The sequence below is a fragment of the Halomonas elongata genome (assembly GCF_029081005.1).
Classification (GTDB): domain Bacteria; phylum Pseudomonadota; class Gammaproteobacteria; order Pseudomonadales; family Halomonadaceae; genus Halomonas; species Halomonas elongata_B.
In genome coordinates this window covers 1-51,077 of the sequence record NZ_JAJQTQ010000027.1, presented here as the reverse complement: position 1 = coordinate 51,077, position 51,077 = coordinate 1, and the positions used below count along the sequence as shown (strand labels likewise).

Sequence of the window (51,077 nt, the reverse complement as noted above, 5' to 3'; positions counted from 1 at the left end):
GCCATAACCCCAGCGTAATTGGCTACCCCGAGGCAATTCGCCATAACCCCAGCGTAATTGGCTACCCCGAGGCAATTCGCCATAACCCCAGCGTAATTGGCTACCCCGAGGCAATTGGGCATCTCCAGCGTAATTGGCTGATGCGAAAAGCCCCGCCGGTGAGGGCGAGGCTTTGAAGGAGGGGATAGCAAGGTTCTCCGCGACCAAACTTTGATCCTTGCTTCCCCTGTCAGCAACCCGCCAGCAACACGTATGAAGGTGGCGAGGTGACACATCTTCCCAGCCATGGGAGGCTGATTGACGCGATCTGGTGAACGAAGTTCGCGCCATTATGGGAAATTTAACCCAATATCTTGCCATGTGCAATAGCGCTCGACACTAAATAAGCAAATCACCCCGCCTTTTGCCATTCGCGCATTTCGCCGACGCAGCGCTCTACAGCATCCTGTCCCGCCGCATCCTGCTCATAGATCGCGGTCAGCAGCATCCTCCATGCATCACCCCAGTCGCGATTCCAGTGCTCGGCCTTGATCGGCTGCCCCAACTTGCCTCGAATGTACTTCTGCACCTTCCACGGCTTGTCGAGCGTGCGCCCTTCGGGATTGCCTTTACTATCCAGCGCCTCGGGAATCGCGTACAACTCGACCCAAGCCCGTTCCATCGCCGCCAGCGCCACGTAGTAGAGCATGCGCTGCTTCTCCGGCTTCCATCGGGGATAGCCTGGCATGCGCCTGCCAACCATCTGAGCGGCGGACAACGCCCCGAGTGACTGGGCCTGCTCGAGCGCCTGGGCATTGATGACACCCCGCGCGTTGAGAGCATCTCCCACCGCCCTGGCCGGGATCGGCAATGCTTCGATGCAGTGCAGGATGCGGGCATACTCGGCGCCCACAGCAGCGCCCTGCCCGCCCCTGACTGACGTATCGACCGTGCACCCCAGCTCCTGCTGCTCTCGCGTGACCTCGGACTGGCTGCGGAGACCGTCATCTCGAGCCAGCGCCCATGCCTGTCGTGCGTCGTTCGTGATCACCGCAGTTCCTCCGCTGCCTTCTTCGCCTTGCTGGCATCCCGATACCAGCCCACTGTCGTGTCCCCATCGCTCAGCAGGTACCACGGCTCGCCACTGCATACCCACTTCGCGATCTTGAATCGCCCGTCCTCGGAGCGAATGCAGTAGTTGCTCAACTTTCGCCACTCCATCAGGTCGAGACCTCCAGCTTGAGTTGCTGGCCATGCCTGACCCACGCACATAGGCCGTCGATGTCCACCTCGGCGGGCTCGGCCACGGCGCCGCCCCAGTCGATGGGACGGATGACAAATCTCCACTGCTGCAAATCCGCCCGATAGGCCAAGACAGGAGTCTCGCTGCCGGCACACTGTTCCAGTGTCTGCTGCCACCAGGTGGCCACATCTCCCTGAGTGGCTCGTTTATGCCGTTTCACCTCAACGCAAACGCCGTCCCAGCCGTCCAGGTCATGACCGCCAGCCTGGTACTGGCCAAGCCGCCGCTTGAGCATCAGCCCCAAGTGCTCGCTCAGCAGGCGAGCCACTTCGCCTTCAGCCTTGCGGCCCTTCTCCCGGCTTGCCTTGGCCATCAGTCCTTGCCCTCCTTGCTTAACACGAAGTCCCGCGCCTCAATTAGCGCGTCATGGATCGACCCCTCTGGGAATGCGTCGAGGCCGGTATTGATCGTGTCGATCAAAAAGATCGGCTGCTGCCAGCGCAGGCAAGCCTCGTTATGGATGCGTCTGTGACAGGTATCCCCGGGGCCATCGCAGACTGGCATGGCCAGGCTGTCAGCCGCCTTGAGCCCCATCCCGCTGGCCTGATACATGCCGATCAGGTGATGGGCGGCGTTGGCCGGGGCTCCGCAGACGCAGCAGGCCAGCGAGCGCACGAACGTCAGATACCGCTCGCTTCGAAACCGGCTTTCTGCATTCTTTCTGCATTCTTTCTGCATTCTTTCTGCGAGCTTTCTGCACGGGCTGCCGCTTCTCCCGCTTGCGGTTCATTGGCGCCTTGGCGCGGAGCGGGGTGCGGCGTTCGAGTGCTGTGCGCTTCATTGTCCCCGCCCTCTGAAAAACTGGTGAATGAAGAACACGACAAACCCGGCTTGCAGTGGCGCGAGAAACAGCCACAGAACCCATATCACCGGAATCAGGCCGGTCGAAAAGCTCTCCCATGCGGACCAGGTGAAGAACCCGAGACTCACCGCCGAGATATACGCTGCTACCAAGTTGATCAGCTCGCCTTTCATTTCCCCACCTTCAAAGCCCGACGGATATTCATCCCGGCCCACAACCAGGCAGGCACCGCAAACGAAACGACTACGAACATCACCAAAAAGGCCGACTGCGGGCTTCCGTCTACCCAAGCCTTGTGCGCGATAAATGCCCACACGACTGTGAGCACCACCCACAGCCAGGCAATAAATGCGTAGAGGAAAATGGAGTATTTCATGCCGCCACCTCACGATACTGGTCCGGGCCGATGCCCTTGAGCTCTGGATCTGTCAGCCGTATGCCTCGCCCCGTCAGGTCGGTGTAGACCTTGTTCAGGTACTCGGTCTTCTGCGCTTTGGTCATCAACCTTGTGATCGGGAAGTCGAACGGCTCCTGCATGAACTCCAGCTTCTCCTCATAGGCGCGCCACTTGACGAGCCGGCCGTACTTCTCGGCGAATTCCGGGCAGTCGCGTCGCAGGATGGGAACGCCATGGTGGAGCTTCATCTGGCCGCGATACTCCTCGGCGGCCATATCCCCTTGCTGGCCTGCCTCTTTGCACCACAGCCGCTGCAATCTGTTCTGATCGAGGCTGCGTCGCTCCGGTTCCTCCTCGATCACCATCCGCACACGCTTCCAGCGTCGGAATGCCTGGTTGAGCATCCCTGGGAACTTAGCGATGGCGGCCAGGGCTTCCTCGACAGTGCCGGCGGTGGCCACGTAGCGTTTCGGATCGCTCATGTCACCACCTCGCTCGGCTGCTCGACGGTGCGCGGCGTCCAACCCGTGACCTCGGTGACGTTGGCCCAGTTGGCGTCGTCGTTGTCGTCAATTTTCCGAAGCTTCGAAGGAGGTGCGCACCCAAGGCGACCGGAGGGGGTTCTGAGCTCAACAGCCCCCGGGTATTCTCTCTGGTTCGGCTCTTTGCGGGTGATGACGTGCTGACCGTGACCCCAGTCTCGGACCCTCTCTGGAGGGAGGGCAGGCTCTACAAGATCACCTGCGCGTAGCGGCTTCCCCTGGCAGTCCCGGCCCAGCACGCCCGTCAGGCGGTCATGAATTCGCTGGATGATGCTCATGCCACGCCCTCCATCGCTGCGTTGCCTTCCAACAGATCGGCCAGCGGCTTGAGCCACCGATCCGGAACCGTGCGAACGCCGTGCAGCCAGCGGTTTACCTGGACGATGCTGATCCCGAGGTAATTGGCCAGATCGACCTGGCGAATGCCTGCCGCCTCCATCGCCTCGCGGACCAGCGTTACGCGCCACAGCACGTCATCGATGTTGTTCCGGCAATCGCGCGTCATGGATTCGCGCTCGGCTTGAGTGGTGCGTGCCTGCCTGAGTTCGTGCGCCATCAGCTTCATTACGCGGCACCTCCCGGCTGCACCAGCTCATACCGCACGCCGTCCGGGTCGTCGTGCTCGATGATCGTGTAGCCCATCCGGCGCAGACGGTTGATCGCTGCCGCAAAATGCGCGCTATCGATGCGCTGGCCGCTGTATCGCTCGATCTCGGCGGCGATCTCGTGACAGGTCATGGCCTCGCCGCAGCACAGGACGCCATAGACCTCGTTGCGGAGGTTGAGGCCAGGGTGAAGTGGATGAATTCGGGTGACGTTGGTCATGCGGCACCTCCTGCCATGCGTTGCTCAGCCTGTGCGATCAGCTCTGCGCGCCGCCGCTCTGTCTCGACCTCTTCCTGACGGCGCTGCTCGGCGGCCTGTTCGTTGCTCGCATTGAGCGTGTCGCGGAGCTGCTGGAGCATCGCCTGGACGTTCTCCGGGTTGCTGCCCGCCTCGTCCTCGGGCTTTTCAGGGGCCGGCAACAAGTGCTCGACCTTGGGGGCGGGCAGGCGACCGTCCTTCACTCCTTGCTCGATGGCCTCGCGGCGCTGCTCCTTGCTGTCGCCCAACGATGGCCACCAGCGAACCTCGCGGCCCTCGGCCTTGGATGCGGCAACCTCGCGCTCGTAGGCGGCGATGAAGGCCATGCGGGCGCCCACCTTGTCGCCAGCCTCCAGGATCGGGTTGGCGACGCCGGCAGCTTTGGCGATCTCTTCGGTCCAGATGATCGTCGCATTCTCGTCCTGCGACTCCAGGACGATGGACCACGCCTCATTGGCGGTCAGGTGAGCATTGGCGGTCGGCATGCGCTCAAGGATCGCGGCCAAAGTCAGTCGGCCACTGATCTCGGAGCGGCAGCGGGCCAGGGCCTGCTCGATCTCATCGCGTTGGTATTGGCGCAGGTCGCGGATCATCAGCGACGCGGCGGCGGGCTTGATCTCGCTACCCAGTACCTCGGCGGTGGCGTAGAGCTGCTCGACCAGCCCCTCGGCGTCTTGGCGTGTCAGCGGCATGGCTCAGTCCTCCCATCCGGATGCCGCCAGCAGGCGCTTGGCCTCGTCGGCAGCACTGGCGTTGGCTTGCGTGCCGTCCATCTGCCGGGCACGGGTGGCGGTCATCTGCTGGCCGGTTTGCATCTGCACCGCGATGGTTTCGCAGTCTTGGAGCATCAGGCCGACCGGGTGGCCCTTGGCGACGTAGAACTGGTTATTCATTCGCAGGTAGTACGCCGCGACGCCCGGGGCATTGGCAGCGCCCACGCGGTCCACGAGCTGGCCTATCTGCCCAGCCACTCGGGCATTCCAGATTGGATACACGCCGTAGCGCTGCCGGTAAGTCACGGCGTAGTTCGCCCAGGGCTTGAAGGTCTTGGCGGAAGGATCTTTCGGGCCGGGCATGTCTGGCGGGATGGCTGCCCGAGGGGTGTCGGAGTCACGATCCAGATCGTCACCCAGGTCCAGCTCACCCTCAATCGGCGCGTCGGCGGGCTCAGCCCCCGGCGCAACTGGTTCATTGGATGGTTCAAGGGACGGTTCAAGGGACGGTTCGGGTGACACGGTGTCACCCCGTTCTTGCATAGATGTCACCCCGTTCTCGTCAGAATGACACCCCGTTGCTGCATCAGTGTCACCCCGCTTCTTACGGGATGACTTCCTGTCACCCCGTTTTTCGGGCAGGTCGGTCATCACGATGTCGTAGACGACAGGGCGCTGATCGGCGCGCTCAATATGGGCCGCAGCGATGGCCTGATTGCCCATCTTGATGATGCCCGCCGACAGCAGGTCATTGATCTTGCGCGTGACGGTGCGGCCCGTCAGGCCGGTGTATTCGGCCAGCGTGGCATTCGACGGGAAAGCGTGACGGCCATGCTTGTCGGCATGATTGGCCAGTCCTACGAGCACGAATCGCGCGCCAGAATCGGTAACGGTTTGCTGGTTCATCGCCCAGCTCATTGCTTCTACGCTCATGCTGCGGGCTCCATACCGGCCACAGCCAGTAGGTCTTGTATATGAGATTCCATCCATTCCGGGTCTTGGATAAGGCTGGGCGACTCAAGCAGGTCAAAGAGCCACCCGGACGCAATGCCATGGCGCTCGGCTACCTGGATCAGTGCAACAAGATTCTGGGAGTCGTCCCATCGCATGATCCGAGAGGCTTTTTGGATGGCGTCGATGTCTTCCAGGATGGGCCTAAGGGACGGCGGAACTCTGGCCTCTTGCATGAGCATCAGCGTCTCAGCCAGGCTTTCATGGCGCTTGTCGCTTGCCGCCCTGGCGCTGCAAGCGGCTTCGCATTCTGGATTGATCCCGTACTCAGCGATGAGCTCCACCACTTCCGCGACAGATCCGCCCAGGAACCACTCGCGCGATCTTTGCTCGTAGACTTTGGAGAGCTCATCAACAAGCAGTTTTTCCAACCAGTTGGCAGCCGCGACCTTTCGGGAGACGACAGAGTTAATTCGACATGCACCGACAACGGACATGGCTGCATCGTGGGCCTGTACGCGTGATTCAGGCCGGCTCCTAGAAAAACCGACCTTCAGCAAGCCATTACTGTAAGCGCAGGCGTACACATAGCCAGTTGACCCAAGGCCGACAATGCCGCCGTCTTTGCCATACGAAACCGGTTGCCCATGGAAGTTGAACGGTTGGATGGATTGCATTACGCTTACCTCATCACGTTGTTGATACATGAAGCCCCGGGGATTGGTTGGTAGCCTCCCGGGGCTTCGTCGTGTCAGTCGCCCACGACGTGCAGCGACGGCTTCATCACTCGCTGCTTGATCAGCTCGCGAGTGCCCATCAACGCCGCGATGGCGTTGTCGATGTCCTTCATCACCTCCGGCGCCGCCTCAGCGTCTTTCTCGTCCAGAACGCCGTCTTCCAGCAGGCCGGTATATGAGCCCATCATCTCGCCCGTCTCGCGGCTGACAGCGCCCAGGGCGGCGAAGGCGCAGGCCGGTGTCTCACCCTGGCGAGGACGGCGAACACCCAGGAAGCCATGCCGACGGGCCAGCTCGACGCGATTCTCGGTGTCGCCAAGCTCCTCGAGCGCCGCCATCCACGGCTCTTCCAGCCAGGCCGGAAACTCCACCGCGCCGCTCGCCCAGCGCTGAACGCGCTTGTTCCAGCTCATGACCGCGTGGTCGTACTCCTCGCTGACCTCGGTGAATGAGGCCAGGCAGGGCATGTCTTCGGTCTTGGCCGGGCACATGGCGTGTGCCAGAGAATTCAGCGTGCGAGCGAAGCGCTCGACCGATACGCCGCGCTGTTCCTTGAGCTGGCCGAGCGCGTCGCGGAGGAGGGCGTCTCGGCTGGGATGTCTTGTGCTAGACGTGGGCATCTTCATGTCCTGTCGATAAGCTGGAATCGTGGTTAGGCGGAGCGCGGTAGCGCGTACTGGCCGCGACCCGGAACATCCGCCAGCAAGGCGCCGCCAGTCAGAATCTCGATCTGCGCCTGGCGGTCGATAGGCAGGTTCTCCGGCCACTGCCACACCGCCCCATGGGTGATCCCCAGGGCGTCGGCCACGGCCTGGATGCTGCCGAAGTGTTTGATCGCTTCGCTCTTAGTCACGGCTATAGTCCGACTCTGCAAATTCACAGAAAACTATAAGTCATGTTCACAGGAAAGTACAGCGCCTCAATGTTAGTTTTCTATAACCGCTTACTGGTTAGGACGAGGCAATGAGCCAAGAGATCGGCAAGCGCCTGCGCGCAGCCCGGAAGGCCGTCGGCCTCACGCAGAAGGACGTGGCCCACAAGATTGGCGTCACCTTCGGTGCGGTGTCGCAGTGGGAGTTGGGCGGCACGACCCCGAAGGGCGGCAACCTCATGAAGCTGGCTCAGCTCTACAATGTGACGCCTGAGTCGCTGGTAGGCGATGGCAAGGTGACGCAGCACCCCAGCATGTCTCAGTCCAACGTCGAAGGCGCCCCATTCCCAGTACGGCAGGGCAGGGTGCCGGTGAAGGGTAATGCGCAGCTCGGTCCCGAAGGCTACTTCGAGGCTATGAGCTATCCCGTTGAGATGGGTGACGGGTACATAATGATCGAAAGTAGCGATGTCGATGCCTACGGGCTGCGCGTGGTCGGCAATAGCATGACGCCCCGCATAAAGCACAACGAATACGTGGTCATTGAGCCCAACCATCCCTACGTCGCTGGCGACGAGGTGCTGATCTGCACAACCGATGGCCAGTGCATGATCAAGACGTTCATCTGGCTGCGGGACGGCCAGTACCGATTCGATAGCATCAACGACGACTTCGACCCGCTATATCTGTTCGAGGAAGATGTCGAGCGTATCCACTACGTGGGCGCCATCGCGAAGCCATCGCGTTACTCGCCTTGATCGGCTCGCTGTGGCTCAGGAAGCCCAGGGTGTAGGGCGCCCGTTTCACTCAAAAGCAAAAATAGGTGTTATATGTCAAGCAGAGAGCAGGAACTGGAGCAGCAAGTACGGATTCTTCGTGATGCGCTCGTGCATGCCAAGGCAGCCAGTCTGGATTCTCAAGATGTGCTAATATCAGTGACGACAAAGCTTGTTCAGTCTGGCCAGGTGTTTACCGACCCCGAAGCCCAGCAGATTCAGCAAACCCTGCGAAAGGCGAATGAGCACCACCAGAAGGCACACGACTTAGTGAGCAGCCTTATTGACGAGGGTGAGGAAAATGGAGTGCAGCGAGATCCTTGAAGAGATGAACCAGCGGATGCAGAGCATTGATCAGCAGATGACGAAGCTCGATGAGGCGGTAGCCAATACAAGCCGCTCGTCGCGCGAAAACATCCTTATCCAGGCTCGTTACCATGCCCAGCAGGTGAATATCTTGCTCGACCAGGCGTATATTGCTCACGTCGACGCGACCCAGGGTAAAGCCGCCTGACGCAATACCGCCCCGCCAGTCTCCCCAACCCGCCCACGAGGCGGGTTTTTCATGCCCGCCTGACTGATCCCGCCGCCGCAACAGCCATATCCATTAGCCAAACCTCCAGAAATCAGATCCTTATGTATAGCGACGGCAGAAAATTATAGTTTTCTGCATTTTTCTATTGCATCGGCCTCTATAGTTTTCTATAGTTCAAACCGTCGAAGGGCAAAACGCCCACGGCCCGGAAAAGCCGGCGCTCTTTAACAACGAATCGAAAGACCCGTGACGCCATCCGGTAGCAGGCGGCAATCACCCAGCAGGTGAACCGTTCCGGGCGCCCCTAAGAGAGGTGGGGCGTAGGCCAGGGCAGGGGACGGCAAACCTTGTCTTGAGTCGGCGCCAGTCCAGCGTCACGGGAGAGAAATGGATTCCGACGCCCTGCACAGCGGGGCGTCATCCACCAGCTCATTCACCGAGTGGGCTGATGGATGATCAACAGGAGGAATCGCCATGAGCAAGAAAAGTTCTTCAGGAACCCCAATCAAAACATCCCCGACATGTACTCACGGGCATATCAATAACTGCGTCGTGGCCGCTATGAAGGATGGTCGGCTTGTCGTCACTTTTGCTCAGGACCAGGTCCATGTCAGAGACGGGGCGACCAGCCAAGATGACGAGATCCTTCAGAACGTGAAGTCGGCAATCGCCTCGCTCACGATGAGCCGCGATACGGCGAGGGCGCTTTCGGACACCATTCGCGTGAGCCTGGATCGACAGTCAGACACCAACAAATCGGAGTAGTGACGCCATGAGTGATATCGGAACGACAGCCCGTCTCGCAGAGCTTCACGGGTTGCAAACGAAAATCCTTGCCCTGCGGGAAAAAGAAGAGGAGCTGAAGCAACGCTCTGACGACGTTTTCCTTCTCAGGACCGAGTTTGAGCGCATCTTGTGGAACAAGCTGGCCGACCTGAATGGCGTGGACGGCCAGCTTGAGGCTGGGGAGCCAGGGCCCTCCTTTACTCTTCACTGTTCTCAATTTGAGTGATTCGCTGGTCTTGGCGCTCAACGGCATCCGCCAGGCTTTCTATCGCGCTGGCTATCGACTTGACGTCAAGGCGATTGCCTTGAGCGGCCCTAGAGCGAATGTCTGCCGCGAGCTGCCTCGCTTTGCTGGCCTTGACGCTGGCTCCGCCATCCCTGGGCTCGCCGCTGACTCTGCGCTGACCAATTCTTCGTTCCATTAGTTAACACCTCTTTCGCTACGCGATGTGTGGAAACTTCAGCGTAGCGCGAAGCGCGTCACCTGCGGAAGTGGTGAGGCAGCCGGGGCAGACCGGTACGCGGCAGCTGCGACAGTGGCGCCAAGCGCCCCGCCCCGGGCTGAGAATACGGGGCCATCGGGGAGCGTCCTTGCCGTTGGAAGCGGCACTCACACCGAGGGCGTTCCGCCGATGCATCTGCATCCCGGCGAGAGCCGGTCATCGATTCCCCTGCTTGCCGCCTCCGGGCGGCTTTTTTGATTCCAAATCCAGGAGGCGGCCATGAAGCCGATGAAACCCGAGGATATTGAGGCGGCATTGGCCGCCCATAAGCAGTGGCTGCAAGGCAGCGAAGACGGTGAGCGCGCCAACCTGGAGGACGCCAACCTGTGGGGCGCCAACCTGTGGCGTGCCAACCTGCAGGGCGCCAACCTGTGGGGCGCCAACCTGTGGGGCGCCAACCTGCGGGGCGCCGACCTGGAGCGCGCCAACCTGGAGGACGCCAACCTGTGGGGCGCCAACCTGTGGCGTGCCAACCTGCAGGGCGCCAACCTGCGGGGCGCCAACCTGCAGGGCGCCAACCTGTGGGGCGCCAACCTGGAGGACGCCAACCTGCGGGGCGCCGACCTGTGGCTTGCCAACCTGCAGGGCGCCAACCTGCGGGGCGCCAACCTGTGGCGTGCCAACCTGCAGGACGCCAACCTGCGGGGCGCCAACCTGTGGCGTGCCAACCTGCAGGGCGCCAACCTGCAGGGCGCCGACCTGCGGGGCGCCAACCTGTGGGGCGCCAACCTGTGGGGCGCCGACCTGCAGGGCGCCAACCTGCGGGGCGCCGACCTGGAGCGCGCCAACCTGGAGGACGCCAACCTGCGGGGCGCCAACCTGTGGCGTGCCAACCTGCAGGGCGCCAACCTGTGGGGCGCCGACCTGCAGGGCGCCGACCTGCGGGGCGCCAACCTGTGGGGCGCCAACCTGGAGGACGCCAACCTGCGGGGCGCCGACCTGTGGCGTGCCAACCTGCAGGGCGCCGACCTGGAGCGCGCCAACCTGGAGGACGCCGACCTGTGGGGGCTTGTTGGAAACCTGAATCACGTCAAGAGCCTGCAGGCCGACGGCTACATGGTCACCTACACCGCCGACATGATGCAGATCGACTGCCAGCGCCACTCTATCGAGAGCTGGTGGGCGTTCGACGACCGGAAAATCATCGAGATGGATGGCAAGCAAGCTCTCGACTGGTGGCGTCGCTGGAAGCCGCTACTACAGCAGATCATCGAGATGTCGCCCGCCGAGCCGACAAAAACCAACGAAAACGACGCCGCTGCATAGCGGCTTTTTTACGCCCATAGGAGGCCAGTATGCCCGCTACCACCATCACCGCTACCGCTATTGCATCCGCTCTGCTGGTCGCCAGCCCATTCACGGCTGAGGCGGCGGAGACGCAAGACCACCTCGAATACTGCAACGCCATCGGCAGCCTCGCCGAGCAGATCATGACCACCCGGCAGTCCGGCGTCCCCATGCAAGAGATGATCGCTGTCGACCCGAGCCATGACCTGGGCGTCGAGATGATCCGCGATGCGTTCGACACCAACCGCTACAACACCGCCGAGGTTCAGCAGCAGGTCATCACCGAGTTCTCCAACGACTGGTTCGCCGCCTGCCTGGACGCGACGGAGAGCGCATGAAGCCGCTCACCAAGCGCGACATCAACGACCGCAACGACCAAAAAGCCAACGACCGCTATGCACGGCGCCTCGACATCGACCGATGGTTCGAGCAGCGCCGGCTGGAGGAATCGTTGAAGGAGTCATGGGATGAACCCACTACGCGACGCCGCCGTCTGGGCGGTCGGGCTACTGCCCACGTCAGCGCCTGAGTGGCTGGTCGGGACGACGGTATTCATCGCCCTGATCGGCGCTTTGGCTGCGCTCACCGTGCCGCCATGCCTGGTGGTCGGCTACTGGATCAGCAAGAGGGATAGGTCATGAGCAACGAACAGATCATCGACGACATTCGCGGCCTGGTGCGTTCTATCCCGCGAGACATAGGCATGTACGCCAGCCTCAGCGAAGGCCGCGAGGCCAGCGGCGAAATCTTGCTGAGCGCCTACCTCGATGAGTCAAAGGGGCCGCGCATTATCCAGGCAGGTACGGCGCCGCAGAACGGCGAGCTCACCCTAGAGGAGATGCGCGAGGAGCTGCTGGCGTGGATCACCGACCGGAGGAAGGCGGCATGAACAGCATTGCACGAATCGGCACTGACACCATCGCTCCACGATTCCCCCATCTCCACCCGGACGCACTCGACGAGCGTGATCGCGAGGATGCGGCCATGAAGGCGTGGATCGAACGTTATGTAGACGACTGGGGTGACAGCGACCTTGTCGACGAGGGAACGACGTACAGCGGCCCGCAAGAGGCGTTCATCGAGCGCTATCCAGCCGCTCTGGCTGAGCTGATGCAGGCATTCCGCTCCGGCGATGACGAGCAGATACGGCACGCCGGCAAGCGGGCGGGGCGGGCGATGGAGCAGATCGTCAGAGAGCAGGCAGAAGCGAAAGCAAAGGAGGCGGCATGAGTGACCAGTCCAGCCGGGTCTACCCGGAATATCACAAGGAAGGCGTGCGCTTTCAGCTCTACAGCGACGGCACGGTCATGGTTTGGACCAAGGATCTGGAGCCGCGAGAGCTCGGAAAGCTATCCGTCAGCGGTGAAGACCGGCCTTGGATTCCGAAACACAAGAACTTCAACAGCCTGTGCCGCCAGTGGTTCAGGGAAGGCGACGTGGACGATCTGGTGTCCGAACAGCGCCGCATCTCGGACGCTCGGGGCATGAAGCGGAAGGCTGGCGAGGATCTGTACGAGGCGCTCAACGATTTACTCGCAGCAGTAGAGCGGAGTGTATGCGAAGGCAGCGGCCCAGCACAGGACAAAGCCCGCGCCGCACTAGCCAAGGCCCGAGGCGAATAAAGAAGCCGGCTCACCAGTGGCTGCTAGTGGCCGGCAGATGATCCATGGAACTGAATCCCGGAGAGCATACCCCATGACGCAGGATACTGACCACCTGTCGCTATGGCGGCAGGTCGAGAAGACCCCAACAACGGCGATCAAGCCCGCCGATGTCGATGGCCAGAATATCATGACGCTGGACCAGATCTATGTGATCCAGCTGGCCACCGATCTCTTCGGCCCCGCGGGCATCGGCTGGGGGTATCGCATCGAAGACGAGCGCTACGACCAGGGTGCGCCAGTCCTCGACGCAAAGACAGGCGGGCTGATCGCCCACGAGCAGACCCACACCGTCCGCTTAGTGCTCTGGTACCGCTGGCAGGGGGAGAAGGGAGAGGTCACCCAGTTCGGCCACACCCGCGCTGTATATCGCACGAGAAATGGACTCTGGAAGACCGACGGCGAGGCGCCGAAGAAGTCGGTCACCGACGCCATCAAGAAATGCCTGAGCCTGCTCGGCTTCGCCGCCGACGTCTACGGCGGGAAATTCGACAACCAGGGCTACCTGCAGGAGCGCCAGGCCGAGACCGAGCTTGAAATGGCCGAGGACTACGACGCCGCCCTCCAGGAGAAGCGCGACGAGTTCAAGGCTTGGCTCGAAAAGCAGTGCGAAGGCTTCGGCATGATCCCCCACCCCGCCAGTGTTCAGAAGGTGCTGGCTATCCAGGTCGAGCAGCTGCCACGCCGTGCCAGCGTCGCACGCCTCGACGAGGAAGCTGAGCGAGTCGCCCGTGAGCGTCTGAACAAAGCCGCCCAGGAAGCGATCGAGCAGCTCCGCCAGGCCAAAGCCGCGGAAAAGGCCGCCCACCAGAATCCCGAGGAGCCCAAGGAGACAACCCATGAGTAACGCTGCCGAGAAACTCGACACCCCTCAGCCCTACGCCGCCGAGTTGGTCGAGCTCAACGACGCCGAGAAGCAGCTGGCCGAGCTAAAAAAACGATATGGCCCAGTGCCTGATTACACGACCAAGCACGGATACGAGTCTGGTAAGAAGGCCATACAGGCGCTGACGAGAATGCGCACGGGCACCGATAAAGCCCGCCTCGCGATCACCAAGCCCCACCGCGATTTCATCGACATGGTGAATCAGCGTGCGAAGGGACTGATCGGCGAAGTCGAGCAACTGGAAGCCCCGCATCGGGAGGCCAAACGCGAGGTGGACGAGGCCGAACAACGTGCCAAAGAGGCGCGCATCGCCCAACTGCGCGAGCGCCTCGAGAAAGAAGTCACCAGCTACCTCGATACCGCCGAAGGGCTCGACTCCACCGGCCTGGCCGGCCTGATCGACGAAGCCGAGGCCATCGACACCGAGGGCTATTTCGACATCACCAAAGAGGCTGAGGACGAGAAGGCCCGGGTGCTGGCCACCCTGCGCGAACGGCACGCCGCTGCCCTAGAGCGTGAGCGCTTGGCCGCCGAACGCGAGGAGATCGAGTGGGAGCGTGCGGAACTTGAGCGCCTGCGCGCAGCCCAGCCCCCTACCGAGCCCGCACAGCCCACTGAGCCGTCCAATCCCGCAGAGCCTTCTGAACCAGCCGATCTCGACGACTGGGCGGGACTGGGTAGCGCTCTGCAGGACGTGCCGGCCGCCGATCCGTTCGGCGAGGCCTTGGAGGATCTGCAGGCGGTCACCGGGCTCGATGCCAGCCAGGCCGTCGACGTGCTGTCGGCCATCCAGCGCGGCGACATCCGTCACATCAGCCTGCAGCAGTAATCCACCCGGGGCCGGCAGGGCCCCGCCAGGAGATAGATCATGCGGTTCCGCAACCTACACTTGTACCGCCTGCACGACGCGCCCGGGTTGGACGACGCCTACCTCGAGGGGGTGCTGACCGCCCAGGCCTGCCGTCCGCTCGGCGGCAGCGAAGCCCGACGCATTGGCTGGTGTCCACCCGCTGGCCGGGCCGGCACCCAGCTCTGCCACGAGGCCCACGCCCAGCGGCTGCTGACTGCTGTGCGACAGGAGCGCCTGCTACCCGCCGGCGTGGTGCGCGAAGAAGTCGAGGAACGCGCCGAAGCCCTCGAGGCCGACGAAGGCCGCAAACTGCGCCGCCAGGAAAGGCTCTCCCTCAAGGAGCAAGTCTACGAGGAGCTGCTGCCCCAGGCCTTCGTGCGTAGCACGAGGATCGACCTGTGGTGGGACACCCGCCGCGGACTGATCGGCATCAACACCAGCAGCCGGAAGCGTGCCGAGGAAGTGCTCGACTTGCTGCGCGAGACGTTGGGCAGTCTGCGCGTCACCCCGCTGGCCACCAACACCCTACCCATGCGGGCCATGACCAGTTGGCTCAGCGACCCGGGCACACGGCCCGCCGAGATGGAGATCGGCGACACGGTGGAGCTCAAGGCCAAGGGCGATGATGGCGTGATCCGAGGCCGGCAACTCGACCTGGATAGCGACGAGATCCATAGCCACCTGGAATGCGGTCGTCAGGCCAGCAAGCTTGCCTTGGGCATCGAGAGCATGATCCGGTTCGTGCTCCACGACGACCTGACCATCAAATCAATCCGGTTCGACGACGCGGTGATTGACGAGGCTGCCCAGCAGGACGATGGCGACGACCCCATTGCTCGCCTCGAGGCCGACTTCTCGATCATGGCTCATGTGCTGGGCATCACCGCCGTTACCCTGCTCCAGTGGCTGGGTGGCGAGGCCCAGGCTGGTGCCGACTTCCCCTCAGCAGCTTAGGAGGCCCCATGGCCCGTGGCATCAACAAGGTCATCCTGATCGGCAATGTCGGCCAGGACCCCGAGGTTCGTTTCACCCAAGGAGGAACGCCAGTAGCCAATATCGGCCTGGCAACGTCAGAGACCTGGACCGACAAGAACAGTGGCCAGAAGCAGGAAAAGACCGAATGGCATCGACTGATCCTGTTCCGAAAACTGGCCGAGATCGCCCAGCAGTACGTCCGCAAGGGATCGAAGCTCTACGTCGAGGGGCGACTGCAGACACGGAAGTGGCAAGACCAGAGCGGTCAGGATCGTTACGTCACGGAGATCATTGTCAACGATCTGCAGATGCTCGACTCCCGGCAAGGGCAGCCACAGGGCAGCGCCCAGCCCCAGCAGCAGCACTCACAGAGCGGCTATTTCGACCAGCAACGGCAGTACCAGCAACAACAGGCCGCGCCTCCGAATCCTCCAGGAGGGGGCGACTTCGACGACGAGATCCCATTCGCCCCCATGCACCCGCTGATGGGCGGCTGACACCACCGACATCCTCCCCCGGCCGCTAACCGAGGCTGCTCGCCAGGACGGGCCGGCCGGGACAGCAACACCCAATATCCACGGGCAGCGGCGATACCGCGAACTCCCCGCTCTACCTTCGCCACCAGTCCGGCAGATCGGTCGGAGTGGCGCTGGCGGGCGGACCACGTGCGTGGCAGCGGTAGGCAATGTCGTGCGCCGCGACGAGATAGCGGCTTCAGAACAGCAACGAGCCTCGGCAATGCCGGGGCTTTTTCATGCGCGGAGATCTTCATGAACATCGAGTATCTCGATTTCGTTATGAGCAAGACCAAGCACGACCAGCCGAGCGGCTTCGAGTGCGCCGACGTTGGTTTCGGCGGCCTGCCGCTCAAGGGTTTCCAGGAGCACATCATTCGCTGGGCTCTGCGTCGTGGCCGGGCGGCCATCTTCGCCAACACTGGCATGGGCAAGACCGCTATGCAGGTGACATGGGCGGGGCATGTGGCCGAATACACCGGCCTGCCGGTGCTGATCGCCGCCCCGCTGTGCGTGGCTCGCCAGACCCAGCAGGAGGCGAGCAAGTTTGGCGTCCATGTCGAGTACGTGCGGGACATGCCCGCTGCGCCGGACGGTGTCTACGTCACCAACTACGAGATGCTCGACAACTTCGATCCTGAGGCCTTCGCCGGCATCGTCCTGGATGAATCAAGCATCCTCAAGAACCGCGACGGCAATACCCGGCGCAAGATCATCGACGACTGGAAGCTCTGCCCCTACCGGCTGTCATGCACGGCCACGCCATCGCCCAACGATCACATGGAGCTCGGCAACCAAGCCGAATTCCTGGGGGTCATGGGGATGGACGAGATGCTGGCCATGTTCTTCACCCATGACGGCGGCGACACCAGTAAGTGGCGCCTCAAGGGCCACGGACGCAAGAAGTTCTGGCAGTGGCTGGCGTCCTGGGCAGTGACCATCCGGCTGCCGTCGGACATTGGTTTCGAGGACGACGGCTACATTCTGCCGACCCTGCACACCCACGAGCACCTGGTGGCCAGCGAGTACGGCGACGACATGTTCACCAGCATCGCGCAGAGCCTCAGCGAGCGGCGCCAGGCGAAGAAAGAGACGCTCGAGCAACGGGTGGCCAAGGTCGCCGAGATCGTCGCGCAAGAGCCGGACGAGCCATGGTTGGTGTGGTGCCACACCAACGACGAATCGGAGTCTCTGGCCAAGGCGATCCCGAGCGCCATCGAGGTGCGCGGCAGCGACAGCCTCGAGAGGAAGGAGCGGGCCATCAATGGATTTCTCGACGGAAGTGTCAGAGTGCTGGTCACCAAGCCCAGCATCGCCGGCATGGGCCTGAACCTGCAGCACTGCGCCCGCATGGCCTTCGTCGGCCTAGATGACTCGTTCGAGCAGATGTACCAGGCCGTGCGCCGTTGCTGGCGATTCGGCCAGGATCGGGAAGTGCACAGCCATATCGTTAGCGCCGAGAGCCTGGGCGCCATCAAACACAACGTCGAGCGCAAAGAGCGCCAGATGGAAGACATGCAGGCCGCCATGGTCGAGCACATGCGCGACGCCATGGACGCCGGCCAGGCTGCCGCCATCGAGAAGACCGACTATCACCCCACTGTTGATATGGAGCTACCCGACTGGGTGGCATAAGGAGCCGACCATGCAAGGCAAGGTCTTGAATCAGGAACTGGGCGCCGACTGGGCGATGTACCACGGTGACTGCGTGCACGTCATCGGGAACATGCCGGACGAGAGCATCGATTACAGCATCTTCAGCCCGCCCTTTGCGTCGCTCTACACCTACAGCAACAGCGACTTCGATATGGGCAACGTCCAGGACGATGACGAATTCAGCGCGCAGTTCCAGTACCTGGTGCGTGAGCTTTATCGAGTTACTAAGCCAGGAAGACTCCTTTCGTTTCATGTAATGAACCTGCCGGCTTCGAAGGTTCGGGACGGCTACATCGGTCTCAAGGATTTTCGGGGTGACCTGATCAAGGCCTTCGTCGCTGAAGGATGGATCTTCCACTCGGAGGTCTGCATCTGGAAAGACCCGGTGACCGCCATGCAGCGCACCAAGGCACTGGGGCTGCTGCACAAGCAGATCAAGAAAGATTCGGCGATGAGTCGCCAGGGCATCCCCGACTACCTGGTCACCATGCGCAAGCCGGGCGAGAACCCCGAGCCAGTCAGCCACACCAACGAGAGCTTCCCGGTCGAGCGCTGGCAGCGCTACGCCTCGCCAGTGTGGATGGACATCAATCCCAGTCGCACCATGCAGTACCGAGAGGGTCGCGACCCGGACGATGAGCGCCACATTGCGCCGCTGCAACTCGACGTGATCGAGCGCGCCATCGACCTTTGGACCAACCCCGGCGACACCGTGCTGAGCCCATTCGGCGGCATCGGCAGCGAGCCAGTGAGCGCCGTAAAGATGGGGCGCAAGGCCGTGGCCGTCGAGCTCAAGGAAAGCTACTGGAATCTGGCCGTCAAGAACCTACGCGACGCCGACCAGGAGCCCGCCGACCTGTTTTCAGCGGGGTGACGCATGACCACATCATTCAAGCCGAGCCTCGCCCCGGTCCAGCCACCGGGCTGCCGCGCCCGGCTCAATACGAGCTATCAGCTCGAGATGCTGCGCTGGCGACTGCCGATGCCGTTCACGATGCCGGACCTGAGCCGCTGCATTGCCAGCCGAGGCGGTCGAGCCGAGCGTCACGCGGCCACGCTGGCCGAGGCGACGATTCGGGACTGGCTGCGCCGTGGATATATCGAATCAGCCGGCATGCTGGCCGGGCTTCCGAGCTACAGGAGGACCCCATGACACGACTCTATACGCCAGACCTCGCCGGCAGCGGCCAGTTCGGCATCTGCGCTCACTGCGGACTGGACCCAACACCCGAGGGCCGCGATGGCTGCATCGGCACACTGCCCGAGCACATCGTCATGAATGCCTGCTGTGGCCACGGGAATCGCCGGCAGGCCTATCTCCAATACTGGACCGGCGCAGTCATCCGTGGCGAGGACGCCATCGAGAAGATGCAGCGCCTGGGAGTCGAGCCATGCTCATCTACATCGCCATCGGCATCCCCATCGGCGTCGTGCTGACGCTGGGGATTGAGGCGCTGCTGTTCTGCATCGGCGCGCGGAAGATGAATTCGAGAGGGGAGGAGGAGTGATGCCGAGAGTGACGTTTATTCCGCGCCATGTAGCGGAATCCATGAGCCCGCCGCACGACACGCGTCACCTGCTGATCAGCATTGCGCAACCCGGCGGCAAGCCCGCCATCAACCACTGGGCGAATCGCGAGCGTTTCCGGTTCGATGATGTGGAGACGCCGGTTCCCGGTGCGGTGATGTTCACCGTCGACGACGCCAAGCCGCTGCTCTGGGTACTGTCGTGCGTGCGCCCGGACGACCTGTACGTCCACTGCGACGCCGGCATGAGCCGGTCTGCAGCGGTGGCCAAGTGGATGGCGGATCGGCGCGGCTACGGCATGTGGCTGCACCCCGAGGGAATCGGCACCGTCGAGCACTACAACCGGCACGTTTATCGCACGCTGGACGCGGCAGATGGCCGGGATATGGCGGCGTATTACGCCGACATGGAGCGGCAGGACAGGATGATGGGGGGGGGTGGTGGTGAGTGATTTCGAGTTAACGCGACGTGCGTTCAAAAGCGCTTTCCACGGCGCCGAGCTGATGGATGACAAGGACATGCTGCACAAGTGGTCCCCGCTAACAGACGACGGCGACGCTTTCCGGCTGATGGCCGCGTTGAATCTCAATCTGGGATTTGATGGAACGGAGCAAGGCGTCGAAGTCGCGGTGATGGCCGTCTGGGATGGTGGGCCAGATGCAGTGAGCGAGGTATTCGAGGGCAACGATGCTGCGCCTGCAATGCGTCGCGCCATCGTCCGGGCCGCTGCAGCTATGGGAGAAGCACATGACTGACCTGATAATGCGCGCAGCCATCTACAGCCGGGCGGCGCACCAGGCTGTGGGGCAACGCCGCAAGTACACCGGCGAGCCTTATCATCTACATCCAAAGGCAGTCGCCAAGACAGTGGAGAGCATTGGTGGCACGCCCGAGATGGTCGCTGCCGCTTATCTGCACGACGTCGTGGAGGATACGCATGTCACGTTCAGGGCTCTCGTGCACGAATTCGGGCCGACCGTGGCCGGCTACGTATTCGATCTGACGGATCAATTCATCGATCCCGACTGGGGCAACCGGGCGCAGCGTAAAGCAATGGAGCGCGATCGGTTGGCCCGGATCAGCGCCGAGGCTCAGACCATCAAGCTGGCCGACCTGATCGACAACACGCAAAGCATCGTTGAACGCGACCCCGGATTCGCCCGAGTCTACATGGCCGAGAAGCGAGAGCTGCTGAAAGTGATGCGGGCCGGCGACTCCCATTTGCTCGAGCTGGCCTGGGGGGTCGTCGACACTTACTTCGGGAGGCGAGATGCAGAAACGCACGGATGCGTAAGCAGCGCAGCGATACTCGATAACAGCCGCCACCAGGGCGGCATTTTTGTATCTGGAGGTAGGGATGGAGATTCCAGACGAAGCCGTGGAGCGCTTCCATACCAAGTACCAACGGAATCCCGCGACGGGCTGCTGGGAATGGACCGATGCGCTCAGTTCGCGCGGCGGGTACGGGCGGCTCAAGGTCGGCAGGGTGGCAGTCCGGGCTCATCGGGCATCGTATCTGATCCATAAAGGCCCGATCCCCGAGGGCCTGGTGGTCTGCCACACCTGCGATAACCCGGCTTGCGTCAACCCTGACCACCTCTGGCTGGGCACCCACATGGACAACACGCAGGACATGATCAGCAAAGGTCGCGAGCGTTACCCAGGATTGCCAGGGGAGCGGAATCCGAGGTCAGTACTGAGCCGGCGCAAGGTCGAGCAGATCATCCAGCGGATCACAAAAGGGCAGACCAACAAGCGGATTGCCATCGAGTTTGGTGTGACGCACGCCACGGTTAGCTTGATCCGGCGCGGGAAAATATGGACCGACGTGCCACGACCCGACGATCCAACGTTTGCCCACTACGCAGCACTCAAGGCCGCCAACAAGGCGGCCTCTTAGTTTCCGGGAGGTCGATATGGAGCTGGTACTATCACGCAAGGAGGTGAGGGAGCTGACAGGCTGCGCCCAGCGTGCCAGGCAGCGACAGCACCTCGACGCCATGGGAATCCCTTACGTGGTGAGGGCGGACGGCTGGCCGGTCATTGATCGGCAGGCCTACCATCAAGCAATGGGCTACGAGGCAGCGAACGATGCCGGACACCCGAAAGCAGTATTGAACCTGGAGGCCTTGGACGGATGAGCAAGCTCCCCTCGCGCTGGGCGTGGAAGCATGGCGCGTACTATTACCGCCCGCGTCAGCACGAGCGGGCCGCCTTCGACAACAAAAGCTGGTTCCGCCTGGGCGAGAGCTACACCGAGGCCCTGCGCGCCTTCGCGGATCGCATGGACATCCAGACGGGTGACAAGCTGGAAGAATTGATCGATCGCTACACGGTCGAGGTGTTGCCGACGCTGAGCTATAGCGCCCAGAACAACTACCGGCAGAGCCTGAGAAGGCTGCGCCCGACCATGGGGTCTAACCCCGTGGCAGTGATCGTGCCGCGACTGGTTTATCAGTACATGGACGAAGTGCAGCGCCGTAAGTCGATGCACTTGGCGAACCAGGACTTGAAGGTGCTGAATCGCGTGCTTGATTTCGCTGTCAGGTGGGGCGTCATCGACCGCCACCCCATTAAGGGGCTGGTGAAAGCCTATGGGAAGCGAGATGGCCTTCGGAGAGGGCGGGATAGATACGTTGAGGACTGGGAGCTGGCGGCGTGGCAGACTGTAGCGACACGCCAGCAGCGGGCGTTCGCGGCCATCATCCTGCTGACTGGCATTCGTAAGTCGGACTGCCTGCGGCTGATGGAGAACCATGTCGGCGAGAAAACGCTGACGGTGCAGGTGGCCAAGACAGGCAACAGCATCGACTTCGTCCTGACCGACGCACTGCATGCCGCCATCGCTGAGGCACGATCCTGCAAGCCCAAGCTGTCGCTTTACCTGCTGCCGAACCGGCGAGGCCGCTGCTACGTCAATGAAGACGGGCTGACCCAGACTTGGGACGGCAGGTGGCGGGCCATTATGGAAAAGGCGTTGGAATCGACGGATCTCGAGCAGGCCTTTACGCAGCATGACCTGCGGGCGAAAGTGGGATCGGATGCCGAAAATGATGCTCGGGCGCAGGAATTGCTCGATCATACGAGCGTGGCCGTCACCCGTCAGCACTACCGTCGGAAACGCCAGGCGATCAAGCCGGTGAAGTAGGGATTGTGAGACACCTCGCATATCGTGAGACAAGGGAAGGTGCAAGTGTCAGAGTTTAAAGGATTATTTGGAGGCAAGGGGTTCCATGTGTGAATTGCTCGGCATGAGTGCCAATGTGCCCACCGATATCTGTTTCAGCTTCTCCGGGTTTCTGCACCGTGGCGGCGGCACCGGGCCGCATCGGGACGGCTGGGGCATTGCCTTCTACGAGGCCGGCGGTTATCGCGATTTCCGCGATCCCCATCCGTCGGTCGACTCGCCGATCGCTCGTTTGATCTGCGACTACCCGATCAAGTCCCATGTCGTCATCAGTCACATCCGCCAGGCCAATGTCGGGGAAGTGCGGCTGGCCAATACCCATCCCTTCACCCGGGAAATGTGGGGGCGTCCCTGGTGCTATGCCCATAATGGGCAGCTCAGCCGCGAATGGGCGGACCTGCCCTTGTCGTTCTATCGACCGGTAGGGAATACCGACAGCGAGCATGCCTTCTGCTGGTTGATGGGCGAACTGCGCCGAGCCTTTCCCGAGCCGCCGGACGACCCCGAGGCACTCTGGCGCTACCTGCATCGGCTCTGCGAGCGACTCCGGACCTATGGCGTCTTCAATCTGCTGCTCGCCGACGGCGAATACCTCTACACCTACTGCTCGACCAAGCTGGCGCACATCACCCGGCGGGCGCCTTTCGGCCGGGCGAGTCTTTCCGATGCGGAGCTGGCGGTGAACTTCGCCGAGCACACCACGCCCGACGATGTGGTGTCGGTCATCGCCACCGAACCGCTCACCGACAACGAGGACTGGGTGTGCATGGCCCCCGGCGAGCTGCTGGTCTGGCGCGATGGCGACATCCAGGGTCGCTATCAAACGTAAGTTTCAATCATCTGTTTTACTGCAAGGTCTTGCTGGTATAGGGTAGTCCCAGAATAACAATGGCCGACCCTGGGTCGGCGCGAATCGTGGAGAACGCCATGAACGAGCACGCCAACCCGGCCATTCTCAATGGCCCCGATATGGAAGGCGCCGGCGACTACGCCTCGGTGCTGGATGTCTTTCACGCCAGCGTCGAGCGCTTCGCCGACAACAGCGCCTTCAGTTGCATGGGCCAGACCCTCAGCTATGGCGAACTGGACCGCCTCTCCGGCGATTTCGCCGCCTGGTTGCAGCACGAGACGAGCCTCGAACCCGGCGACCGCATCGCCATCCAGCTCCCGAACACATTGCAGTTCCCGGTGGCGGTGTTTGGCGCCCTGCGGGCCGGATTGGTGGTGGTCAACACCAATCCCCTGTACACCGAACGGGAAATGGCCCACCAGTTCAAGGACTCGGGGGCACGGGCCATCGTCATCCTGGCCAATATGGCCGACAAGCTGGAGCGAGTGCTGGAGCGTACCGATATCGAGCACCTGGTGGTGACCGAGCTTGGTGATCTGCACGGGTTTCCCAAGCGCCAGTTGATCAATAGCGTCGTCAAGTACGTCAAGAAGATGGTGCCGGCCTATGGTCTGCCGCAGGCCGTTCCCTTGCGGCGTGCCTTGCGACTCGGTGCCGGCCTGGAGCATCGCGAGGCGAGCCGTGGCGCCGACGATATCGCGGCCCTGCAGTACACCGGCGGTACCACGGGACTTGCCAAGGGGACCATGCTGACCCATGGCAATCTGGTGGCCAACATGCTTCAGGCTCGCCAGGCCATCGGCAAGGGGCTACGCGAGGGAGGCGAGACTATCATCGCCCCTTTGCCCGTCTACCATATCTACACCTTCACGGTGAACTGCCTGTTCATGCTGGAAACGGGCAACCATTCGGTGCTGATCACCAACCCCCGTGACCTGAAGGCTTTCGTCAAGGAGCTGAAGTCACTCGACTTCTCCGGGTTCATCGGCCTCAACACCCTGTTCAATGCCCTGTGCAACCGCGAGGACTTTCGTGCCCTGGACTTTTCGTCGTTGCGGCTGACCATCTCCGGTGGCATGGCCTTGACCAAAGCGGCGGCTAAGCGCTGGGAGGAAGTGACCGGCTGTGCCGTCGCGGAAGGGTATGGCCTGACCGAGACCTCGCCCATCGTCAGCTTCAATCCGGTCGATGCCATTCAGCTCGGGACCATCGGCAAGCCGGTGGCCGGTACCTCGGTGAAGGTGGTGGATCTCGACGGCAATGATCTGCCCCTCGGCGAGGCCGGCGAGCTGTGCGTTCGAGGCCCCCAGGTGATGAAGGGCTACTGGAACCGCGACGAGGAGACCGCGAAGGCGATCGATGCCGAGGGCTGGTTTCACACCGGCGATATCGCCGTGCTGCAGGACGATGGCTATATTCGCATCGTCGATCGCAAGAAGGACATGATCCTGGTGTCCGGTTTCAACGTGTATCCCAACGAGGTCGAGGACGTGGTGGCCATGCATCCCGGCGTGGTGGAATCCGCTGCCGTGGGCGTGCCGGACGAGGATAGCGGTGAGGCGATCAAGCTGTTCGTGGTGGCCAAGGATCCGCAACTCGATGCCGAGACCCTGCGTAGCTGGTGCAAGCAGGAACTCGCCGCCTACAAGGTGCCGCGTCAGGTCGTGTTCCGCGACGAGCTGCCGAAGACCAATGTCGGCAAGGTGCTGCGTCGTCAGTTGCGCGACGAGGATAGCGAAAGCCCGTGACCAATTGGCGCCTGGCCTCGGGGCTGATCCGTTGACGTGCTGGCGCCCCTCGTCAGCGTCAACGGCGATAGCTCCGGGACTGGTCCGGCTCGATTAGGCGGCGTACCCGGGGTGGCGTTACAATCTCGCCAGCGCCAACGATCACCGGAGTCATCGAGCCATCGTGAGTAGTAGCCCCCAGACCGACCAAGCCAACGACGCTTCCCGAACCGACCTCGATGCCTTGAAGGCCCTGCAGCGTGAGCTCGATGGCGTTCAACTGCGAGACGCCCACCGTTTGGGCAAGCGTCTCGCCGGATTGACCAGGCGTTTTCGACAAGGCAAGCCCGTGGATCGCGGGCTGGTCGAGGTGCGCCGCGAGATAGAACGATCGCGAAACCGGGTCGAGGCGCGCGCCGCGCGTCCGGTGCACCTGGACTACCCTGAACAACTGCCGGTTTCCGAGCGGCGTGAGGATATCCTCGAGGCCCTGCGTGACCACCAGGTCGTGGTGGTGGCCGGCGAGACCGGTTCGGGCAAGACCACCCAGTTGCCCAAGCTGTGCCTGGAGCTCGGCCTTGGCCGGCGGGGACTCATCGGCCATACCCAGCCAAGGCGTCTGGCGGCGCGTTCCGTGGCGACCCGTCTGGCGGAGGAAATGCAGGTGCCGCTCGGCGAGCAGGTCGGCTACCAGGTGCGTTTCACCGACCAGACGGCGGAGGCCACCCGGGTCAAGTTGATGACCGATGGCATCCTGTTGGCCGAGACGCGCCATGATCCCGATCTTTCCCGCTACGAGGCGATCATCATCGACGAGGCGCATGAGCGCAGCCTCAATATCGATTTCCTGCTCGGCTATCTCAAGCGGCTGCTGTCGCGCCGCCCGGATCTCAAGGTGATCATTACCTCGGCGACGATCGATGTGGAGCGCTTCGCCGCGCATTTCGCCATCGAAGATACCGACGGAAAGGCTCGGCCGGCGCCGGTGGTGGAAGTCTCCGGGCGCGCCCACCCGGTGGAGGTACGTTATCGTCCGCTGATTCGCGACGAGGCAGATGAGGAGGACCGTACCCTCCAGGAAGGCATCCTGCACGCGGTGGAGGAAATCGAGACCATCGAGCGCGAGAAGCGCTGGTTCCATGGCCCTCGGGACATCCTGGTGTTCCTGCCCGGCGAGCGCGAGATTCGCGAGACCGCCGACACCCTGCGGCGCGCCGACCTGCGCGACACCGAGATCCTGCCGCTCTACGCGCGGTTGTCCAATGCCGAGCAGAATCGCGTCTTCGCTCCTCACAAGGGGCGGCGCATCGTGCTGTCGACCAATGTCGCCGAGACCTCGCTCACTGTGCCGGGCATCCGTTACGTGATCGATCCGGGCCTGGTGCGCATCAGTCGCTACAGTTACCGCGCCAAGATCCAGCGCCTGCCCGTGGAGCCGATCAGCCAGGCCAGCGCCAACCAGCGCAAGGGCCGCTGTGGACGCATCGCGGAGGGGGTGTGCATTCGTCTCTACGACGAGGAAGACTTCCTGGGACGTCCGGAATTCACCGATCCGGAGATCCGGCGCACCAACCTGGCCTCGGTGATCCTCTCGATGCTGTCGCTCAAGCTCGGCGACATCTCGGCCTTTCCCTTCGTCGACCCGCCGGACTCGCGTTTCGTCACCGATGGCTTTCGCTTGCTGTTCGAGCTCGGGGCGGTGGATGACGGGCAACGCCTCACGCCGATGGGCAAGCGCCTGGCACGCTTGCCCATCGACCCCCGCCTGGCACGCATGCTGCTGGCCGGCGCCGAACAGGGCGGCCTGCGCGAGGTGCTGATCGTGGTCTCGGCGCTGGCTACCCAGGACCCTCGTGAGCGGCCGGCCGACAAGCGCGAGGCCGCCGACCAGGCGCATCGGCGCTGGCAGGATCCGGATTCCGACTTCATGGCCTTGCTCAATCTCTGGAATGGCTTCGAGGTGGCCCGCGAAGCGCTTTCCGGCAATCGCCTGCGTCGCTGGTGCCGCGAGCACTACCTGAACTATCTGCGGCTGCGCGAATGGCACGATACCTTCCGCCAGCTGCGCCAGTTGCTGCGCGACATGGATATCGAGGTACCGGCGAAGCCCGATCGACCGGCCGCCAGTGCCGATGACAAGGCCGATGAGGAGGCTCGTCGGGAGAGTGCTGCACAACTGCACAAGGCGCTGTTGCCGGGGCTGTTGTCGCACCTGGGCCAGTTTCTCGAGAATCGCGAGTATCTGGGAGCGCGCAATCGCAAGTTCATGATCCATCCGGGCTCGGGTCTGGCGAAGAAGACGCCCAAGTGGCTGATGGCCTTCGAACTGGTCGAGACGTCTCGGCTGTTCGCCCGCACCGTGGCACGCATCGATCCGAAATGGATCGAGCCCGAGGCCAAGCATCTGGTCAAGCGCAGCTACAGCGAGCCGCACTGGGAAATGAAACGCGCCCAGGTGGTGGCCTTCGAGCAGGTGACCCTGTTCGGCCTGCCCATCGTCGCCCGCCGGCGTGTCCATTACGGCCCCATTGCACCGCAGGAATCCAGGGAACTGTTCATACGCCGGGCGCTGGTCGAAGGCGAGTTCAAGACGCGCGGTGAGTTCTTCGCCCACAACCGGGCACTGGTGGAGGAGGTCGAAGACCTCGAGGATCGTGCCCGCAAGCGTGACATCCTGGTCGATGAAGAGGCGTTGTTCGATTTCTACGATGCTCGCATTCCCGAGGATGTCGTCAACGGCAAGGGGTTCGAGGCTTGGCGCAAGAAAGTCGAGCGCGATGACCCCGATATCCTCAAGTTCGATCGTCAGGCGCTGTTCGCGCGTCAGGCCGAGGAGGTCACCGAGTCGGACTACCCCGACGAGCTTTCGCTGGGGGGCGTGCGCTATCCGCTGGCCTATCACTTCGCCCTCGGTGCAAAGGACGATGGCGTGACACTGACGGTACCGGCGGCCATGTTGCCGCAGTTGCCTGCGGGGCGTCTGGAGTGGCTGGTGCCGGGGTTGCTGCGCGAGAAATGCATCAGCCTGCTCAAGTCATTGCCCAAGTCCATACGCCGCCAGGTGGTACCGATCCCGGACTGGGTGGATGCCGCTCTGCAGGCCATGACGCCGGACGACACGCCGCTCACCGACGCACTGGGGGAGTTCCTGCGTCGCAAGACTGGTGCCCGCCCGCATCCCGACGACTGGCGACTCGATCAGCTCGAACCCCACTTGATCATGAACCTGCGGGTGGTCGATCACGAAGGCCGAGAGCTCGGGCAGGGGCGCGATGTCCGCGAGCTCGAGAGACGCTTCGAGGAAGCGGCGGGGCAGGGTGCCCAGGCACTGGCCGAGCAGACCAGCGAAGGGCGATCGCTCGACAGCCTGCCGGAGACGGCGCTGCCCGAATCCCGGGTCACCACCCAGGCGGGCATTCGCGTCGAGGCCTTCCCGGCGGTGGTCCCACGAGGCGATGCCCTGGACGTCGAACTCTTCGATCATCCCGACAAGGCTCGGGAGGCGCATCGTCGGGGGGTGGTGCGGGCTGCCATGACGCGTCTGCCCGATCAGGCCAGGGCCATCGAGCGACTGGACGGCATGAAACCCTGCGCCCTGCTGTTCACCAAGGTCGGCAGCAAGCGACAGCTCAGCGACGATGTCGTGGCGGCGGCCTTCCGTCAGGTCGTGGCAGTGGATCCCTTGCCTCGTTCGGCAGACGAGCTCGAGCAACGCCTGTCGGCATGTCGCGCGGACCTGGTGCCCAGGGCGGAGGCACTGCTGGCCACCCTGGAGAAGGCCCTCGAGGGGCACCTGGCGGTGACCAAGGCGTTGAAGGGCAATCTGAACCTGTCCCTGGCCCTGGTATACAGTGATCTCAAGGCCCAGATGCAGCGCCTGGTGTATCCCGGCTTCGTCAGTGAAGCGGGTGAATGGCTGGAGGAGTATCCTCGCTATATGGAAGCCGCCCGCATTCGCCTCGAGAAGGCGCCGAGGGAGCGCATGCGCGATCAGATGCACATGCAGGAAGTACAGGATTTCGAGGCGCGCCTTGCCACGCGACGCGAAAGCGAGCGACGCGGCGAGGTGGAAGACCCGGCACTGGTCGAATTCGGCTGGTGGATCGAGGAGTTACGGGTCTCGCTGTTTGCCCAGCAATTGGGGACCAGGATGCCGGTATCGGCCAAGCGCCTGGAGAAGCGTTGGGCGGAAATCACCGGACGCCACTGAGGCGCGCGGCTCACGAGCCGCAGAGAAGGAGAATCGCATGACCCAAGTGGTAATCACCGGTACGGGGCTCTTCACGCCGGAACACGCCATCGACAATGCCGCCCTGGTGAAGACCTTCAATGCCTGGGTGGAAGCCGAGAATGCCCGTCAGGCCGAGGCCATTGCCGCGGGCGAGCGGGCACCGCTTCAGCCATCCAGTGAAGCCTTCATCGTCAAGGCGTCGGGGATTCATAGCCGCTATGTACTGGACGCCGAGGGGATCCTCGATCCCGAACGGATGCGGCCGAGGTTGCCGGCGCGCGACGACGATGCGCTCTCCCTCCAGGGCGAGATGGGGGTTGCTGCCGCCACCGAGGCCCTTGAGGCCGCCGGCGTGACGGCCGGCGATATCGACCTGGTGATCGTTGCCTGTTCCAACCTGGAGCGCGCCTATCCGGCCGTGGCCGTGGAGCTGCAGGCGGCGCTGGGCGCCGGAGGCCATGCCTACGACATGAACGTCGCCTGCTCGTCCGCCACTTTTGCCATCGACGCCGCGACCAACGCCATTCGCGCTGGCTCGGCCAGCCGCGTACTGGTGGTCAGTCCCGAGATCTGTTCGGCGCACCTCAATTTCCGCGATCGTGACAGCCACTTCATCTTCGGTGATGCCTGTACGGCCATCGTACTGGAAGACGAGGCCGTGGCCACGGCCGAATCCCGCTTCGAGGTGCTGGGCACGCGTCTGGTGACGCGTTTTTCCAATGCCATTCGCAATAATGCCGGGTTCCTCAACCGTGTTACCGACAGTGATCCCCTGGCTGCCGACAAGCTGTTCATCCAGGAAGGGCGCCGGGTGTTCAAGGAGGTCTGTCCGCTGGTTGCCGGCTTGATCGATGAGCACCTGGAAAGCCTCTCGCTGAGCAGCGGCGACCTGTCGCGCCTGTGGTTGCATCAGGCCAACCGCCACATGAACGACCTGATCGCCCGACGCGTGCTGGGCCGGGACCCGTCACCGGAAGAGGCGCCGGTCATTCTCGACCGTTATGCCAATACCAGCTCCGCCGGGTCGATCATTGCCTTTCACCTGCATCGCGCCGATCTGGCGCCGGGTGCCCTGGGGGTGGTGTGTTCCTTCGGCGCGGGCTACAGTGCCGGCAATGTCGTGGTGCGTCGCCGCTGACGGCAAGGAATAGACATGATCATGATGTGCAGGGAGACCGCCGAGTCAATGAATCGACCATCCACGCAATTTGTTCCGGGCCTTGGGCGCGCCCTGCTGACCGGGATGGCCATCGTCGCGCTTTCCGGTTGCGCGACCACCTCGAACAGCACCGAAGCGCATCCCGATGATCCCTGGGAGGGCTTCAACCGTGGTGTCTTCGCCTTCAATGACACCCTCGACCGTTATGCCCTGAAGCCAGTGGCCCAGGGGTATCGTTTCGTGACGCCGGACCCGGTGGAAACCGGCGTGGGCAATTTCTTCTCGAATCTCGGCGAGATTCGTACCACGCTCAACAGCCTGTTGCAGGGCAAGGGCGCCAATGCCGGGGCCTCCACGGGACGCTTCCTGATCAACTCCACCGTGGGAGTGCTCGGGGTCTTCGATGTGGCCTCGCACATGGACCTGATGGCCCGGGAAGAGGATTTCGGACAGACGCTGGCCGTCTGGGGCGTGGACTCGGGGCCCTATCTGGTATTGCCTCTGCTCGGACCGAGCACGGTGCGCGATACCGGTGGCCTGCCGGTGGACATGTATACCTATCCGGTGACCTATGTCGAGGATGATGCGTTGCGCTATTCGCTGACCGGGTTGCGGATCGTCGACACCCGGGCGGGACTTCTCGATCAGGAGGACCTGATTCGCGGTGATCGCTATAGCTTCATCCGCGATAGTTGGCTGCAGCGCCGACGCTTCGAAGTCAGTGACGGAGAGCTGGGGGAGGATCCCTTCGCCAGCGACGATTTCGATCTGGAAGGCACCGACTTCGACGATGCCTTCGCCGAGTGAGGCGATAACGGGATGCCGAGCGACAATCAGTTGATCGGCGTGGTCGACACGCCGGGCGAGGAACGCGATGCCCTGGCCGAAACCATCGCCAGGGACGGCCTGGCGGTGTTTGCGGTGGCGAGTATCGAGCAACTGCCCGACGAGACCGCGCTGGTGGTGGCCCACTCGCGTGCGGTGCCGCCGGCGGCATGGCCCGAACTGTGCCGACGACTGCCGACGCTGGTGGTCAGCGATGATCGCCAGGACGACGAGTTGATCTCGGCGGTGGATGCCGGCCTGGTGGATTATGTCATCGACCCGCTGCGGCATGGTCATCTGCTGCGACGGATGATTCGCCGGGTCATCGAGGTCAATCGGCTGGCCGGGGAACGGGAACGCGACCGTCGGCGGCTGGCCGAGCTCAACGAGCATCTCGAAACCCATCTGGCCATGTTACGACTCGACCAGCAGGCCGGTGGGCAGATCCAGCGCAAGTTGCTGCCGCCGCATCCGCAGCGTTCGGGAAGCGTCAACTGCGACTACTGGCTTGCTCCTTCGCTGTATCTCTCCGGGGATTTCCTGGATTTTCAGCACTACGATGATCGCTACACGCTGTTCTATTTCGCCGATGTTTCGGGACACGGGGCTTCGTCGGCCTTCGTGACCGTGCTGCTCAAGTACCTGTTCAATCGCTGGCAGGGTGAATGGGACGGTCACGATCCTCAGGATCTCGGTCCGCGCTGGCTGGCGGCGCTCAACCGAGAACTGCTCGATACCGGCATCGGCAAGCATGCGACCCTGTTTGTCGGGGTGATTGACCACGAGCGTCGCTATCTGCACTATTCGCTGGGCGCGCAGCTCCCCATGCCCGTGCTGGTCGCCGGTGGCGATGCTTCGCCGCTAGCGGGCGAAGGCATGCCGGTGGGCCTTTTCCCGGATGTCGAATATCCCCGCCTGGGGTGTCCTTTACCCGAACGCTTCAAGCTCTGGTTATGCTCCGACGGCATCCTGGAGTGTCTGCCGGGCGAGACGCTCGATGAAAGGCTGGGCGAGCTCGAGCGCCGTGTATTGGCCAACGACACGCTGAAAGGGCTCAAGGAGGGGCTTGCGTTGGGCAAGGTGGCGGAGGACGATGGAGGTATCGCCGCGGATGCGCCCGAACACGACGAGCTGCCCGACGACCTGACGATCATGATGTTGAGCGGATTTGGCGATGATGATTCATGAAGGCCGCCTCAAGGCGGCGTTCGATTCCGGTGTCTTCGTGCTCAAGCTGTGTGGCGATGTGCGCCTGACGCTGTGTGCGACCCTCGATCAACAAGCCCAGCAATTGGCCGATACCCCCGGACTCGAGACGGTGATGGTCGATCTGCGTGAGGCCACCAATGTGGATTCCACCGCCCTTGGCTTTCTGGCCAAGGTCGCCATGGCGCTGCGCGGACGTCTCGAGCAGGCGCCGACCATCGTCGTCGACAACCCCGATGTGCGACGCATGCTCGATGTCATGGGTTTTGCCAGCTATTACACCCTGGTGGAGTCGCCGATCACCGAGCCCCATGAGCTGCGTGAACTGAGCGAAGTCCCCGCCGACGAAGCGGATACGCGTCAGCGTGTACTTGAGGCGCATCGTATCCTGATGCGCATGAACGCGCATAATCGCGAGCAGTTCCAGCCCCTGGTGGAGATGCTGGAAGCCCAGGGCGCCGCCACCGGACATCACTGACATGTCGCGGGCGCTTGTTGCGGGGCTGCCCCCGATGGATGGCGCGTGCCCGGCGTTATCCACGGGGCACGCGACGCGTCAGTCTCAGGACTGGCGGAGTTCCCCCAGCAGGCTTTCCAGCTTGCGCTGATCGCCCATGAACTTGCGGATGCCTTCGGCCAGCTTCTCGGTGGCCATGGGATCCTCGTTCAATGCCCATCGGAATTCGGCCTCGTCCTGAGGTTCGGGGGCCCGGGTTTCGGCGTCCAGTGATGTCAACTGGCGTTCCAGAGGTGCCTGGGTCTCGGCCAGCTCGCCGAGCAGGGCAGGGGAGATGGTCAGCCGATCGCAGCCGGCCAGGGCCAGGATCTCGCCACTGTTGCGGAAGCTGGCGCCCATCACCACGGTGTCGTAGCCGTGGCCCTTGAAATGTTCGAAGATGCGTCGAACGGACTGGACGCCGGGATCGCGCTCGCCGCTGAAATCGGCGTCGGGCTCTTGCGCCCTGTGCCAGTCGAGGATTCGGCCGACGAAGGGTGACACCAGGGTAACGCCGGCGTCGGCGCAAGCCCGGGCCTGGGCGAAATTGAACAGCAGGGTCAGGTTGGTGTGGATGCCTTCGCGTTCGAGTACTCGGGCGGCTTCGATGCCTTCCCAGGTGGCGGCGACCTTGATCAGGATGCGTTCGGGTGCGATGCCTCGGCGGCCGTAGCGCTCGATCAGCGAACGGGCCCGGGCGAGGGTGGCGTCGGTGTCAAAGGACAGGCGGGCGCTGACCTCGGTGGACACGTAGCCGGGCACCAGCTCACTGATTTCTCCGCCGATTTCCACTGCCACGGCATCCAGAGCGTCGTCGATATCGGTGGCGCCTCGGGCGATTTCCGCCAGCCGTGCGCGACGATCCGGCTGTTGGGCTGCCTGCAGGATCAGTGAGGGGTTGGTGGTGGCATCGGTGGGCTGGAAGCGACGAATCGCGTCCAGGTCGCCGGTGTCGGCCACCACGGTGGTCATGGTCTTGAGTTGTGAAAGCAGGTCATCTGCCATGGAGCGTCCCTTGTGTGGATCAGTCGAACCGATCCTTCACTCTAACAAGGCCGAATGAGCGAATATACCGGGCGATCGTCATGGGCGAGCATCGACGCGGCCGGCACGGTGCCCGAATTGACGTTATCATGATTGGCTTGTCACGGAAGATTGCGGAGGCTCCTTGATCCTCGATGCTAGACGCACCGCCTTGCTGGTCGCGGCCAATACTGCCCTCGCTCCTTTCGCCATCGATGCCTATCTGCCGGCGATGCCGGCGCTGGCCGAGGCAGTGGGAGCGAGCATCCACCACACCGAACTGTCGATCAGCGTTTTCCTGGCGGGGTTCGCCATAGGGCAGCTGACGGGCGGTCCCATGTCCGATCGTCTGGGGCGACGCCCAGTGCTGTTGACGGGACTGGTGGTGTTCCTGCTGGCCAGCCTGATGATCACCCGGGTCGACTCGCTTGGCGAATTGCTCGGGCTGCGCTTCGTTCAGGCCCTGGGAGGCGGCGCCTGCGTGGTCAACTCTGCGGCCATCGTGCGCGACTGCTTCAGCGGGCGAGAGGCCGCCAAGGTCATGTCGACCATGGCGATGATCATGATGCTGGCGCCCCTGGCGGCACCGGCGGTGGGCAGTGGCCTGCTGTACCTGGCCGACTGGTGGCTGATCTTCGTCTTCCTGGCCGCCTATGCCGCCTTTCTGTTGTGGCTGATGGGAACCCGTCTGCCGGAGACTCGGGCGCCGGATACGCCCAGTGCCTCGCCGCGCCAGGTGTTGCGCAACTATGCCAGTGTGCTGCGCCATCGCGAGGCCATGGGATATGTACTGTCGGTGGCCTCGACCTTTGCCGGCATGTTCGCCTTCGTGACGGCCTCACCGTTTCTCTACATGACCCACTATGGGCTGTCGCCGGCGATCTACCCGCTGGTCTTCGGTGCCAACGTGGTGGTGATGGCCGGCTCCAACCGCCTGAATATCCGTTTGTTGCGCCGACGTTCGCCGCAGCAGAACATGCGGCTGGGCATGGGAGTGCAACTGGCCGTGGCACTGTGCCTGGTCCTGCTGGTGGCCACCGGGCTCGATTCGCTCTTCAGCGTGGTGCCCCTGATCATGCTATTCATGGGCATGGTGGGCTTGATCACCCCCAATGCCATTTCCTCGACTCTCGAGCACTTCAGCCACATGAGTGCCACGGCGACAGCACTGCTGGGCAGCATCCAGTTCACCTGTGGTGCCCTGGCCGGCGTGATCGTGAGTGCCTTCGAGATCGACAGCGCCTGGCCGATGGTGCTGACCATGCTGTGTGTCTCCCTGGCCGGCAATCTCGCGCTGCGCGTGCTGGCCGGCCACGCCGGTCGACCGGAGCCTGCACGCCAGGAGGGGTGAGGAGGAACCTGCAGGGTTTTTCGTATCGGACGAGCGCCTGTCATGAAGCTGTCATTTTCGTGGGGCATCTTGTGTCTCGCGCAGGATGAACACTTCCATGAACAGGAGCTCTACTCCATGAACCGCATCCTCAATAGCCGCACATTCAAGACCACCGTTATCGCCGCCGCCGTCGGCATGGCTGGTGCCGCCCAGGCCCAAGAGCAAGAGCAACTGCGTATCGTGGGCTCCAGCACCGTCTATCCGTTTGCCAGCTATGTGGTCGAAGAGTTCGGTGCCACCACCGAGTATCCGACGCCGGTCATCGAATCCACCGGTTCCGGTGGCGGTCTGCGCCTGTTCTGCAACGGGGTGGGGGCTGACACGCCGGATATCACCAACGCTTCTCGCCGGATCAAGGTCTCCGAGTTCGAGCGTTGCCAGGAAAATGGGGTGACGGATATCACCGAAGCCATGGTCGGCTATGACGGCATCGCCTTCGCTCAGTCCAGCGAAAACGATGCCATGCCGGTAACCCGCGAGCAGATGTTCCTGGCCTTGGCCGCTCAGGTGCCGGTCGACGGCGAGCTGGTCGACAACCCGTACCAGCAGTGGAGCGATATCGACGACTCTCTGCCGGATCGCGAGATCGCCGTCTATGGCCCGCCCACGACGTCCGGCACCCGTGATGCCTTCGAGGAGCTGGTCATGGAAGCTGCTTCAGAGGACATGGAAGCCTATGGCGAGGCTTATACCGACATCCGTTCCGACGGTGCCTACATCGATTCCGGCGAGAACGATAACCTGATTGTGCAGCGTCTCTCCGAGAACACCGATGCCTTCGGCATCTTCGGCTACTCCTTCCTGGAAGAGAACGCCGATACGCTGGTCGGTTCCAGCATCGATGGCGTCAAGCCCACTCCGGAAGCGATCGGTAGCGGTGAATACCCGGTGTCTCGCTCGCTGTTCTTCTACACCAAGAACCAGCATGCCGAAGACGTCCCGGCGATGATGGAGTATGCCAACCTGTTCATGAGCGAGAAGATGATCGGCGACATGGGATATCTGAAGGGCATCGGCCTGATCCCGGCTCCGGAAGAGCTGCGTGAAGAGCAGCGCAATGCCATCGAGAACCAGGAGCAGCTGGAACTGGCTGACCTGAAGTAAGTCGACCGGGGCTTGCCCTGAACCGGCCGACAGCCAGGGCTGTCGGCCGGCTCACGTTAAGACGGATGATCCGTCGAAACTCCTTCGAGAGAATCCTATGCAGACCAATCAACTCTTCGCCATCTTCTGCGGCACTCTCTTGGTGCTGGGTCTGATAGCCTTCTTCCTGGGACGGTCCAAGGCTTCCAGGGTGCGTGCGGCAGGTACCTCCATGCACGCTCAACCCGACCAGTATGGCTGGTTCACCGTGCTGTCCACCGCGGGTCCGGCGATCACGGTGGGGGCGGTCGGTGCCTTCGTGATGCTGTTGCTGGGCGGGGACATCCCGACCTTCTATCTGTTGGCCGGCAGTCTGACCGTTGCCTGCGTCGGGCTGATGGCCGGCATCTATCTGGTCAAGCCCAACTTTCATGCCCGCAAGGCCATCGAAGCCGTGGTGCGCTTCCTGCTGGCCGGTGCGGCAATGGTGTCGATTTTCACCACCTTCGGCATCCTGATATCGATCATCGGGGAAGCGATCCGCTTCTTCCAGATGCAAAGCTTCTGGGATTTCATCACCGGAACGACCTGGAACCCCGGCGCCAGTTTCCTGGAAGCCGCGGGGCGCGGTGATGAGTCGTCGAGTGCCGCTCAGTTCGGCTCGGTGCCGCTGTTCGCCGGTACCTTCATGATCACCCTGATCGCGATGCTGGTGGCCATTCCGGTGGGCCTGCTCTCGGCGATCTACATGGCCGAGTTTGCACCCGAGAAAGTGCGCACCGTGGCCAAGCCGGTTCTCGAAGTGCTGGCCGGCATCCCGACGGTGGTCTACGGCTTTTTCGCGGCCATTACCGTGGCCCCCATCATCGTGGCGGTCGCGGCCTTCTTCGGCATCGATGCTTCCTTCAGCAATGCCATGGCGCCCGGTATCGTCATGGGCATCATGATCATTCCTTTCATCTCCTCGCTGTCCGATGATGTCATCAGTTCCGTTCCCGGCAGCATGCGCGAGGGGGCCATGGCACTCGGCATGACCCGGAGCGAAATGATCCGCGACGTTGTCGTTCCTGCGGCCATGCCCGGGATCATCTCCGCGTCGTTGCTGGCCGTCTCGCGAGCGCTGGGCGAGACCATGATCGTGGTGATGGCCGCCGGCATGCGTCCCAACCTGACCGCCAACCCCTTCGAGGACATGACCACGGTCACGGTCCGGATCGTCTCGGCATTGACAGGCGATCTGGAGTTCGGCAGTGCCGAAACCCTGTCGGCCTTTGCCCTGGGGCTGGTGCTGTTCGCGGTAACCCTTTCCCTGAATTTCGTATCGGTGATCATGATCCGCCGGTTCCGCGAAAAGTACCGCATCAACAATCTCTAAGCTGGGAGTCGTGACCGATGAACCAATCTTTCGATGAGATCAGTGCCCAGCTCAAGAGCCGTCACCGCAAGTCGGCCCGCTTGAAATGGATGTCCATGGGCGCCCTTGGCCTGGCCGGCCTGTTTCTGGTGCTGTTCTTCGCCGACATGCTGGTCAAGGGACTGCCGGCCTTTCAGCAAGCGCAGGTTCAAGTGGAAGTCGATTACAGCGAGCAGGCCAGCCAGATCCCGCTGGCGGCGCTCAGTGAAGAAATGCGCCCGCTGGTCAGCCGTGGCTATCTGCGCCTGATACCTCAACGCATGGAAGCCAACCCGGATCTGCAGGGTACGACGCGTACCGAATGGGTGCTGGCGGATAGTTCGGTGGACCAGTATCTCAAGGGCCATCACACCAACCTGGGAGCCGATGAGCAATCGACGGTGGATCGCCTCGAATCCCGGGGGCGAGCCGAACTCAAGTTCAACACCACCTTCTTCACCAAGGGCGACTCCAAGATGGCCGAGTTCGCCGGCATTGCCTCGGCGGCGTTCGGCACGGTGATGACGTTGCTGGTGACGCTGGCGGTGGCCTTTCCCATCGGCGTGATGACCGCGGTTTATCTGGAAGAGTTTGCGCCGGACAATCGCTTTACCCGACTGATCGAGATCAACATCAATAACCTGGCGGCGATTCCGTCGATTCTGTTCGGTCTGCTCGGCCTGGCAATCTTTATCGGCTTCTTCGGCGTACCGCGTTCATCACCCGTCGTGGGTGGCTTGACGCTGGCGCTGATGACCCTGCCGGTGATCATCATCTCGACACGTTCGGCGTTACGCAGTGTGCCGGATGCCATTCGTCATGCGGCATTCGGGGTGGGATGTTCGCGCTGGCAGATGGTCAGGGACCATGTGCTGCCGGTGGCCTTTCCGGGGATCATGACGGGCTCGATCATCGGGCTGGCCCAGGCAATGGGCGAGACGGCGCCGCTGATCATCGTCGGCATGGTGGCCTTCATACCGGATATCACGGGCTCCTTCACCGAGGCTGCCACGGTACTGCCGGCACAGATCTTCACCTGGGCCGGCGAGCCGGAGCGAGCCTTCATCGAGAAGACATCCGGCGGCATTCTGGTATTGCTGGCGGTATTGATCTTCATGAATGCGACTGCCGTGGTGCTGCGCAAGAAATTCGAACGTCGCTGGTAATCCCGCGGCCTAATACAGGTAATGCAATGATGAATATGCAAGTTGCCCAGCGGAGTACATTATCCATGACCGGTCATACCGCCGGAGAGCCGGTGACAAGAAACGAAGATGCCAACCATGAGCTGAGCATCCGCGTGCGCGATCTGAATCTCTGGTACGGCAAGAACCAGGCTCTCAGTGATATCGACATCGATATCTATCAGAAGAATATCACGGCGCTGATCGGCCCTTCGGGTTGCGGCAAGTCGACCTTTCTGCGTTGCCTCAATCGCATGAACGACCTGATTCCCAGCGTGCGCATTCAGGGACTGGTCGAGATGGATGGTCGCGACGTCAACGACGCCAAGATGGATGAAGTGGCGCTGCGTCGTCGGGTCGGCATGGTCTTCCAGAAACCCAATCCCTTCCCCAAGTCGATCTATGAAAATGTCGCCTATGCGCCGCGCATGCACGATCTGGTCAGCCGCAAGGCCGACTCCGATGAGCTGGTCGAGCGAGCCCTGCGTGATGCCGGGCTCTGGGAAGAGGTCAAGGACAAGCTGCAGGAGCCCGGTACGTCGCTGTCCGGGGGGCAGCAGCAGCGCCTGTGCATCGCCCGGGCCATCGCCGTGCGTCCCGATGTCATCCTGATGGACGAGCCGACATCGGCACTGGATCCGATTTCCACGGCGACCATCGAGGACCTGATGGACAAGCTGAAGAAGCAGTTCACCATCATCACCGTGACCCACAACATGCAGCAGGCTGCCCGAGTGGCCGACTACACGGCCTTCTTCCATCTGGGCGAGATCGTCGAGTACAACGACACCAAGACGATGTTCTCCAATCCGGCCACCAAGAAGGCCGAGGACTACATCACCGGTCGTTACGGCTAAGCTGCAAGGTCGAAGAGGGAACCGCAACGGGGAGGCGTAACATCGTCTCCCCGTTGTCGTGTTCGAGCGTCATGACGTTGACATCCGGAGAGGGTATATATGGAATTCCATATATTCATGCAGCCTGACGGGAGAGCATCATGACACGACGCATCGGGATCAACGGCTTCGGCCGTATCGGCCGCCTGACGCTGCGCAGTCTCTGGGCAAGGGTCGAGGCCGGCGACATCGAGATCGCCCGGATCAACGATCCGGGCGGTGACGTCGTCACCTTCGCCCACCTGCTGGAGTTCGACTCGGTGCATGGCCATTGGGCGCCGGGGCAGGGCATACAGGCCGAGGATGAGGTCCTGGTGGTAGATGGTCGACGTATCGCCTTCAGCGGAGCGCGCGGCTATGGTGACAGCGACTGGTCGCGGTGCGAGGTGGTGATCGAGGCCTCGGGCACTGCCAAGAAAAGCGAACAATTGGCGCCGTATTTCGAGCAGGGCGTGTCACGTGTCGTCGTCAGCGCGCCGCTCAAGGATGACGAGGTGCTCAATGTGGTGATGGGCGTCAACGATGATCGATATGATGCGGACGCCCATCGCATCGTCACGGCGGCCAGCTGCACCACCAACTGCCTGGCGCCGGTGGTCAAGGTGATCCAGGAAGCCTTCGGCATCCGTCATGGTTCGATGACCACGGTGCACGATATCACCAATACCCAGACCATCCTCGATGCCCCTCACAAGGATCTTCGTCGGGCGCGTGCCTGCGGCATGAGCCTGATTCCCACCACGACCGGCTCGGCCAAGGCGATCACCGCGATCTTCCCGGAGCTGACCGGCAAGCTGAATGGCCATGCCGTGCGCGTGCCGCTGGCCAATGCCTCGCTCACCGACATGGTCTTCGAACTCGAGCGCGAGGTGACGGTGGAGGAGGTCAATGCCGCCCTGCAACAGGCGGCGGAAGGCGAGCTGGCCGGCATCCTCGGCTACGAGGAGCGTCCGCTGGTGTCCATCGACTATCGTACCGACCCGCGCAGTTCGATCATCGACGCGCCCTCCACCATGGTGGTGAATGGCACCCAGCTCAAGCTCTACGCCTGGTATGACAATGAATGGGGCTATGCCAACCGCACCGCCGAACTGGCCTTGAAGGTAGGGAAGGCGCGGGGGGAACGTGGCTGAATCGCTTGGCGCGCGTCTCGGGGCGCTGCCCTTCGAGATTCGGCAATACCTGCTGATTACCGGCAATTACTGGGCCTTTACCTTGACCGACGGGGCCCTGCGCATGCTGGTGGTCCTGCATTTCCACCAGTTGGGCTATACGCCCCTGGAAGTGGCCCTGCTGTTCCTCTTTTACGAGGCCTTCGGCGTGGTCACGAACCTGGTGGGGGGCTGGCTGGGAGCGCGCCTCGGGCTCAACCGCACCATGAACCTCGGGCTCGGCCTGCAGATCGTGGCCCTGACCATGCTGATGGTGCCATCTGCCGCCTTGACCGTGCCCTGGGTGATGGCGGCTCAGGCGCTTTCGGGGATCGCCAAGGATCTCAACAAGATGAGTGCCAAGAGCGCCGTCAAGGTGCTGGTGCCCAGGGACAGTGCCGGTGCCGGCAGCGCTCTCTATCGATGGGTGGCGATCCTCACGGGGTCCAAGAACGCGCTCAAGGGCGTCGGGTTCTTCCTGGGCGGGGCCTTGCTCACCTGGCTCGGCTTTCGCGGTGCCATCATCGCCATGGCGGTGATGTTGGTCGCCGTGCTGGGATTGTCGCTGGTCAGGCTCACGGCCGACCTGGGCCGTGGCAGGCGCAAGCCGAAGTTCACCGAGGTGTTTTCCAAGTCTCGCGCCATCAATGTGCTGTCGGCAGCCAGGTTCTGCCTGTTTGCCGCGCGCGATGTGTGGTTCGTGGTGGCGTTGCCGGTGTTCCTGTACGACCAGCACGGCTGGAGTCACTGGACGGTAGGTGGCCTGCTGGCGATCTGGGTGATCGGCTATGGTGGCGTCCAGACCCAGGCGCCGCGCCTGACCGGGCTGGTGAAGGGTGGCCCGCGAACCGTCACGGTATTCTGGGCCTCGATGTTGGCCGGCTTGCCGGCATTGCTGGCCCTGCTGCCGCTGTCCGAGGTGGGCTGGCTGGTGGCGGGCCTGCTGGCCTTCGGCGTGCTCTTCGCCATCAATTCCAGCTGGCACAGTTACCTGATCGTTCACTTCGCGCGCGCCGATGGCGTCTCCATGGACGTGGGCTTCTACTACATGGCCAATGCCATGGGCCGGCTCGTGGGAACCATGCTGTCGGGCTGGCTTTACCAGGTGCATGGCCTTTCCGCCTGCCTGTGGGTGTCGGCGGCGCTGGTGGCGGCCAGCGCCCTGATGGCTCTGGCGCTGCCGGGCCGCCAGCAGGCGACGTGATATCGGGCCGTGAGCGGCGGCATCGCATGCGAGTATTCACGGAGACCACGATCTTGATCCATCTGGAACCGCTACGCGTCTTCAAGTGCCTGGCCGACGAGACTCGCCTGATGCTGACGCTGCTCATTCAGCGTGAAGGCGACTTGTGCGTCTGCGAGTTGACCCATGCCCTGGAAACGTCGCAGCCCAAGGTGTCGCGCCATCTGGCCCAGCTGCGTCAGTGTAGACTGTTGGCGGATCGGCGTGACGGCCAGTGGGTCTACTATGGCATTGCCCCCGATCTGCCCGGCTGGGCATCGGATATCCTGGCGGCCGGGGCGGAAGGCGAGGCCGCACGCCTCGAAGCGCTCCAGGCGCGTCTCGAGCGCATGGGTGACCGCCCAGAACGTCGTGCCGCCTTGTGCTGATTCTTGTCCGATTCGCCGAGCCCGAGGCAATCAGATCAGGGCCTGGCGCATCCGTGCCGAGATCGCTTCGCTGACCACCACCGTCGCCAGTATGACGAGCAGGATGGTGGCGACCTGGGACCAGGCCAGGGTGTCGATGGACGATTGCAGCTTCATGCCGATACCGCCGGCGCCGACCAGGCCCAGGATGGTGCTCTCGCGAATGTTGATGTCCCATCGGAACACCGATATCCCCCAGAAGGCGGGCAGCACCTGGGGGACGATACCGTAATGGATGACCTGGGCGGGGCGGGCGCCGGTGGCGGCCACGGCCTCGATCTGCCGGTCGTCGGTCTCCTCGATGGCCTCGTACAGCAGTTTGCCGACGAAGCCGATGGAACGCAGGGCGATGGCGATGATGCCGGCCAGCAGGCCCGGGCCGATGATCGCGACCAGCAGCAAGGCCCAGATCAAGGAGTTGATCGAGCGCGATGTCACGATCACCAGGAGTGCCACGGGGCGGATCAGCGTGGCCGAGGGTGTGGTATTGCGGGCCGCCAGGAAGGCCACCGGGACCGCCAGCATGACGCCGCCCAGGGTCCCCAGGGTGGCGATATTGAGGGTATCCCATAGCGGGGCCAGCAACTCCGGCAGGTAGCCCGGCGCGGGGGGGAACAACCGGCTGCCGATATCGGCGGCCTGGCGTGGCGCGTCGGCGACGAACATCCACATGGTGTCTTCGTTCATCAGTTGCCAGCACCACACGAACAAGGCCACCAGTGCCAGCCATCCGGACCACAAGGCGAGGCGCGTTCGAGGCGTACGGAACGTCCAGGTTTGCGAGTAGTGGGATGGCTCGCCGGACTTGGCGTCGAGCTCGTTCATTGCAGGGTTTTCCTCAGATGGCTGGAGGCGTATTCCGCCAGCATGACGATGGCGATGACGATCAGCAGAATGGCCCCGGCACTGTCGTACTCGTAACGGTCGATGGCGGTATTGAGCGTGGCACCGATACCACCGGCTCCGACGATTCCGATCACCGCGCTTTCGCGAAAGTTGATGTCCAGGCGATAGAGCGACAGGCCGAGCAGGCGCGGCATCACCTGGGGCTGGACGGCGTAGTGGACCAGTTGCCACCAGCTGGCGCCGGTGGCGCGTATGGCCTCGGCCTGGCTGGCGTCGATCTCCTCGATGTCATCGGCAAGCAGTTTGGCCAGAAAGCCGATGGAGGCGAAGGCCAGGGTGACGAAGCCGGCGAAGGGGCCGAAACCGAACATGGCTACCAGGAAAATGGCGATGATGATTTCCTGCAGCGAGCGACTCACCGCAATGATCGAACGACATGCCAGATAGACCGGACGCGGCACCAGGTTGCGGGCCGCGCCGATGCCGATAGGCACCGAGATCAGAATGCCCACCACGGTAGCGGTGAGCGTCATCGTCAGACTCTCGATCAGCCCCTGGCGGATGTCGTCCCAGCGGCTGCTGAAGTCCGGTTGCAAGAACCCCCGGGCGAAACGGGCGCCGCGTTCCAGGCCTTCGAGCAGGCGTGCCGCGTCGACTTCCAGCGAGCCGACGGCCAGTAACAGGTAGACGAGGATCGCCAGCGGCAGGATGAGCCGCCAGCGGCGATCAGTGAGAATCTGCGGTGGGCGTCGCCAATGACGTGGATAGTGCCGGGCGTGATTCATCCGGCGACCTCCGGGAGCGGCCATTGGCTGTCCCGTTCGGCGGCCTGGTCGTCTGCGTGTTCCTGGCGCATGAGGGTCCAGTCCTCGGCTCCGTAGATCTCGGTGAGCGTGGCCTCGTCGAGATCGAGGGGCGTGCCATCGAAGACCATCGCGCCACCGTGCAGGCCGACGATACGGTGCATGAACTGCTTGGCCAGGGGGACGTCATGAATATTGACGATGGCCGGCAGGTTGCGTTCGGCGCAGATCTCGGTGATCAGACGCATGATCTGTCGGCTGGTCCGTGGGTCGAGGCTTGCCGTGGGCTCGTCCACCAGCAGCAGCTCCGGCTCCTGCGCCAGGGCGCGAGCGATGCCCACGCGCTGTCGTTGACCGCCGGAGAGGGCATCGGCGCGCTTGTCGGCGTGATCGAACAGGCCCACCCGGTCGAGCAGACGATAGGCGTTCTCGATGTCGCGGCCCGGAAAGCGTCGGGTGAAGCTGCGCCAGAAGGGCACATAGCCCAGTCGTCCGGAGAGCACGTTCTCCATCACGGTGAGGCGCTCCACGAGGGCGTATTCCTGGAAGATCATGCCGATTCGCCGGCGTGCCCGGCGCAGGTCGCGGCCGCGCAGGCCGGCCAGGTTCGTCTCGCCCAGCCGGATGACGCCGGCAGAGGGCTCCACCAGTCGGTTGATGCAGCGGATCAGGGTAGACTTCCCGGCGCCGGAAGGGCCGATCAGCCCCAGCACCTGGCCGCGTGGCACCTGGAAGGTGACCTCGTGCAATGCCTTGTCGCCCGAGGCCCCGGCGCCGTATGTCTTGGATAAGTGATCGATGGTCAGCATTGGCACCTTTCATCATGCTACGAAGAAGCAGGCGGCAAGCCGCCTGCTTCTTGAGGGTCGGCCGACTCAGTCGCAGTTGTATTCGACGCCGTTGGCTTCGTCGATCTGACGGATGACCGCCCAATGCTTCTGGAAGGTGATGGGAATGAATTGCTCCTCGCCATTGCGGCCGAACTCCTCGGCTAGCTGGCTGCCTTCCCAATCGAAGCTGAAGAAGGCCTCCTTGATGGATTCCTGCAGCTCGGGGGCGAGGTTGTAGACGGTGCCATAGCCCGTGGTGGGGAAGGTGTCGGACTGGTAGATCACCTCGAGCTGGTCGGCGTCGATGACGCCTCGGTCGATCATGCGGTTCTTCACCGAGTTGGCGACGGTGGCGACCTCATAGTCCTCATTGGCCACGCCGAGCACCGAGTTGTCGTGCTTGCCGGAGAAATCGACCTCATAATCTTCGCCAGAGGTCATGTCGAACTCCGAGGCCATCAGAGCGGTGGGCGCCTTGAAGCCCGAGTTGGACGTCTCGGAAGTGTGCGTCAGGGTCTTTCCGCGAATGTCTTCCACCTCATCGATGCCGGAATCCGGGTAGGTGATGATCTCCATCTCGTAACCGAAAGCGCCATCCTCGGCGGCCATCATGGCGAAGGGACGGAAGCCCGCACAGGCGACGGCCAGGGGATTGGAACCGGTATTGAAGCCGGCCACGTGCAGGCGTCCGGCACGCATGGCCTCGATCTGGGCGGCGTTGGATTGTACCGGGAAGAATTGCACGTCCTTGCCGGTGACGTCTTCCATGTGCTCCAGGAAACCGGACCATACATCGGCATAGACGGCGGGATCCTCGACCGGCGTATAGGCGAACACCAGGGTGTCCGGGTTCAGCCATCGGGATTCATCTTCGGGAATATCGGCGACCAGGTCACCGTCGCTATCGGTGAAGCGCTCGCTGAGCTGGAAGTCGGCCTGGGCCTGGGAGACGCCGGCGGTCAGGGCGGCGGCCACACCGCCGACGATCAGGGAACGGGTCAGGATGTGCACGGAGAATCACCTGTGTCGGGAAATGGGAACACAGGCGATAGTCTGTGCCAGGTGTCATGACATCCTTGTGTCTGAAGCATGTCGATCGGGTGTCAAAGGCATGACACTCGCCGGTTCGGGGCTCGTCGGGATTCGGGAGTCGAACCCGCATCTCAGTCGATCAGCTCCACGGCCACCGCCGTGGCCTCGCCGCCGCCGATGCACAGGCTGGCGATGCCGCGCTTGCCGCCTCGGGTGCGCAGGGCGTGGATCAGGGTGGCGATGATCCGTGACCCGGTGGAACCGATGGGGTGGCCCTGGGCACAGGCGCCGCCGAAGACGTTGACCTTGTCATGGGGCAGGCCCAGGTCATCCATGGCCATCAGGGTGACCACGGCGAAGGCCTCGTTGATCTCGAACAGGTCCACATCGTCGACCCCCCAGCCGAGCTGGCTCATCAACTTGTCGATGGCGCCCACCGGGGCGATGGTGAACTCGCTCGGATGACGCGAATGGGTGCTGTGACCCAGCATACGGGCGATGGGGCGAGCACCGACGCGCTGGGCGGCCGCGCCGCTGGCGAGGATCAACGCCGAGGCGCCGTCGGAGATCGAGCTCGAGTTGGCGGCGGTGATGGTGCCGTCCCTGGTGAAGGCCGGGCGAAGTTCGCGAATCTTGTCGAGCCGGGCCTGGAAGGGCTGCTCGTCGTGATCGACCCGGGTCTCGCCCTTGCGATCCTTGACCGTGACGGGCGCCATCTCGGCGTCGAGATGACCGGCATTGGTCGCCTCCATGGCGCGTTCGAGCGAGGCGATGGCGAAGTCATCGAGGCGCTCGCGGGAATAGCCACGTTCGCTGGCGATCTGCTGGGCGAAGCCGCCCATCAGTTGGCCGGTCTCGGCGTCCTCCAGACCATCGAAAAACATGTGGTCCTTCAGCTCGCCATGCCCCAGGCGGTAACCGGTGCGTGCCCGGGTCAACAGGTGAGGGGCGTTGGACATGGATTCCATGCCGCCGGCGAGCAGGATCTCGCCACTGCCGGCACGGATCAGGTCATGGGCCAGCATGGAAGCCTTCATGCCGGAACCGCACAGCTTGTTGATGGTAGTGGCCCCGATGGTGTCCGGAATGCCGGCCTGACGCATGGCTTGCCGGGCCGGCCCTTGCCTGACCCCGGCGGGCAGCACGCAGCCCATGATGCCTTCGTCGATGGCCGAGGCGTCGATGCCTGCGCGCTCGATGGCGGCGCGGATCGCCGTGGCGGCGAGCTCCGGCGCGGTGAGGGACGAGAGGCTGCCGAGCATGCCCCCCATGGGCGTCCGGGTCGCGGAGAGAAATACGATGTCGTCGGCATGGCTCATGAGGTGTCTCCCGATCATTGATCGTTGTGGTTGTGAGGGCGCGTTGGTCAGGTGCGTTGACCCGTCGGCGGGGCTATGGTCTTCTCAGGGTCAACCAAGCAAGCGCTAGTGTAAATGTCGATGAATGTAATGAATGACTCGCCGCGCCGCAAGGAACTGACGCGCCAGGCCGCCCAGCTCTTCGTCCAGGAAGGCTTCGATCGCACCACGGTGCGCATGCTGGCCCAGGAGATGGGCATCAAGTCCGGCAGCCTGTTCCACCATTTCCGCGACAAGCAGGAAATCCTGGCCGCGGTGATCGAGGAAGGCACCGAAAATGCCCTCGGTATCGCACGGGCGGCCCTCGATGATTGCGACAGCGACCCCGGCTCGAGGTTGCACGCCATGGCCCGGGCCCATCTTGAGACGCTGCTCACCGACCGCAACGCCCATGTGGTGGCGCTCTACGAATGGCGGCGCCTGGACGCGCCGGCGCGATCTCATCTCAGCCACCTGCGCGATGCCTACGAGGCCCTCTGGGAAGAGGTGATCGACGAGGCCCTGGCCGCGGGCCTGATTCGAGGAGATCGTTTTCTGGTTTCGCGTTTCGTGATGGGCGCGCTCAACTGGACCGTTCGCTGGTATGACCCCGACGGGGAACGGACCCCGGACGAGCTTGCCCGGGAACTCGTCGCCATGCTGACCCATCCTGCCGACTGACGGTGCCTGACGACCGACCATGGCGTCGACCATGGTCTAGTCCCTTCGCAGCTCTCGGCGCTTGCCCTGCCGAGTCGAAGCCTCTAGCTTGACCCTAGCGCTTGATAGGTTGACGCTTACGTCAACGAAAAGTCGATTCCGACAACAACCACAAGATGCGGCGTCGCCGTGGGCGGCGGGCAGACGAGCACAAGAGGGCAGTTCATGAGCACCACCACGACCCTTTCCGACTATCATGCCTATCTCGACACCTTCTCCGTCGATGACGTCATTGCCCGTCTCGACGATCATCGCGATGGCCGGCTGAATGCCTTCGAGGCCTGTTGCGGACGCCACCGGCGCGAGGGACGAGCCGAGGTGACGGCCCTGGTCCACGAGGATACCCGAGGACAGGTCAGCACGCTGAGCTACGGCGAACTGGCCGCCGAGAGCGAGAAGCTCGCCGGCTGGTTCGCCGAGCGCGGCCTGGGCGAGGGCGATCGCATCGCCTGCATGTTGCCCCGTTCACCACAGCTGCTGATCGCGATCCTGGCCAGCTGGCGCATCGGCGCAGTCTACCAGCCGCTGTTCACCGCCTTCGGACCCGATTCGGTGGCGTACCGACTGGAGCGCGCCGACACTCGCCTGGTGATCACCGACGGCGACAATCGCTTCAAGTTCGAGGGGCTGGCCCAGTGTCCGCCGGTGCTTGCCGTGGGCGGGCCCGACACCGAACATGGCGATGATCTGGACTGGGCTGCCGCCCTGGCGCATTCTCCCATCGAGGCCAGGGCGCCGCGGCAGGCGCCCGACGCCCCTTTCCTGCAGATGTTTACCTCCGGCACCGTGGGCAAGCCCAAGGGGGTTGCCGTGCCGCTCGCCGCCATGCCGGCCTTCGCGCTCTACATGGAACTGGCCATCGGGCTCGATGACAGCGATCGCTTCTGGAACATGGCCGACCCCGGCTGGGCCTATGGTCTCTACTACGCCATCACCGGCCCGTTGCTGCTGGGTGTGACGACCTACTTCTGCGAGGCCGGTTTCAGTGCCGAAGGCGCCCTGGACTTCATGACCCGTCACGGCATCACCAACTTCGCCGCCGCGCCCACGGCCTACCGGCTGATGAAGGCCTCGGGGCTTTTCGACGATGCCCATGAGCGACTCACGTTGCGGCGTGCCAGTTCCGCCGGCGAACCGCTCAATACCGAGGTGGTCAACTGGGTGGAGACGGCGCTGGGCTGTTCGGTAATGGATCACTACGGACAGACCGAAACCGGCATGACCTGCTGTAATCACCATGTCCTGGCACATCCCAAGCATGTCGGTGGCATGGGCGTGCCGATGCCCGGCTACCGCCTGGCGATCCTGGATGCCGAGTACAATGAGCTGCCGCCGGGTGAGCCCGGCGTGCTGGCGGTCGATATCGCCCGTTCCCCGGCCCATTTCTTTACCGGTTACACCTGGCAGGAGAAGGATCCCTTCGTCGAAGGCTATTACTTGACCGGTGACGTCGTTCAACGCAACGAGGATGGCAGCTTCCAGTTCGCCGGTCGGGACGATGACATCATCACCACGGCCGGCTATCGGGTCGGGCCCACCGATGTGGAGAACTCGGTGCTCATGCATCCGGCCGTGGCGGAGTCCGCCGCGGTGGGGCAGCCCGACGAGATACGCGGCGCGATCATCAAGTCCTATGTGGTCCTGCGAGAGGGCTTCGAGGCCAGCGAGTCGCTCGCCGACGAGATTCGCCAGCAGGTGCGCGAGCGCCTCTCGACCCATGCCTTTCCCAGGGTGATCGAATTCGTCGATGCCCTTCCCAAGACACCCAGCGGCAAGATCCAGCGCTTCAAGCTGCGCTCGGACGCCGCCGACAAGGCGGAGACGACCGCGCAATGACCATGGAGAACGTTCGATGCAGTTGAAGGACAACGCCTTTCTGATCACTGGTGCCGCGTCCGGGCTGGGCGCCGCCACCGCGGAGCGTATCGTCGGGGCCGGCGGCCGTGTGGTGTTGTGTGATCTCAGCGAGGCAGTCGAGTCGCACGCCGAGCGGCTCGGCGAGGCGGCCCGGGCCATACGCGGGGACGTCACTCGCGAGGAGGACATGCAAGCCGCCGTGGAGGCGGCCGTGGCCCTGGGGGAAAAGGGGGGAAGCCAGCAGGGCCTGGCCGGAGTGATTCACTGCGCCGGTGTAGTCAGCGTGGCCAAGCTCCTGGATCGAGAGGGCAATCCCGCCGATCTCGATGCCTATGCGCGTACCGTGCAGATCAACCTGGTCGGCACCTTCAACGTGATGCGCCTCGCCGCGGCGGCGATGTCGAAGAATGACCCCTTCGAGGATGGCGAACGGGGCGTGATCATCAACACCGCCTCGGTCGCCGCCTTCGACGGCCAGGTGGGTCAGTGCGCTTACAGCGCCTCCAAGGCCGGCGTGGTGGGCATGAGCCTGCCGGCAGCCCGTGAGCTTTCGCGGCACGGCATTCGTGTCATGGCCATCGCCCCCGGTGTGTTCGAGACACCGATGATGAGCGACATCCCGGAAGACGCCGTGGCCGCGTTATCCGCCTCCGTTCCCTTCCCCAAACGGCTCGGCAAGCCCGACGAGTACGCCCGCCTGGCCGAGCAGATCGTCACCAACCCGATGCTCAATGGCGAGGTGATCCGACTGGACGGCGGGATCAGGATGCAATGACCCGGCTTCGCCGGGAGCTATAAGCCGTAAGCTATAAGCTGGAAGAAAACCCGACCGGACTTCGTCCGGAGCCTGAAGTCATAAGCTTGAAGCTGGAAGTCCCCGGCTTTGCCGGGAGCTTGAAGTCGTAAGCTTGAAGCTGGAAGTCCCCGGCTTTGCCGGGAGCTTGAAGTCGTAAGCTTGAAGCTGGAAGAAAAAACCTTGACCCCATGCTGTCGGGATTCATGCTTTCTTCCAGCTTCCAGCTTCCAGCTTCCAGCTTCCAGCTTCCAGCTTCCAGCTTCCAGCTTCCAGCTTCCAGCTTCCA

The 51,077-nt window shown here is 63.1% G+C and carries 64 protein-coding genes; 42 read left to right on the top strand and 22 right to left on the bottom strand.

The genetic code is table 11. The annotated features are described in order from the left end of the window. Positions 1-391 precede the first annotated feature (391 nt). From LU493_RS16275 to LU493_RS16205, 15 genes are all read right to left on the bottom strand, one after another. Positions 392-1,030, bottom strand: a complete 639-nt coding sequence (locus LU493_RS16275) for a hypothetical protein (protein WP_275288854.1) — start codon at positions 1,028-1,030, stop codon at positions 392-394. Beyond that, positions 1,027-1,200, bottom strand: a complete 174-nt coding sequence (locus tag LU493_RS16270) for a hypothetical protein (RefSeq protein WP_275288853.1) — start codon at positions 1,198-1,200, stop codon at positions 1,027-1,029. Before LU493_RS16270 ends, LU493_RS16275 begins: the two co-directional genes overlap by 4 nt. Continuing rightward, positions 1,200-1,595 (bottom strand): putative PDDEXK endonuclease, encoded by a 396-nt coding sequence (locus LU493_RS16265; protein WP_275288852.1) that lies wholly within the window; start codon positions 1,593-1,595, stop codon positions 1,200-1,202. The genes LU493_RS16270 and LU493_RS16265 overlap by 1 nt, the downstream gene beginning before the upstream one ends. Continuing rightward, positions 1,595-1,960, bottom strand: coding sequence for a DUF968 domain-containing protein (locus tag LU493_RS16260; RefSeq protein WP_275288851.1), 366 nt, complete (start codon positions 1,958-1,960; stop codon positions 1,595-1,597). The genes LU493_RS16265 and LU493_RS16260 overlap by 1 nt, the downstream gene beginning before the upstream one ends. Positions 1,961-2,059: 99 nt before the next feature. Continuing rightward, complete coding sequence (locus tag LU493_RS16255; RefSeq protein ID WP_275288850.1) at positions 2,060-2,257, bottom strand: hypothetical protein; 198 nt, start codon at positions 2,255-2,257, stop codon at positions 2,060-2,062. Then, on the bottom strand, positions 2,254-2,460 hold the full coding sequence (locus LU493_RS16250; RefSeq protein ID WP_275288849.1) for a hypothetical protein: 207 nt from the start codon (positions 2,458-2,460) through the stop codon (positions 2,254-2,256). Before LU493_RS16250 ends, LU493_RS16255 begins: the two co-directional genes overlap by 4 nt. Then, positions 2,457-2,963 (bottom strand): hypothetical protein, encoded by a 507-nt coding sequence (locus LU493_RS16245; RefSeq protein ID WP_275288848.1) that lies wholly within the window; start codon positions 2,961-2,963, stop codon positions 2,457-2,459. Before LU493_RS16245 ends, LU493_RS16250 begins: the two co-directional genes overlap by 4 nt. Beyond that, positions 2,960-3,301, bottom strand: a complete 342-nt coding sequence (locus tag LU493_RS16240) for a hypothetical protein (RefSeq protein WP_275288847.1) — start codon at positions 3,299-3,301, stop codon at positions 2,960-2,962. The genes LU493_RS16245 and LU493_RS16240 overlap by 4 nt, the downstream gene beginning before the upstream one ends. Continuing rightward, the gene (locus LU493_RS16235; RefSeq protein WP_275288846.1) at positions 3,298-3,588 is read right to left on the bottom strand and encodes a helix-turn-helix domain-containing protein; all 291 of its coding nucleotides are present in this window, start codon (positions 3,586-3,588) and stop codon (positions 3,298-3,300) included. Before LU493_RS16235 ends, LU493_RS16240 begins: the two co-directional genes overlap by 4 nt. After that, complete coding sequence (locus LU493_RS16230; RefSeq protein WP_275288845.1) at positions 3,588-3,848, bottom strand: hypothetical protein; 261 nt, start codon at positions 3,846-3,848, stop codon at positions 3,588-3,590. Before LU493_RS16230 ends, LU493_RS16235 begins: the two co-directional genes overlap by 1 nt. Next, entirely contained in the window at positions 3,845-4,579 is a 735-nt protein-coding gene (locus LU493_RS16225) for a hypothetical protein (RefSeq protein WP_275288844.1), read from the bottom strand. The genes LU493_RS16230 and LU493_RS16225 overlap by 4 nt, the downstream gene beginning before the upstream one ends. A 3-nt stretch (positions 4,580-4,582) precedes the next feature. Continuing rightward, positions 4,583-5,533 (bottom strand): helix-turn-helix domain-containing protein, encoded by a 951-nt coding sequence (locus tag LU493_RS16220; RefSeq protein WP_275288843.1) that lies wholly within the window; start codon positions 5,531-5,533, stop codon positions 4,583-4,585. Continuing rightward, positions 5,530-6,228: a hypothetical protein gene (locus LU493_RS16215; protein ID WP_275288842.1), complete on the bottom strand. Its 699-nt coding sequence runs from the start codon at positions 6,226-6,228 to the stop codon at positions 5,530-5,532. The genes LU493_RS16220 and LU493_RS16215 overlap by 4 nt, the downstream gene beginning before the upstream one ends. A 74-nt stretch (positions 6,229-6,302) precedes the next feature. Further along, positions 6,303-6,908 (bottom strand): hypothetical protein, encoded by a 606-nt coding sequence (locus tag LU493_RS16210; protein WP_275288841.1) that lies wholly within the window; start codon positions 6,906-6,908, stop codon positions 6,303-6,305. Between the two features lie 32 nt (positions 6,909-6,940). After that, on the bottom strand, positions 6,941-7,141 hold the full coding sequence (locus tag LU493_RS16205) for a Cro/CI family transcriptional regulator (RefSeq protein ID WP_275288840.1): 201 nt from the start codon (positions 7,139-7,141) through the stop codon (positions 6,941-6,943). 110 nt (positions 7,142-7,251) lie between these two features. On the opposite strand from LU493_RS16205, the gene LU493_RS16200 reads away from it, so the two are divergent. The 31 genes from LU493_RS16200 to LU493_RS16050 all read left to right on the top strand — a co-directional run bounded on the left by LU493_RS16200 (position 7,252) and on the right by LU493_RS16050 (position 32,779). After that, positions 7,252-7,917 carry an XRE family transcriptional regulator gene (locus LU493_RS16200; RefSeq protein ID WP_275288839.1) on the top strand — a complete coding sequence of 222 codons (666 nt, stop codon included), beginning with the start codon at positions 7,252-7,254 and terminating at the stop codon, positions 7,915-7,917. A 72-nt stretch (positions 7,918-7,989) separates the two neighbouring features. Then, positions 7,990-8,259 (top strand): hypothetical protein, encoded by a 270-nt coding sequence (locus LU493_RS16195; protein WP_275288838.1) that lies wholly within the window; start codon positions 7,990-7,992, stop codon positions 8,257-8,259. Next, positions 8,237-8,449: a hypothetical protein gene (locus tag LU493_RS16190; RefSeq protein ID WP_275288837.1), complete on the top strand. Its 213-nt coding sequence runs from the start codon at positions 8,237-8,239 to the stop codon at positions 8,447-8,449. Before LU493_RS16195 ends, LU493_RS16190 begins: the two co-directional genes overlap by 23 nt. A gap of 495 nt (positions 8,450-8,944) precedes the next feature. Further along, positions 8,945-9,235, top strand: a complete 291-nt coding sequence (locus LU493_RS16185; protein WP_275288836.1) for a hypothetical protein — start codon at positions 8,945-8,947, stop codon at positions 9,233-9,235. 7 nt (positions 9,236-9,242) lie between these two features. Next, positions 9,243-9,482 (top strand): hypothetical protein, encoded by a 240-nt coding sequence (locus LU493_RS16180; protein WP_275288835.1) that lies wholly within the window; start codon positions 9,243-9,245, stop codon positions 9,480-9,482. A 496-nt stretch (positions 9,483-9,978) separates the two neighbouring features. Then, positions 9,979-11,025: a pentapeptide repeat-containing protein gene (locus LU493_RS16175; RefSeq protein WP_275288834.1), complete on the top strand. Its 1,047-nt coding sequence runs from the start codon at positions 9,979-9,981 to the stop codon at positions 11,023-11,025. 29 nt (positions 11,026-11,054) lie between these two features. Further along, a complete protein-coding gene (locus LU493_RS16170; RefSeq protein WP_275288833.1) occupies positions 11,055-11,384 on the top strand; it encodes a hypothetical protein in 330 nt (109 codons plus the stop codon). Continuing rightward, entirely contained in the window at positions 11,381-11,575 is a 195-nt protein-coding gene (locus LU493_RS16165) for a hypothetical protein (protein ID WP_275288832.1), read from the top strand. Before LU493_RS16170 ends, LU493_RS16165 begins: the two co-directional genes overlap by 4 nt. A 108-nt stretch (positions 11,576-11,683) precedes the next feature. Then, positions 11,684-11,935, top strand: a complete 252-nt coding sequence (locus LU493_RS16160; protein ID WP_275288831.1) for a hypothetical protein — start codon at positions 11,684-11,686, stop codon at positions 11,933-11,935. Continuing rightward, the gene (locus LU493_RS16155) at positions 11,932-12,276 is read left to right on the top strand and encodes a hypothetical protein (protein WP_275288830.1); all 345 of its coding nucleotides are present in this window, start codon (positions 11,932-11,934) and stop codon (positions 12,274-12,276) included. Before LU493_RS16160 ends, LU493_RS16155 begins: the two co-directional genes overlap by 4 nt. Beyond that, positions 12,273-12,668 carry a hypothetical protein gene (locus LU493_RS16150; RefSeq protein ID WP_275288829.1) on the top strand — a complete coding sequence of 132 codons (396 nt, stop codon included), beginning with the start codon at positions 12,273-12,275 and terminating at the stop codon, positions 12,666-12,668. Before LU493_RS16155 ends, LU493_RS16150 begins: the two co-directional genes overlap by 4 nt. Before the next feature lie 73 nt (positions 12,669-12,741). Continuing rightward, positions 12,742-13,554, top strand: coding sequence for a hypothetical protein (locus tag LU493_RS16145; RefSeq protein ID WP_275288828.1), 813 nt, complete (start codon positions 12,742-12,744; stop codon positions 13,552-13,554). Next, positions 13,547-14,422, top strand: a complete 876-nt coding sequence (locus tag LU493_RS16140; protein WP_275288827.1) for a hypothetical protein — start codon at positions 13,547-13,549, stop codon at positions 14,420-14,422. The genes LU493_RS16145 and LU493_RS16140 overlap by 8 nt, the downstream gene beginning before the upstream one ends. Before the next feature lie 39 nt (positions 14,423-14,461). Next, positions 14,462-15,397: a recombination-associated protein RdgC gene (locus tag LU493_RS16135; protein ID WP_275288826.1), complete on the top strand. Its 936-nt coding sequence runs from the start codon at positions 14,462-14,464 to the stop codon at positions 15,395-15,397. Between the two features lie 8 nt (positions 15,398-15,405). Beyond that, entirely contained in the window at positions 15,406-15,915 is a 510-nt protein-coding gene (locus tag LU493_RS16130; protein WP_275288825.1) for a single-stranded DNA-binding protein, read from the top strand. Positions 15,916-16,188: 273 nt separating this feature from the next. Next, a complete protein-coding gene (locus LU493_RS16125; RefSeq protein ID WP_275288824.1) occupies positions 16,189-17,568 on the top strand; it encodes a DEAD/DEAH box helicase in 1,380 nt (459 codons plus the stop codon). 10 nt (positions 17,569-17,578) lie between these two features. Then, entirely contained in the window at positions 17,579-18,463 is an 885-nt protein-coding gene (locus tag LU493_RS16120; RefSeq protein WP_275288823.1) for a DNA-methyltransferase, read from the top strand. A gap of 3 nt (positions 18,464-18,466) precedes the next feature. Then, entirely contained in the window at positions 18,467-18,742 is a 276-nt protein-coding gene (locus LU493_RS16115; RefSeq protein WP_275288822.1) for a hypothetical protein, read from the top strand. 354 nt (positions 18,743-19,096) lie between these two features. Next, the gene (locus tag LU493_RS16110) at positions 19,097-19,567 is read left to right on the top strand and encodes a hypothetical protein (RefSeq protein WP_275288821.1); all 471 of its coding nucleotides are present in this window, start codon (positions 19,097-19,099) and stop codon (positions 19,565-19,567) included. Continuing rightward, a complete protein-coding gene (locus LU493_RS16105; protein WP_275288820.1) occupies positions 19,560-19,871 on the top strand; it encodes a hypothetical protein in 312 nt (103 codons plus the stop codon). The genes LU493_RS16110 and LU493_RS16105 overlap by 8 nt, the downstream gene beginning before the upstream one ends. Further along, entirely contained in the window at positions 19,864-20,643 is a 780-nt protein-coding gene (locus LU493_RS16100) for an HD domain-containing protein (protein WP_275288819.1), read from the top strand. Before LU493_RS16105 ends, LU493_RS16100 begins: the two co-directional genes overlap by 8 nt. 88 nt (positions 20,644-20,731) lie before the next feature. Further along, on the top strand, positions 20,732-21,016 hold the full coding sequence (locus LU493_RS16095) for a hypothetical protein (protein ID WP_275288818.1): 285 nt from the start codon (positions 20,732-20,734) through the stop codon (positions 21,014-21,016). Positions 21,017-21,032: 16 nt separating this feature from the next. After that, complete coding sequence (locus LU493_RS16090) at positions 21,033-21,257, top strand: DUF4224 domain-containing protein (protein WP_275288817.1); 225 nt, start codon at positions 21,033-21,035, stop codon at positions 21,255-21,257. After that, positions 21,254-22,264: a tyrosine-type recombinase/integrase gene (locus tag LU493_RS16085; protein WP_275288816.1), complete on the top strand. Its 1,011-nt coding sequence runs from the start codon at positions 21,254-21,256 to the stop codon at positions 22,262-22,264. The genes LU493_RS16090 and LU493_RS16085 overlap by 4 nt, the downstream gene beginning before the upstream one ends. A gap of 85 nt (positions 22,265-22,349) precedes the next feature. Continuing rightward, positions 22,350-23,132 (top strand): class II glutamine amidotransferase, encoded by a 783-nt coding sequence (locus tag LU493_RS16080; protein ID WP_275288815.1) that lies wholly within the window; start codon positions 22,350-22,352, stop codon positions 23,130-23,132. Positions 23,133-23,230: 98 nt separating this feature from the next. After that, a complete protein-coding gene (locus tag LU493_RS16075; protein ID WP_275288814.1) occupies positions 23,231-24,901 on the top strand; it encodes an AMP-binding protein in 1,671 nt (556 codons plus the stop codon). A gap of 163 nt (positions 24,902-25,064) precedes the next feature. After that, positions 25,065-29,090, top strand: a complete 4,026-nt coding sequence (gene hrpA, locus LU493_RS16070; RefSeq protein WP_275288813.1) for an ATP-dependent RNA helicase HrpA — start codon at positions 25,065-25,067, stop codon at positions 29,088-29,090. Between the two features lie 37 nt (positions 29,091-29,127). Continuing rightward, on the top strand, positions 29,128-30,249 hold the full coding sequence (locus tag LU493_RS16065; RefSeq protein ID WP_275288812.1) for a beta-ketoacyl-ACP synthase III: 1,122 nt from the start codon (positions 29,128-29,130) through the stop codon (positions 30,247-30,249). A 48-nt stretch (positions 30,250-30,297) separates the two neighbouring features. Beyond that, positions 30,298-31,077: an MlaA family lipoprotein gene (locus tag LU493_RS16060; protein ID WP_275288811.1), complete on the top strand. Its 780-nt coding sequence runs from the start codon at positions 30,298-30,300 to the stop codon at positions 31,075-31,077. Between the two features lie 12 nt (positions 31,078-31,089). After that, on the top strand, positions 31,090-32,283 hold the full coding sequence (locus LU493_RS16055) for a PP2C family protein-serine/threonine phosphatase (RefSeq protein ID WP_275288810.1): 1,194 nt from the start codon (positions 31,090-31,092) through the stop codon (positions 32,281-32,283). Beyond that, on the top strand, positions 32,270-32,779 hold the full coding sequence (locus tag LU493_RS16050; protein ID WP_275288809.1) for an STAS domain-containing protein: 510 nt from the start codon (positions 32,270-32,272) through the stop codon (positions 32,777-32,779). The genes LU493_RS16055 and LU493_RS16050 overlap by 14 nt, the downstream gene beginning before the upstream one ends. A gap of 84 nt (positions 32,780-32,863) precedes the next feature. Here LU493_RS16050 and tal read toward each other — a convergent pair whose 3' ends face one another. Then, positions 32,864-33,802: a transaldolase gene (tal, locus tag LU493_RS16045; RefSeq protein WP_275288808.1), complete on the bottom strand. Its 939-nt coding sequence runs from the start codon at positions 33,800-33,802 to the stop codon at positions 32,864-32,866. Between the two features lie 163 nt (positions 33,803-33,965). Between tal and LU493_RS16040 the strand changes: the two genes are divergently transcribed. The 8 genes from LU493_RS16040 to LU493_RS16005 all read left to right on the top strand — a co-directional run bounded on the left by LU493_RS16040 (position 33,966) and on the right by LU493_RS16005 (position 42,531). Then, entirely contained in the window at positions 33,966-35,171 is a 1,206-nt protein-coding gene (locus tag LU493_RS16040; protein ID WP_275288807.1) for a Bcr/CflA family multidrug efflux MFS transporter, read from the top strand. 117 nt (positions 35,172-35,288) lie between these two features. Next, on the top strand, positions 35,289-36,317 hold the full coding sequence (locus LU493_RS16035) for a PstS family phosphate ABC transporter substrate-binding protein (protein WP_275288856.1): 1,029 nt from the start codon (positions 35,289-35,291) through the stop codon (positions 36,315-36,317). A 97-nt stretch (positions 36,318-36,414) separates the two neighbouring features. Then, a complete protein-coding gene (gene pstC, locus LU493_RS16030) occupies positions 36,415-37,671 on the top strand; it encodes a phosphate ABC transporter permease subunit PstC (protein WP_275288806.1) in 1,257 nt (418 codons plus the stop codon). Between the two features lie 17 nt (positions 37,672-37,688). Beyond that, positions 37,689-38,855, top strand: coding sequence for a phosphate ABC transporter permease PstA (pstA, locus tag LU493_RS16025; protein ID WP_275288805.1), 1,167 nt, complete (start codon positions 37,689-37,691; stop codon positions 38,853-38,855). A gap of 65 nt (positions 38,856-38,920) precedes the next feature. Then, on the top strand, positions 38,921-39,730 hold the full coding sequence (gene pstB / locus LU493_RS16020; RefSeq protein WP_428994574.1) for a phosphate ABC transporter ATP-binding protein PstB: 810 nt from the start codon (positions 38,921-38,923) through the stop codon (positions 39,728-39,730). Positions 39,731-39,870: 140 nt separating this feature from the next. After that, positions 39,871-40,902: an ArsJ-associated glyceraldehyde-3-phosphate dehydrogenase gene (locus LU493_RS16015; RefSeq protein ID WP_275288804.1), complete on the top strand. Its 1,032-nt coding sequence runs from the start codon at positions 39,871-39,873 to the stop codon at positions 40,900-40,902. After that, a complete protein-coding gene (arsJ, locus tag LU493_RS16010) occupies positions 40,895-42,124 on the top strand; it encodes an organoarsenical effux MFS transporter ArsJ (protein WP_275288803.1) in 1,230 nt (409 codons plus the stop codon). Before LU493_RS16015 ends, arsJ begins: the two co-directional genes overlap by 8 nt. A gap of 26 nt (positions 42,125-42,150) precedes the next feature. Then, positions 42,151-42,531 (top strand): metalloregulator ArsR/SmtB family transcription factor, encoded by a 381-nt coding sequence (locus LU493_RS16005; RefSeq protein WP_275288802.1) that lies wholly within the window; start codon positions 42,151-42,153, stop codon positions 42,529-42,531. Between the two features lie 30 nt (positions 42,532-42,561). On the opposite strand, the gene phnE (LU493_RS16000) is transcribed toward LU493_RS16005, so the two are convergent. The 5 genes from phnE (LU493_RS16000) to LU493_RS15980 all read right to left on the bottom strand — a co-directional run bounded on the left by phnE (LU493_RS16000) (position 42,562) and on the right by LU493_RS15980 (position 47,400). Next, positions 42,562-43,395, bottom strand: a complete 834-nt coding sequence (gene phnE / locus LU493_RS16000) for a phosphonate ABC transporter, permease protein PhnE (RefSeq protein ID WP_275288801.1) — start codon at positions 43,393-43,395, stop codon at positions 42,562-42,564. Beyond that, entirely contained in the window at positions 43,392-44,201 is an 810-nt protein-coding gene (gene phnE / locus LU493_RS15995; protein ID WP_275288800.1) for a phosphonate ABC transporter, permease protein PhnE, read from the bottom strand. Before phnE (LU493_RS15995) ends, phnE (LU493_RS16000) begins: the two co-directional genes overlap by 4 nt. Next, entirely contained in the window at positions 44,198-45,028 is an 831-nt protein-coding gene (gene phnC / locus LU493_RS15990; protein ID WP_275288799.1) for a phosphonate ABC transporter ATP-binding protein, read from the bottom strand. The genes phnE (LU493_RS15995) and phnC overlap by 4 nt, the downstream gene beginning before the upstream one ends. Before the next feature lie 66 nt (positions 45,029-45,094). Then, positions 45,095-46,060, bottom strand: coding sequence for a phosphate/phosphite/phosphonate ABC transporter substrate-binding protein (gene phnD / locus LU493_RS15985; protein WP_275288798.1), 966 nt, complete (start codon positions 46,058-46,060; stop codon positions 45,095-45,097). Positions 46,061-46,212: 152 nt separating this feature from the next. Next, entirely contained in the window at positions 46,213-47,400 is a 1,188-nt protein-coding gene (locus LU493_RS15980; protein ID WP_275288797.1) for an acetyl-CoA C-acyltransferase, read from the bottom strand. Between the two features lie 129 nt (positions 47,401-47,529). Between LU493_RS15980 and LU493_RS15975 the strand changes: the two genes are divergently transcribed. From LU493_RS15975 to LU493_RS15965, 3 genes are all read left to right on the top strand, one after another. Continuing rightward, entirely contained in the window at positions 47,530-48,099 is a 570-nt protein-coding gene (locus LU493_RS15975) for a TetR/AcrR family transcriptional regulator (protein WP_275288796.1), read from the top strand. Between the two features lie 204 nt (positions 48,100-48,303). Continuing rightward, positions 48,304-49,974: an AMP-binding protein gene (locus LU493_RS15970; RefSeq protein WP_275288795.1), complete on the top strand. Its 1,671-nt coding sequence runs from the start codon at positions 48,304-48,306 to the stop codon at positions 49,972-49,974. 16 nt (positions 49,975-49,990) lie between these two features. Beyond that, complete coding sequence (locus LU493_RS15965) at positions 49,991-50,770, top strand: SDR family NAD(P)-dependent oxidoreductase (protein WP_275288794.1); 780 nt, start codon at positions 49,991-49,993, stop codon at positions 50,768-50,770. A gap of 31 nt (positions 50,771-50,801) precedes the next feature. Here the strand turns inward: LU493_RS15965 and LU493_RS15960 are convergent. Continuing rightward, positions 50,802-51,077: hypothetical protein (locus tag LU493_RS15960; RefSeq protein WP_275288793.1), on the bottom strand; the 276-nt coding region annotated here is incomplete at its 5' end.

What these genes read in the sequence shown, in the direction of transcription:
- LU493_RS16120 (WP_275288823.1), top strand. Translation starts at nt 17,579, where the DNA reads ATGCAAGGCAAGGTCTTGAATCAGGAACTGGGCGCCGACTGGGCGATG.
- LU493_RS16260 (WP_275288851.1), bottom strand. Translation starts at nt 1,960, where the DNA reads ATGCAGAAAGAATGCAGAAAGAATGCAGAAAGCCGGTTTCGAAGCGAG.
- LU493_RS16270 (WP_275288853.1), bottom strand. Translation starts at nt 1,200, where the DNA reads ATGGAGTGGCGAAAGTTGAGCAACTACTGCATTCGCTCCGAGGACGGG.
- LU493_RS16115 (WP_275288822.1), top strand. Translation starts at nt 18,467, where the DNA reads ATGACCACATCATTCAAGCCGAGCCTCGCCCCGGTCCAGCCACCGGGC.
- LU493_RS16110 (WP_275288821.1), top strand. Translation starts at nt 19,097, where the DNA reads ATGCCGAGAGTGACGTTTATTCCGCGCCATGTAGCGGAATCCATGAGC.
- LU493_RS16100 (WP_275288819.1), top strand. Translation starts at nt 19,864, where the DNA reads ATGACTGACCTGATAATGCGCGCAGCCATCTACAGCCGGGCGGCGCAC.
- LU493_RS16130 (WP_275288825.1), top strand. Translation starts at nt 15,406, where the DNA reads ATGGCCCGTGGCATCAACAAGGTCATCCTGATCGGCAATGTCGGCCAG.
- phnE (WP_275288800.1), bottom strand. Translation starts at nt 44,201, where the DNA reads ATGAATCACGCCCGGCACTATCCACGTCATTGGCGACGCCCACCGCAG.
- LU493_RS16190 (WP_275288837.1), top strand. Translation starts at nt 8,237, where the DNA reads ATGGAGTGCAGCGAGATCCTTGAAGAGATGAACCAGCGGATGCAGAGC.
- LU493_RS16155 (WP_275288830.1), top strand. Translation starts at nt 11,932, where the DNA reads ATGAACAGCATTGCACGAATCGGCACTGACACCATCGCTCCACGATTC.
- LU493_RS16035 (WP_275288856.1), top strand. Translation starts at nt 35,289, where the DNA reads ATGAACCGCATCCTCAATAGCCGCACATTCAAGACCACCGTTATCGCC.
- LU493_RS16195 (WP_275288838.1), top strand. Translation starts at nt 7,990, where the DNA reads ATGTCAAGCAGAGAGCAGGAACTGGAGCAGCAAGTACGGATTCTTCGT.
- LU493_RS16160 (WP_275288831.1), top strand. Translation starts at nt 11,684, where the DNA reads ATGAGCAACGAACAGATCATCGACGACATTCGCGGCCTGGTGCGTTCT.
- LU493_RS16060 (WP_275288811.1), top strand. Translation starts at nt 30,298, where the DNA reads ATGAATCGACCATCCACGCAATTTGTTCCGGGCCTTGGGCGCGCCCTG.
- pstC (WP_275288806.1), top strand. Translation starts at nt 36,415, where the DNA reads ATGCAGACCAATCAACTCTTCGCCATCTTCTGCGGCACTCTCTTGGTG.
- LU493_RS16065 (WP_275288812.1), top strand. Translation starts at nt 29,128, where the DNA reads ATGACCCAAGTGGTAATCACCGGTACGGGGCTCTTCACGCCGGAACAC.
- LU493_RS16255 (WP_275288850.1), bottom strand. Translation starts at nt 2,257, where the DNA reads ATGAAAGGCGAGCTGATCAACTTGGTAGCAGCGTATATCTCGGCGGTG.
- LU493_RS16235 (WP_275288846.1), bottom strand. Translation starts at nt 3,588, where the DNA reads ATGAAGCTGATGGCGCACGAACTCAGGCAGGCACGCACCACTCAAGCC.
- LU493_RS16215 (WP_275288842.1), bottom strand. Translation starts at nt 6,228, where the DNA reads ATGCAATCCATCCAACCGTTCAACTTCCATGGGCAACCGGTTTCGTAT.
- LU493_RS16145 (WP_275288828.1), top strand. Translation starts at nt 12,742, where the DNA reads ATGACGCAGGATACTGACCACCTGTCGCTATGGCGGCAGGTCGAGAAG.
- phnC (WP_275288799.1), bottom strand. Translation starts at nt 45,028, where the DNA reads ATGCTGACCATCGATCACTTATCCAAGACATACGGCGCCGGGGCCTCG.
- LU493_RS15980 (WP_275288797.1), bottom strand. Translation starts at nt 47,400, where the DNA reads ATGAGCCATGCCGACGACATCGTATTTCTCTCCGCGACCCGGACGCCC.
- LU493_RS16075 (WP_275288814.1), top strand. Translation starts at nt 23,231, where the DNA reads ATGAACGAGCACGCCAACCCGGCCATTCTCAATGGCCCCGATATGGAA.
- LU493_RS16225 (WP_275288844.1), bottom strand. Translation starts at nt 4,579, where the DNA reads ATGCCGCTGACACGCCAAGACGCCGAGGGGCTGGTCGAGCAGCTCTAC.
- LU493_RS16050 (WP_275288809.1), top strand. Translation starts at nt 32,270, where the DNA reads ATGATGATTCATGAAGGCCGCCTCAAGGCGGCGTTCGATTCCGGTGTC.
- LU493_RS16135 (WP_275288826.1), top strand. Translation starts at nt 14,462, where the DNA reads ATGCGGTTCCGCAACCTACACTTGTACCGCCTGCACGACGCGCCCGGG.
- tal (WP_275288808.1), bottom strand. Translation starts at nt 33,802, where the DNA reads ATGGCAGATGACCTGCTTTCACAACTCAAGACCATGACCACCGTGGTG.
- LU493_RS16210 (WP_275288841.1), bottom strand. Translation starts at nt 6,908, where the DNA reads ATGCCCACGTCTAGCACAAGACATCCCAGCCGAGACGCCCTCCTCCGC.
- LU493_RS16265 (WP_275288852.1), bottom strand. Translation starts at nt 1,595, where the DNA reads ATGGCCAAGGCAAGCCGGGAGAAGGGCCGCAAGGCTGAAGGCGAAGTG.
- LU493_RS16085 (WP_275288816.1), top strand. Translation starts at nt 21,254, where the DNA reads ATGAGCAAGCTCCCCTCGCGCTGGGCGTGGAAGCATGGCGCGTACTAT.
- LU493_RS16180 (WP_275288835.1), top strand. Translation starts at nt 9,243, where the DNA reads ATGAGTGATATCGGAACGACAGCCCGTCTCGCAGAGCTTCACGGGTTG.
- LU493_RS16140 (WP_275288827.1), top strand. Translation starts at nt 13,547, where the DNA reads ATGAGTAACGCTGCCGAGAAACTCGACACCCCTCAGCCCTACGCCGCC.
- LU493_RS16005 (WP_275288802.1), top strand. Translation starts at nt 42,151, where the DNA reads ATGCGAGTATTCACGGAGACCACGATCTTGATCCATCTGGAACCGCTA.
- LU493_RS16220 (WP_275288843.1), bottom strand. Translation starts at nt 5,533, where the DNA reads ATGAGCGTAGAAGCAATGAGCTGGGCGATGAACCAGCAAACCGTTACC.
- LU493_RS16250 (WP_275288849.1), bottom strand. Translation starts at nt 2,460, where the DNA reads ATGAAATACTCCATTTTCCTCTACGCATTTATTGCCTGGCTGTGGGTG.
- LU493_RS16230 (WP_275288845.1), bottom strand. Translation starts at nt 3,848, where the DNA reads ATGACCAACGTCACCCGAATTCATCCACTTCACCCTGGCCTCAACCTC.
- LU493_RS16175 (WP_275288834.1), top strand. Translation starts at nt 9,979, where the DNA reads ATGAAGCCGATGAAACCCGAGGATATTGAGGCGGCATTGGCCGCCCAT.
- LU493_RS16095 (WP_275288818.1), top strand. Translation starts at nt 20,732, where the DNA reads ATGGACAACACGCAGGACATGATCAGCAAAGGTCGCGAGCGTTACCCA.
- LU493_RS15975 (WP_275288796.1), top strand. Translation starts at nt 47,530, where the DNA reads ATGAATGACTCGCCGCGCCGCAAGGAACTGACGCGCCAGGCCGCCCAG.
- LU493_RS16170 (WP_275288833.1), top strand. Translation starts at nt 11,055, where the DNA reads ATGCCCGCTACCACCATCACCGCTACCGCTATTGCATCCGCTCTGCTG.
- LU493_RS16015 (WP_275288804.1), top strand. Translation starts at nt 39,871, where the DNA reads ATGACACGACGCATCGGGATCAACGGCTTCGGCCGTATCGGCCGCCTG.
- pstB (WP_428994574.1), top strand. Translation starts at nt 38,921, where the DNA reads ATGACCGGTCATACCGCCGGAGAGCCGGTGACAAGAAACGAAGATGCC.
- LU493_RS16245 (WP_275288848.1), bottom strand. Translation starts at nt 2,963, where the DNA reads ATGAGCGATCCGAAACGCTACGTGGCCACCGCCGGCACTGTCGAGGAA.
- LU493_RS15970 (WP_275288795.1), top strand. Translation starts at nt 48,304, where the DNA reads ATGAGCACCACCACGACCCTTTCCGACTATCATGCCTATCTCGACACC.
- phnE (WP_275288801.1), bottom strand. Translation starts at nt 43,395, where the DNA reads ATGAACGAGCTCGACGCCAAGTCCGGCGAGCCATCCCACTACTCGCAA.
- LU493_RS16055 (WP_275288810.1), top strand. Translation starts at nt 31,090, where the DNA reads ATGCCGAGCGACAATCAGTTGATCGGCGTGGTCGACACGCCGGGCGAG.
- pstA (WP_275288805.1), top strand. Translation starts at nt 37,689, where the DNA reads ATGAACCAATCTTTCGATGAGATCAGTGCCCAGCTCAAGAGCCGTCAC.
- LU493_RS16200 (WP_275288839.1), top strand. Translation starts at nt 7,252, where the DNA reads ATGAGCCAAGAGATCGGCAAGCGCCTGCGCGCAGCCCGGAAGGCCGTC.
- LU493_RS16185 (WP_275288836.1), top strand. Translation starts at nt 8,945, where the DNA reads ATGAGCAAGAAAAGTTCTTCAGGAACCCCAATCAAAACATCCCCGACA.
- LU493_RS16080 (WP_275288815.1), top strand. Translation starts at nt 22,350, where the DNA reads ATGTGTGAATTGCTCGGCATGAGTGCCAATGTGCCCACCGATATCTGT.
- LU493_RS16240 (WP_275288847.1), bottom strand. Translation starts at nt 3,301, where the DNA reads ATGAGCATCATCCAGCGAATTCATGACCGCCTGACGGGCGTGCTGGGC.
- LU493_RS16165 (WP_275288832.1), top strand. Translation starts at nt 11,381, where the DNA reads ATGAAGCCGCTCACCAAGCGCGACATCAACGACCGCAACGACCAAAAA.
- LU493_RS15965 (WP_275288794.1), top strand. Translation starts at nt 49,991, where the DNA reads ATGCAGTTGAAGGACAACGCCTTTCTGATCACTGGTGCCGCGTCCGGG.
- LU493_RS16090 (WP_275288817.1), top strand. Translation starts at nt 21,033, where the DNA reads ATGGAGCTGGTACTATCACGCAAGGAGGTGAGGGAGCTGACAGGCTGC.
- LU493_RS16150 (WP_275288829.1), top strand. Translation starts at nt 12,273, where the DNA reads ATGAGTGACCAGTCCAGCCGGGTCTACCCGGAATATCACAAGGAAGGC.
- LU493_RS16125 (WP_275288824.1), top strand. Translation starts at nt 16,189, where the DNA reads ATGAACATCGAGTATCTCGATTTCGTTATGAGCAAGACCAAGCACGAC.